Genomic DNA, 41,865 nt, shown 5'->3' with positions numbered 1-41,865 from the left:
CTCGTTTATAGCGTGACGCTGAGCAACCCATCGGCCACCCCAACCAGTTTGGCTTATAGCCTGGGTGGCGGTACTGCAGTAGCAGCGGATATAGGTACACCCACCTTCAACAATGGTGTGACCCTGGTTGGCGGTAACTTGATTGTGCCTGCGGGCGTGACCAGCTTTAGCGTCACCGTGCCAACAGTGGATGATGCCATTGTTGAGGCAACTGAAACTGTGCCTTTAACCATTGGCGGTGTGACCGGAACGGGCCGCATTTTAGATAACGACTCACCACCTAATATTGCTCCTGTCGCCGGCGATGATCCTGTATCCACGCAACTAACCGCCGGATTAAAAAGTGGCACCAACTTTACCTGGACTCAGCCATTTATCAGTTCGATTAGCGCAATTGGCGGCACATTAATTACCAATAACGCAGATGGTGTTGCAGGTGCTATGGGCGTTGCAGGAAAGGGTAGCACTACAGAGGTTGATGATGAAATCCAAAATGGCGAAGCTATTTTGGTTACCTTTAATGCTCCTGTGGTTAGTGCAAGCTTTGGTTTTGACAAGCTCGATTTTGCTGGCGTTCCCGAAACCGGCTTGTGGATTGCTTATCTCAGCGGTGTAGAAGTAGGTAGAGGGCAATTCAATCCGACAGATGCTACCCGCAGAGGAACTGTCGATGTCAAAGATGCTTCAGGTAATGCAATCGCATTTAATCAACTTAAATTTGATACAGCGACAGCTGGCTCTGACTATGTTGTTACCTGGTTAACGGTTGGCCGCAATACCGCGACAGTACAAGAGGGAACAAGTGTTGCCATCCCAGCTGCTTCGGGAGTATTGGTTAACGACTCGGATTCAGATGGCGGCACATTATCAGTAGCTGCTGTACGTACTGGGGCAGAGGCAGGTGTAGGAACCGACGGCACCTTAGGCGTTGCATTGCAAGGTGCTTATGGCAAGTTAATCCTGAATGCTAATGGTAGTTATAGTTACACCGCCGATAATCTTGCCAGTTTGCATCCTGGCCAAATTGCCAAGGATTATTTCACCTATACCTTATCGGATGGTCAAGGCGGTACTGATAAAGCAACCCTGACTATCTCGGTATTTGGGACTATGGGAAGTGATAACCAATTTTATGGTACGGCTGGAAATGACACTATTGTTGGCACTAGCGGTGCTGATTTTATTAGCGGTGGTGCAGGCAACGACACTATGACCGGCGGTTTAGGTGCGGACACCTTTAAATGGGCGCTGGCCGATAAAGGTACTGCCGGAGCACCTGCAACGGATGTCATTAATGACTTCAGTACTGGGCAAGGGGATGTGTTGCACCTCTCCGATCTATTGCAAGGTGAGAACTCTACGAACCTTACTAATTATTTGCATTTCACCTATGCGGCAGGCAATACAACCGTTCATATCAGTAGTGCTGGGGGCTATAGTGCTGGCTACGTTGCAAGTGCGACAGATCAAACCATTATTTTAAATGGCGTTAATCTCAGTGGCACCGACCAGGCTATTATCAATCAATTAAAAGCCGCAGGAAATTTAATTACTGACTGATAAATAAGTGTGAAAAAATCCCGCTTTTTTTAGCGGGATTTTTTATTGAGGGTATTTTATGTATGTAAAACGCAATCAAAGCGGTGAGATTGTTTCAATCAGCAAAGTAGCTGAGCGAGAATTTACCGAGTCGCTCGGCGATGATGCACCGGAAATACTGCAGTTTTTGCAGAGTGAAAAATCCGCTGAACAGCTCGCACTCGAACAAACTGATCAGGCAATGGCGCGGGTATTAGAAGACGTGGTGAGTTTGTTGGTGGAGCAGGGCGTGATTCGTTTTACCGACTTGCCTGCGATTGCGCAGGATAAACTATTGGCGCGCCGCGAATTGCGCGGCAAACGCCAAGGTATTCAACTGCTGGATGATGGCGATAACTTACACCTTTAATCGAGCACATTAAAAAGCGCAACCTTAACAATACACTTTTAATAATAAGTTTTTGCATCAGATAATGTGCGAGCCGGTAAATCCATCGAGCCCTATTTTACGTAGAGACTGCTGCTCTGCATCGCTGATTACACCCTCGGCAATCATCACAATACCTAATGAGTGGCCCAGGGTGCAGAGGCTTTGCACAAATGTTTGGCTGCTCGTATTACTGTCAATATCGCGCGTAATGGCGCTGTCTATTTTTAAATAGCTCAGCCCCATTGCCTGTAAATCACCAAATTGAGTGAATTCCAAACCAACATGTTCCAAGCCAATACGGCAACCTAAGCTGCGCAGCCGCGTAGAAAACGCGCGCAACTCTTCCAGATGGCGCAGCATGCAAATTTCAGGAAATTCTAGCCACAAGTTTTTCGTGTGCTCTGGCTCATTGCGCAGCAGGGCAATTAGCTGTTCGCGAAAATTGGCGCTGCATAATGACGCAGCCGAAATATTAATCGCCAGCGGTTCACTTGTATGGCCAAGTTGTAACAAGGCTAACTTTATTATGGCCAAATCCACATCCGGCATTAATCCTAAACGTACAGCCCAATGCATAAAATAACCGGCGGACTTGAAATCTCTATCTAATTTCAAGCGTGCAGCGGTTTCATGGTGAATTAAATCACCATTGGTGTTGCGCACGGGGAATTTAGCTAGCGCAATAGTTTGTGCGCTCAATGAAGCGGTAATGGCTGTACGCCATTCGCTTAAGTTGTGTTGCGCATAGTTCGTTTGATTGTTTTCCAACATCACAATTGCACGGTTACCTTTTAATTCTGCCTGTGCCAGCGCACCATCCAGTTTGTGTAGAAGCTCATTGCGTTTGTCACTGCTGGTAAAGTTGCATAAAGCTAGGGGTAAGGCGATTTTGTCAAAGCCGCTGGCAAGTAGTTGAAAGCTCAGCCTTTGTGATAAATCTGCACTGAAAATATCGATGGGCGTATCGGTTGGGGTGAGTAAAACAAAATCGCTACCGTTTAAGCGGCCTGCGTAGCTGTGGGCATAGCTACCCTGAATACCGTTTAGAGCATCGGCAAGGACACGCAATATTTGGTCGACTTGTTGGTGTCCCAATTGATTGTTGAGTTCATTCAAATTCATCACTCGCGCCATTACCAAAATGCCAGAGGACTGCGCATCTTCCCGGGTTAACAACGTATCGAGCAAGTTTAAAAAATGGGTGCGATTGGCTAGCCCGGTGATTGGGTCTTTTTGCGATTCGCGGCGCAGCACCTCAAGTTGGCGCGCCTCTTTATCTAGCATTTGTTTAACGCCCTGCGATAGCGTATTCATCGCGCGTACCAAACGCTGAAACTCTTTAGTTTTTGGTTCCTCCGAGGTGATAAAACGGCGTTCACCTATGGCTTCAGCTTGATGAACAACCAAATCCAGGGGGCGTGAAATATATTTCAAAATAAAACTGCCAATTAAACCGCTCAGCAGTGTTGCTACAATAAACCAATCCAATAAATCGCGGGTGTTGTGCCAGAGTGCTTCTATAGCGTAGCGCGAGTGACTTTTTACTATCAGGGTGCCCGCTTGTTGCCAGCCATCTTGTACCTGTGCAATGCCGGGCGCCACATTAAATTTTACGTATTTGGAAAACCATTGCGGCACAGTAGTAGCGGTAGGGGTATGTTCTTCAAAGTTGCGCGCAACAATAGGTTTTTGGTTGGCGTCTTGAAAAATAATATACTCGTAATGGCCTGCATCAAATTGCGCAGTAATGAGTAGTTCCAAGGTGATGGGATCCTTCTCGGGCATTTGCGATATGGATAGCGCCAGCGAATTGGCATTGTCGATATTTTTTAAGCGCAATTGCTCCTGTAGATAGGTTTTTGCCGTCAGTGTGCTGATAACAAAATTACCGCTCAGCACTAACAGTAAGAGCACAATAATACCAATCCACAATTGTTTAATTAATGACATGCTGGTTGCCTTTTACTATTTGTCGTTTTTGATGATATTAGGGTAGAGCACCTATTGTTCATTATTAAAAACCTTCTGCTTTGGCTCTCGCTAGCAAATCGCGCCAGCGCGATAGGCGTGCAGTTGGATCTGCTGCTGTCGATTGATTGCCCACCCAGAGCCCGTCGCTGTTAAAGCTGAATATCGGGTGCAAGTCTGGGCGTTTATTGGCGGGCTCAATAGTGTTAATCAGGCTGTCCAAAATTAATGGGATTGCATCCGGAGTAGGGTAATAGCCCAGCACCATATGCGCCTGAAATACTTTGCTCTGTGCTCCACCGATTTGGGCTTTTACATAAATCAGACGCAATTGTTGCGTTGCAATGCCTAATTGCAGCAGGCTGAAATATTTTGCGATAGTGTAATCTTCGCAATCACCTGCGCGCATCCCCATAATGTCTACCGGTGTGGCCCAGTAGTCGCTCTTCTTCCACAGAATACTGTCTTCGGTATAGCGAACATGGCGATTAAAAAATTGGTTTACCTGAAGTAGTTTTTCTTCTGCTGATGAATGGTTGGCTTTATCGAGCATGAGATTCCATGCACTCAGTAGAGCGCTGCCGTCGCTGCCGTAACGGTTTTGCATGACCTGCTGCATTTTCTGCGGGTCTAGCTGTGCAGATGCCAGAAGCGAAAAAATAAACGCCAGCAGACTCAGCATAATTTTAATGCGCAGATGAAAAGATTCAGACCGGCACATCAAAATGTTCCGTTAGGTGTAATAGTGCAGGGAAACAATAAGACATGATTGCATCGTTGTAATGATCAGCATGCCTTGGAGTATAGCCAGTGTTTGGAAAAATGCGTCTTTCGCTTCACTCAGCGGAGTAGTGCAATACAGAGTCGCTTGCAGTGGCCACTCTGTACTGCAATGGTGTAGCGGATATTACTTAAATAAAATATTCCGGATGTTCCTGTGGGATCAATTCCAAAATATTGTAAACATCTTTTAAGTGCATACTCATAGCAGCGGCTGATTTATCTGCAGCGCCAGCTTTGATTGCCTTAATAATCGCCGCATGTTGGCTAAGGACTCGTTTATATTGACCGCTCACATGCAAACTGAGATTGCGCACACGATCCATATGGGCTTTTTCTGCTTCGATAAAGGCTGCAACACGCGGATATTGTGTAAAACTTGCCAGCGCATGGTGAAAGTTGTCATCGAGTTTTTGAAAGGCGAGTGCGTCATCATCTGCTGCTGCCGTTTTTTGGTCGGCGATAATCTTTTCACAGGTGTTCACCGCCTCCAAGCGGGTTGCTGCGTCTGGATTGGTGGCAATCTGGGTGACTACTGCAACCTCCAATGCCTCGCGAATAAAACGTGCCTCTAGAATTTTTTCAATACTGAATTTAGACACATAGGTTCCGCGTTGTGGCCACACCTCAACAAAACCTATATTGGAGAGTTGGATTAATGCTTCCCGTACCGGAGTTCGGCTAACACCAAATTGCTGGGCGAGAGCAGTTTCGGAAATCATTTGGCCGGGAAGAAGTTCCATGCTGATAATTGCATCGCGGATAAAGCCAAATATTTGGCTTGCCGCCGGGCGGTCATAAGACAAACCTTTGGATTCTGGACGCATGCTAATCAAGGGCTGTTTCGCCACTCTGTATCTCCTCTGGAAAAATCAATCTGCCAACATCGAGCTGCGCTGAGTAGCAAAGATGGATTGTGCCTTGTTACGTGCCGCTATGCCATATGCGTTTGCGCATGATTTAGTGCTGCATCCAGGGAATTAAGTGCCAATTGTCTGCTTAAATTACTTATCAGTAAAAAATAATCTACTGGCGGAATTGTTTTTGGGTGGCATAAAGTCATTATGACAAAAAGCTTGACCCACTAGTATGCAAGAGGTAGGATTGCCTCAATGTTTACTGAACTATCGACAGGGCAGTGAACAGGGGTTGTGTTTGACCTTATTTCTGGCGGATTTTTTCCGCCAGTTTTTTTAAAGCTTAATGTTGTGGTTGAACTATTTATATTGAACTTTTATGTAGATTGTTCTTTGTAGTAGCTCACCTTTGTATTTTGTTTGACCTCTCCCTTATCTTGCAGCCACTGGTTTCAGTGGCTGCTTTTTTTATTGCAAGTTATTTGATTTTCAGCATATTAAGAACAATAAAAAAGCGAGCAAGGTGTTAACCGGCTCGCTTTGTGTATTGTTAATTACTGCGGTTTAGTTTTTTAAGCCTTGTGCTCTGCTGTAATTAAACCGTTTCAATAGTGATAAATAAACGGCAGTTGTCACGCCACCTAGCGCAATCCACTCCAACACCAATGGTTCAAAGCTGCTGTCGCGTTGGCCAAAAGCCTCCTGCATTTGTTTAACCTGATACGCCATACGCACTTGTTTGTCTTCTGCCGGACTTTCCAGACCTGCCAAAATTTCTGCACGAATAGTTAATGTACGTAGCAGTTCGGTATTGTTTACTTGCGTGGCACTGGTGATTGCATCTGCTTTGGCTAAGCGCTGTTGTAACAGGCTAAGCGTACCACTAGGCCAGCGCGGGGTACTGGCGATGAGTTCGTCCAATTTTTCTTTTTGTGCAGCAAGGGTTTCACTGGCGGTTTGTGCAATTACGGCAAGTTCATATTCACGCAGCGCGTCCAGTGCGTTAAACAAGTCAGTCCAACTTTGTTCTTCCGCTTGGTTGCGCGCGCTATCGCGTTTGGTAGCAATCGCGGTGATGGCGGCATTAAATTTGTTTTGCAGTGCTTTAGCCGTTTCTTTTGGTAAATCCAATGCAAAAAACTCTGTTTTAACCGCGTCTATATCTGCCTTCGCTGCATTCAGTTGTTCAAGTGTTTGGCTGCTGAATTGGTTGAGTTGTTCAATCAAACTCTCGGCTTGAGTGGTGATTGCCTGACGCTGTTCTTTGGCTGCCTCAAATGCTTGGTTGCGCTGGGCAAATACCGCATCGCAATGGCTGCGGAATTCTTGCCAGAGTTGTTGATCTTCTTTGTGCCAGCTTTTGCCGATGGTTTTCCATTGGGCTTGTAATTGTTTGACTGTTTCAGTTGCCGCGCGTATATCGGTAGCCTCTACCAATGTTTGCGCCTGTTCGATTAAACCTTGTTTGGCGTTTTTGTTACTTTCGTATTCGCTGGTGATTTTGCCAAACAATTGTTCCATCAAACTTTCAAATTCTTTTTGCAGTTCATTGCCAGCTTTGCGTGGTACCGGCCAGTAGGTTTGCCACTCAGCGCGAGCCGTTTTTAAAGTTTGTTCAACGTCTTTCCACACCGCATTGCTAAAATCGTAGCCCTGTAAATACTGCTGTAATTGACTTACTAACTCGCGGCGTTTATTTAAGTTGCTTTCGCGCTCCGCTGCCTGCGCTTCAAAAAATTCTTTGCAGGGTGCATAGGCCACGGCGGATGCCTGCTGGAATTGCTGCCAGAGTTCGTCGTCTTGTTGCTGTACACCTTTGCTGACTTCTTTCCAGTTGTCTTGCAGTTCGTGCACTTTAGTCGCGAGAGCCTCTGGGTTCATGCTGCTGTTAGCCAGTTCTTGCATCTGAGTAATCAGCGATTCTTTTTTAGGGGTGACAGCAAATTCGTGCCAATCGCCAAGTTTTGCCAGCTGTGCTTCAAAGTCATCGATTTTGGCTTGAATACCTTTAGGGATTTCTGCCAATTGCGCACGTTTCTCTTCAAGCTCCTTTTGAATCGCGCGGGCTTTGCGCACAAAACCTTGCTCCGCTGCCCATAAACCTTTGCGCGCCAGTTCACTGAAATCGCGCAGGGCATTTTTGGCCGCCTGCTCGGTTTGATGGCGCTGCGCCCAGATTGCATCCAACTTGGCTTTGGCTTCGTTTAATGTTTCCGGCAGTTCATCGCCCAACTCTTTTGCTGACTTGATTAATTGTTGCAGTTTTTGCTGTGCATTTTTGACCAGCTCGGAATCTTCCGCTTGCTCCAGTTTTTCGGTTAATTGTGTAACTGTGCCGGAGGTTTTGATTTGGTCGAGTAAATTCAAGGTTTGCTGTTTGCGCAGTTCGAACGCTTTGCTGAGTTTATCTAGCGGTAATTGGCGGTTGGCAGCCAAACGCACAGCATTGCTCAACTCCTGAATTTTTAATTCGTAGTTAGCGTTGAGCAGTTCATCGACATGGCTTGCGCGATAAATATCGCCCGCCAATTGTTTTAGGCTGTTATAAGCCTCTTCTGCCAATTGCAGGGCTTGTTGATCGAGTGATAGCTTTTCTTCTTCATCGGCGATGGCTTGCGTGCGAGCGTTAATTTTTTCTTCGCAGGCGGCAAGCGCGCTTTGGTAACGCGCTTGCGCTACAGCAGACACTTGCCCCAAGGCATCCCACTCGCTTTGCAATACTGTCAATTTTGCTTTGAACAATGAATCTGCTTCAAAATGGGAGTGGCGTTCCAGCTTTTCGCAAATGCGCGCAGCACTGGCTTCCAGTTCTGCCAGTTTTGCATCTTCCGCTTTAAATACATCCAATTTAGCTTTAACAATTTTAAATACGTTTTTGTCTTTGGTTTTCACCGCTTTGGCGAGTTGCTCCAGAATCTCACGGCTATGTATTTTTTCCGCAGCCGCTTGGCGCAATTGGCTGGTGGCGCCATCGCTGGCGAGTTTGAGCAGCTCGCTTTCATCGTTGGTTTGCTCAACCACATCCAAACTAATAACCGGTTTCGGTGCTTTGGGTTCTGCAACCGGAATAGGTGCTGGCTTAATCGGTTCGGCTTTGGCTTTGCTTCCAAACAGTTTGCGTAATAATTTCATAGTCGTGGCTCGTCAGTCAGTGAAAGTTGTTAGTAGTTAAATTTTGAAACTAAAGTTTACTTAGAAGGGTGCTGTTTCGAGTCTAAAAATATCAGCTCATCTTTTAATAGCCCATATAAATAAAAGCAAATATAAGCTTGCACTATGGTTGCTAGAGCAGTTGGTATGATGCTGTCAGCGTTAGTGAAGAGGCTGATTACAAGTGCTAATACAAAAATACCTAACACGGCTAAACACCAGAATAGTGCTTTTGCTGAACGCATAAATATTAATTTAATCGGTGGGGCAAATAGCAACCAACTGACAAGTGAACCTATTATTAATGGTGCTTGTATGGAGTCGCCTGTTATGGATTTATAAAGGCCGATAAAAAATCCGACAGAAGAGGAAAATAGAATAAACCCATAGACGATAGATATTATCCATGCACCATCTGGATGTCCGCTACTAAACGGACGCGCAGTAATTGGATCACTACCATTAAAGCTTTTATCAAATCTATTCATGTTTAGAATTCCTGTTTCTAAGTAATCAATGGAGTTGTTGCAATAAAATCTGTACTGGGTGGGGCAGTTTTACATTGTCGATGCGTTTGGTTTGGCTGCGACAGGAATAACCAGTCGCGGTTAACTTGCCGCTGTTGACTGGGTTGTTCACTACTTGCGACCAGGACAGCGCATAGATTTTTTTAGAGGTTTCGACATTGCTGCTCTCGTGACCATAGGTTCCAGCCATGCCGCAGCAGCCGGTTTCGATCACTTTTAATTGTTGGCCGAGTTGAGCGAAAACCGTTTGCCAATCTTTTACCGAACTCACTGCATTGGTTTTTTCGGTGCAGTGGGCGAGCAGCGAAAACTCGGCGGCTTTGAAATCGCGGGTTTTGCTGCTGAGTTGTTCACTCTGTTGCGCGAGCCACTCTTGAATCAGTTGCACCTTAGGCGCGTTATCGCCCAGCACTTTTTTGTATTCGGCGCGGTAGGCGAGGGTCATGGCCGGTTCTATGCCCATCAGTGGAATACCGGAAGAGGCGAGGCCGTTGAGTTGGGTTGCATTGGTATCAGCCGCTTTGGCAAAGGCTTTTAAAAAGCCATGCACTTGCAAGGGTTTACCGTTGGGCTTGAAGGGTGCCAGTAGCGGAATAAAGCCGAGTTTTTGCAATAGGGTGAGTGTGTCTATTACCAGCGGGGTTTCAAAATAACTGGTGAAGGCATCCTGCACCAGAATAACCGCTTTGGTTTTTTCGGCAGGTGTGAGCTGCGCGATGTTTTCCAGGGTGGCGTAATTAACCCCAAGTTTTTCTGCGGCTTTGTGCAGGCTGATGCCGGTGAGCAGTGGGCTATCGACCATGCCGATAAAACGCGCCATAAACGTCTGCATAAATTGCGGTTTCATCATCAGGTTGTATGCCCAAGGCATTTTGGCGAGGGTGGGAATCATAAATTCCAAACCGCCGATAAAATAATCCTTGAGTGGACGCATATAGCGGCTGTAATACAACTCTAAAAATTTTGCGCGGAATTCGGGAACATCGACTTTAATCGGGCATTGACCGACACAGGATTTACACGCAAGGCAACCCATCATGGATTCGTGTACTTCGTGAGAGAAATCGTATTCGCCTTTGCGTTTTCCAACTGTGTTGATAATGCGTGTTGGCAAATTGAATAAGAAACTTGCGCGCTTTACTTTTTTACTTTCATCGATGGCATTAACGCCGCGCTCGCTCATTTGTTTGAGCCATTCGCGCATTAACGACGCGCGCCCCTTGGGTGAGTGCTTGCGCTCGCGGGTGCCTTTCCAGCTGGGGCACATGGCATCATTCGGGTTCCAGTTGTAGCAGAGGCCATTGCCGTTGCAGTGCATGCCTTCGCTATAGCCTTCCCAAACTTGCACTGGGATTTTGCGATCCTGCTGGCCACGTGTGGTCACTTCATCAATTTTTAACAGTTTGATGTCGGCCGAAGGCGTGGCGATTTTGCCGGGGTTTAACTGGTTGCGCGGATCAAACGCCGCCTTAATGCGCTGGATTTGCGGATACAGCTCGCCAAAAAACGCCGGCGCATATTCCGAGCGAACGCCTTTGCCGTGTTCGCCCCATAAGAGGCCGTTGTATTTTTGGGTGAGTGCTACCACGCGATCGGTAATCACGCGCACCATTTTTTCTTGCGCAGGATCTTTCATGTCCAGCGCGGGGCGCACGTGTAATACGCCGGCATCCACATGGCCAAACATGCCGTAAGTTAAATTGTATTCATCGAGTACTGCGCGGAATTCGGCGATAAAATCGGCGAGATTTTCGGGCGGTACTGCGGTGTCTTCCACAAACGGTACCGGGCGAATTTCGCCTTGCACATTGCCGAGTAAACCTACCGCTTTTTTACGCATGCCCCAAATTTTATTGACCGCTTCATTGCCCCAGGCAATGGAATAGCTGATGCGGCCAGTGCTTGAATCCTGCGCAGCTTGATCGAGCATGTCAGTGAGTTTTTTAACATCCGCATTTAACTCATCTTCTGTGTTTGCGGTGTATTCAACCAGATTGATGCCCTGAATTTTTTCGCCGCTCTCTGGCGCTGGGAAAAATTCGGACACGCTGTGCCAGACTATATCGTTCATCGCCAGATTCAGGACTTTGGAGTCCACCGTTTCAATGGAAGTCGGTTCCGCTTTCATCAGCTGAGTGGCATCGCGCAGGGCGACGTTGAAATCGCGGTAGTTGACGTTAATCAATGCGCTGAATTTGGGAATGGGCAATAGGCTGATCTTGGCTTCGGTGATAAAACCGAGGGTGCCTTCGCTGCCGCACAGAATATTGTTCAGATTAAAACGACCTTGTTGGTCGCGAATATGCGCCAAGTCATAACCGGTCAGGCAGCGGTTGAGCTTGGGAAATTTTGCCTCGATCAGCGCGTGATGTTCACGTTGGATGGCGTCCACAATGCGATGCACTTCACCCACGCGATCGTCGCGTTTCCACAGGGCTTCTAATTCAGTTTCATCGATTGCCTTGGATGCCCATTCAGTGCCATCGAGCAGCACGGTTTTTAATTCGAGAACATGATCGCGGGTTTTGCCGTAGCGGCAGGAACCTTGGCCGGAGGCATCGGTATTGATCATGCCGCCGATGGTGGCGCGGTTACTGGTAGAGAGTTCCGGCGCAAAAAATAAACCGTATGGCTTGATCGCCGCGTTGAGCTGATCTTTCACCACACCGCATTGCACACGCACCCAGCGCTCTTCCGCGTTGATCTCCAGAATTTGATTCATGTATTTAGAGGTATCCACCACCAAACCATCGGTGAGCGATTGGCCGTTAGTGCCAGTGCCGCCACCCCGTGGGCTGAGCACTACGGCCTGGTATTTTGGCTGCTGGCTGAGCTTGGCGATGCGCACCAAATCGGCTGTGTCGCGGGGGTAGAGCACACCTTGTGGCAGCACTTGATAGATGGAGTTATCCGTCGCCAATACCGTGCGGTTGGCGTAGTCCGGGTTCAGATCGCCACTGAAACCATTCTCGCGCAAGGCGTTGATAAAGTTCAGGTACAGGGCTTGCACAGGGGAGGTTTGATTAATACGTGGAATCATGGGGCGGTCATCAATCGGCTGCTATTTATGGGGCGGCATTCTACTCCCTTGCTTACCTAATGTCCTGATCTGAGTGCCAAACAAAAACTGCCGCAAGTGCGGCAGTTTAGGTGAGCGTAGATCTATCTCTTTTTATACGAGCCACACGATTATTTGAATCACAGTAGGGAGACTGTATTGCTGGTGCTTTCCAGTGTATCGCTAGCCGCGCTGTTTTTTTCGCTATCATCCCGACGGGTATTGGCGGACAGGCGGTTGCCATTATTTGTAGTGGCGAGGCGGAACTCTTTTTGCTGTTGATGCCAGGCGATAATTTTGTAGTAGTTGCGCACGTTATCCACAAATCCGACCGGCTCCCAACCGCGCATATAACCGTGTTTGGCACGGCTGTAATACTGTTGTTTGGCGAGTAGCGGCATGTATTTGCGCACATCATCCCACTTAGTGGGGTCACCGCCCATGCGCTCGGTGAGTACGCGCGCATCTTCCACATGACCAAGACCCTGGTTGTACGCTGCCAACGCCATGTTTAGTCTGTCTTCACCTTTAATACGTTTGGGGAGGCGCTTCATAACAATACTGAAGTACTTGGCGCCACCTTGGATACTTTGCTGTGGATCTTCACGATCTTTGATGCCCATGGCTTTGGCGGTATTTCGGGTGAGCATCATCAAACCGCGCACGCCGGTATGAGAGCGGGCATCGGCTTTCCAGTGAGATTCCTGATAGCTGATGGCGGCGAGTAATTGCCAATCCAGATTGTATTTGGCCGCGGCCGCTTGCATATCATCAATCCATTGCGGTAAACGCTGCTCAAGGCGATAGGTGAAGGCCATTGCTTCGCCGGTTGTTACTTCTTCAATGTGGCGATCAAAGAATTCTTCGGTCACTTTGGCGAGGCTGCCATCGGCTTTGATGCTGTTTAGGTATTGCTGTGCTGCATCAAATAAGGTGGTGTCCTGTTGGGTGGGAAATGCCCACGCCAATGGCTGCGGATCACTTACATCAAACGCTAATTGCGCCTTAGGGTAGGACCAGCGATTGAGATCGTAGGCGCTAGAGTCAATCACTGCATAATCGGCTTCGCCTTTATTGATCATATCCAGTAGGTCGATCATCTCAACATTGTCCAGTGCTCGCCAATTCAGCTTGGGAAATTGGCTTTGCAGTGCCTTGAGGCGCTCAGCATGGGAGCTGTTGGCAATTACCAGTACTTCTTTACCTTGCAAGTCTTTGATGCTGGTAGGTTGGGGGCGGCGGCTGTTGTAAATCAGCTGCTGGGTAACCTGCATAAAGGGGGTAGCAAAAGTGACATGAGTATTGCCGCTTTCCAGTTCGGTCAAACTGGCTGCGGCAAAGTGAACCTTCTGCTCGCTAACGCTGTTAAGCATCTCGCTCAGGTCCGGCTCATCTTCAATCACTAATTTCAGGCCGAGCGAATCTGCAAAGCCTTTCACAAGGCTATATTCAAAACCCGTCAGGCCATCGGAGCCTTCGTAGTAGGTAGTAGGGCCATTGGTGGATACAACACGCAATTCGCCTGCTTCAAGTACTTTCTCCAACTGGGTTGGAGGGGTGCTACGTACCAGCAATACACTGCTGGCAATAAATAACGAACCTATAACAAAGCTCGTTAGGATGGACTTAATCACTAACGCTGATCGTTTGCGAATTTCCATAAGGGGGTTACTCCGGTTGCTGAAGTGCAACGCTCGAAAGGCTGTTCTCTTCGTGTGTGCGCATTCATGCCGAATCCAATCCATTAATGACCCGTGCAAATACCCCGCCATTTTATCTGTGGCTTTTGAGGCCGCCTAGCTTGTTTTTTGAGCATATATGGGCTAGGGGAATGGTGAAAATTTGACCTTTTTTGCCTTGGTCCCGCAAATTGCAAGGGTTTTGCCGATTTTCAGCCGTATGACTAAAGCCGACAAACGGTCAAAAAAATACTAAAAAATGTGACTTTTGACGCCTTTGGCGTATCAGAGAACATCAAAAAAGGATCAGAAGGAGTAAGTTTTTGTTAAAAAATTGCACAAAAAATCGCCAAAATTGAGATTTTTTAGTTATAAGCTGCAATGCGGTTTGGTTTTATCTACACCAATAAATCCAATTGCCAGTCATGCCTATTTATTAAACTTGATCGATAACCCGACTGGCGGTAGGAGGTAGGGGCGTTCATATCAGGAGGATTTATGTATTGGGCAGGCGTAGCCATAAAGATATTGAGTGATATTTTGCTCAATGTGTCCAATTAAATATAATAATGTGCAAAATATTTCTCTTTTTTCAATTGAATGTTAATATTTGAGAAATATTTTTCTCAAAAACGAAGCTATGACTCTCACTCTTCAATTATTTCACCATGATAAGTGGCAAGATGCCGCGCTGCTGGATATTGCCGATCCTGCGGCGGGGCGCTATGGGCTTGCACAGTTAAGCTACCATCCCCAGCGTTACGCACTTGAATACCTAGGACGGGATGATGGATGTGCCTGCAGCTTGAGCTTGCCTGTGGATCTCATGCAAATCTACCGCAGTAAACCCTGGTTTGCTTTTTTGGATGACATCATGCCCGCCGGAGCCAGTCGGCGTTACTGGGTCAATTATTTGGATATTGGCCATTTGTCGCCCGCGCAGCAGGATTACCAGTTGCTCGCCCGAGGCACTATAGCGCCGGTAGGCAACTTGCGTATTAAAGAAGCGCTGCCGGTTAAAGTCGACGGCAGCCAACTAACACAGATGCGCTTTCAGCTCAGAGATGTTGTTGAGCGCCACAGTGACTTTCTCGAATATGCGCAAGCGATGGGTGCAGCCAGTGGTGGTGCCACAGGTGCCGGAGGGGAGGCGCCTAAATTATTGGTGCGTTGCTCGGCGCGTGATGAAATTTGGATTGATACCTATCAAGACGATTTAGCCAACAGCGATCAGCATTATTTAGTGAAATTCCCGCGTGGCAATCGTACTCAGGATGACTGCGATATTTTGCGCGCCGAATTTCACTACTATCAAGAACTGAATGCTCTAGGCATTGAAACTATTAATACGCAGCATATGCGGCTCTTGGAGGGCGAGCGCTATCCTTCACTTTGGTTGCCGCGTTTTGATGTGGATTTTATCAGTGGCCAGCAGCAGCGCTACGGTTTGGAATCACTCTACGCTGTGCTTGGCAAAGCCCCTAGTGCTTATCTCAATCATTTCACTGCCCTGCGCGATACCTTGCGAGTTTTACGTGCGCAATATCGCGTAACAGAGTTAGGTGAACCATTTGATCAACAAGCATTTGTGGTCGAATGGGTAAAACGCGATTTTTTAAATGTCGTCTTCGGCAATTCCGATAACCATGGGCGCAATACCTCCCTGATCAAGCGCCCGCAAGGTATTACCTTGGCACCAGTTTATGATTTTGCACCCATGAAAGCAGACCCTGAAGGCATAACTCGCAGCACTACCTGGGGTTCACCCTATGAAGAGGGCGGGCGTTTTGATTGGATTAAGATTGCCCATGCATTGGCTGATGTTGCACCGCCGGAAGCTATTATTGAAGAACTGATGGCGCTGGCCAAAAAACTCAAAGGTCTGCCTGAGCGGCTTGCCGAGCGCGGTGTATCCACACGATTACTGCAACTGCCAGCGATAGGTTTTGATTTTTTGGATGAAAAATTAAAAGCCTGGGAGCTATTGAACTAACTTTTTGTAGCGGCGAGATGATGAAATTACTAACACCACAAGAGCGCGAAGCATTGCTAGTTACCAGCTTGCAGAAAATTTTGGATGGCGAGCTAAGTGAGGGCAAGGTTTTACGGCAATTACGCAAAGAGGTTTTAGGGATGAGCCAGGATCAATACGCCGCACTGGTAGGCGTTAGCAGGCGCACCCTGTCCGATATAGAAAATGATACCGGCAGCCAATCGATTGCCGTTATTAATTCGGTATTCAAACCCTTTGGGCTTCGTTTGGGGTTATTGCCCAGCAGTAAATTTCTGTTTGAAAAATTAGTGGAAGCACAAGACTCCGAAGATGTTCTGGTTTCTGGGCAAGATAGATTGTCCAGTTTTAAAAGAGATGTGCTTAGGGTTTTAGGTTGGTACGAACTCAGGAGAAATGACAAAGGGCAATTTTACTTTGTACTCAAAGTTGGCAATGGTGAGGTGATTTTGATTGGTGAATTCCACGAGTCTAGGGTGGCGGCAGAGGCGGAGATTGCTTTAGCGCAAAAAAACAGCCCAGTGGATGAGCGCTATGACCGCAAAGAAGCGATCAATGGTAAATTCTACTTCAACCTTAAAGGAGCCAGCGGCAAGATTATTGGTACCAGCCAGATGTATACCTCAAGTATTGAGAGAGACAAGGGTATTGCTGCTGTAAAAGCTAATGCAGCAACCCTCACAATTAAATGAACATCATTTATGGAAGGGCTGTATAGCCGCTTAAGCCTAAGGGTTAGTTGTTGCGGCGTGCGCGGATAAAAACCTGCCTGATCTGCTGGAAAATCCAGTACAATGGCGGCCTTTTTCATATCCCCCCGATGCTGAGGCTCTTCCCACTATGCTGATTCTGCGTGGCGCTCCCGCTCTTTCCAGTTTCCGTACGCAAAAACTTTTGGCCAACCTGCAACAGCGTGTTCCCGCTGTGACCGGTGTGAGTTCCGAGTTTGTGCATTTCGCCAATGTTGCTGCGCCCTTGAGTGCTGAACAGCAATCCGTGCTGCAACAACTGCTGACTTATGGGCCTAAGGTTGAAAGCCAAGTAAGTCATGAGGGCGAGCTCTTTTTGGTAGTGCCACGCTTGGGAACTATCTCCCCTTGGGCATCCAAAGCGACTGATATCGCCAAAAACACCGGCCTTGAGTCAGTGCGCCGGATCGAGCGCGGCATAGCCTACTATGTGACAGGTGCTGTAAGCGCAGCCGATCGCGCTGTTATCGCGGCGCTGTTGCATGATCGGATGGTGGAAACTGTATTTGATCGCCTCGAAGCCGCTGAACAATTGTTTGTATCCCAATCACCAGCGCCGCAGACCTCGGTTGATATCCTTGGCGGTGGCCGCGATGCGTTGGTTGCCGCCAACAAATCCCTCGGGTTGGCCTTGGCGGATGATGAAATCGACTACTTAGTTGATGCGTTTAAAACCCTCGGTCGCAATCCCATCGATGTTGAATTGATGATGTTTGCCCAAGCCAACTCTGAACACTGCCGCCACAAAATCTTCAATGCCTCCTGGACTATCGACGGTGTTGAGCAGGAGCGCAGCCTGTTCAAAATGATTAAAAACACCAACGAAGTCGGCGGTGAGGATGTGCTTTCGGCCTATGCCGATAACGCCGCAGTGGTGGTCGGTCACGAAGCAGGGCGCTTTTATCCCAATCCGGATACCAAAGCCTACGAATACACCCAGCAACCGATTCATTTATTAATGAAGGTTGAGACCCACAACCACCCGACCGCGATCTCCCCATTCTCCGGCGCCGGTACTGGTGCCGGTGGTGAAATTCGCGATGAAGGTGCGGTCGGCCGTGGCTCCAAACCCAAAGTGGGTTTGAATGGATTCACCGTATCCAACCTGCAAATCCCCGAATTTGTCCAGCCGTGGGAACAGAACTACGGTAAACCCGGCCGCATCGTAACGGCGCTCGACATCATGCTTGATGGTCCTATAGGTGGTGCTGCATTCAACAACGAATTCGGTCGCCCTAACATCTGCGGCTACTTCCGTACCTTTGAAGAGAACTTTGACGGCGAGCGTCGCGGCTACCACAAGCCGATTATGCTCGCCGGTGGTTACGGCAACATCAAAGCCGAACACATCGAAAAACCGCCCTTTGCGGCCGGTTCCAAATTAGTCGTGCTCGGCGGCCCAGCCATGTTGATTGGTTTGGGCGGTGGTGCAGCATCTTCTATGGCGTCTGGCTCATCGTCAGAAGATCTGGATTTCGCCTCGGTACAGCGCCAAAACCCGGAAATGGAGCGCCGTTGTCAGGAAGTGATCGACGCCTGCTGGCAGTTGGACGATAAAAACCCGATCGCCTTTATTCACGATGTGGGCGCGGGCGGTTTATCCAACGCCTTCCCTGAGTTGGTGAAAGATGGCGGCACCGGCGGCAAGTTTGAACTGCGCAATGTGCCCAACGATGAGCCGAGTATGAGCCCATTGGCGATTTGGTGTAATGAGTCGCAAGAGCGTTATGTCTTGGCGATCAAACCGGCGGATCTGCCGCGTTTTGAAGCTATCTGCCAGCGCGAGCGCGCAGCTTATGCAGTAGTGGGCGAGGCGACTGACGAGAAACATCTGCTAGTTAACGACAAACACTTCGACGCTAAACCGGTCGATCTGCCTATGTCGGTATTGTTTGGCAAAGCGCCAAAAATGCATCGCGCTGCCGACAAACACCAAGCCGTCACACAGGCGTTTGCAACGGATGGCATTGCATTAAAAGAAGCGGCGGAGCGGGTACTTAAGCATCCTGCCGTGGCGAGTAAAAACTTCCTTATCACCATTGGCGACCGCTCGGTCACCGGTATGGTGGCGCGCGATCAAATGGTCGGTCCATGGCAAGTTCCCGTTGCTGACGTTGCCGTTACCACGGTGAGTTACGACAGCATCAAAGGCGAAGCCATGAGTATCGGCGAGCGCACCCCGCTGGCGCTGCTCGATGCTCCTGCGTCTGGCCGTATGGCAATTGCTGAGGCGATTACCAATATCGCTGCAACACGCATCGAAAAGCTGTCCGATGTAAAACTCTCGGCCAACTGGATGTGCGCTGCTGGCCACAAAGGCGAAGACGAAAAACTCTATCGCACCGTGCAAGCAGTCGGTATGGAGCTTTGCCCTGAACTCGGCATTACTATTCCAGTTGGTAAAGACTCAATGTCCATGCGCACCGCATGGAAAGACGGCAATGAAGATAAAGCCGTGACCGCGCCGCTCTCGCTGATTATTTCGGCGTTTGCACCGGTAGTCGATGTTCGCCAAACCCTGACCCCACAACTGCGCACCGACAAGGGCGATACCGAATTGTTGCTGCTCGATTTGGGCAACGGCAAAAACCGTTTGGGTGGTTCGATTTTGGCGCAGGTTTACAACCAGTTGGGCGATGTTCCCGCTGATTTGGATTCCGGCGCACAACTCAAAGGTTTCTTTAATGCGATGCAAGCGAGCCTTGCCGCTAATGAATTGCTCGCCTACCACGACCGCAGCGACGGCGGTTTGTTTACCACGCTCGCTGAAATGGCCTTTGCCGGTCACACCGGTGTCAGCGTTGATTTGGACGGTTTGGGTGCAGATGCGCTGGCTGTGCTGTTCAACGAAGAAGCCGGTGCAGTAGTGCAAGTCACCCGCGCCAATTCTGCAGCAGTGCAAGCACGTTTTGCGGCGGCAGGTGTGAGCGTGAAAGCGATTGGCAGCTTGAATACAAACGATACCTTGGTGATTAAACAAGGTGCAAATGAGCTGTTCAACCAAGCCCGTGCGCAATTGCAATCACTCTGGGCAGAAACCAGCTATCGCATGCAAGCCTTGCGCGATAACCCGGCCTGCGCCAAATCTGAATTCGATGGCATCGTAAAAAATGATCCGGGTTTGAGTGTCAAACTTAGTTACGACATCAACGAAAACGTTGCTGCGCCCTTCATCAATACTGGTGTGCGTCCATCCATCGCCGTATTGCGTGAGCAGGGTGTTAACGGCCACATCGAAATGGCCGCCGCATTTGATCGCGCCGGTTTCAACGCAGTTGATGTACACATGAGCGATTTGCTCTCTGGCCGTGTATCGCTGGAAACTTTCAAAGGCTTGGTGGCTTGCGGTGGTTTCTCTTACGGCGATGTGCTCGGCGCAGGTGAAGGCTGGTCAAAAACCATTTTGTTCAATAACAAAGTGCGCGATGAGTTCGAGCGTTTCTTCCACCGCGATGACACTTTCAGTTTGGGCGTGTGTAACGGTTGCCAGATGATGGCGAACCTGAAAAATATCATTCCCGGTGCAGATCATTGGCCGCGTTTTGTGCGCAACTTGTCGGAGCAATTTGAAGCGCGTTTCAGCTTGGTTCAAGTGCAGGAATCTTCATCGGTATTGTTCAAAGGCATGGCTGGTTCACATATGCCGGTGGCCGTCGCCCACGGTGAAGGTTACGCCGAATTTGCCAATGCCGATGCATTAAAAACCTGTAACGAAAGCGGTACAGTGGCGCTGCGTTTTATCGACAACACTATCAACGCAACTGAAACCTATCCTGCCAACCCCAATGGTTCACCCTTGGGTATCACCAGTGTTAGCAGTAAAGATGGCCGTGTCACCATCATGATGCCGCACCCTGAGCGGGTATTCCGCTCGGTGAGCAATTCATGGAAACCGGATGACTGGAAAGATGATGGCGCCTGGTTGCGTTTGTTCCGCAATGCACGGGTGTTTGTGGGTTAATTAATTCTCGCGATATTTAGATGCAGTAAAACAACAAAGGAGGCTTCGGTCTCCTTTGTGCTTTTTAGGATTTGTTTTTTTATGCGGATTTTTGTCAGCTGTCTACTTAACGAAGTAGGGCTACAAAATATTACAAACTCCCTTACAAGCATTACATCTCAGGATTTATATCTATGCTTCAATAGCTTACGACTCTGGTGCCGTTTTGTTGTAATCTGTCAGGCGCCATGTTGGATGAGCATCCACTGAACCCTGATTTACGAATAACGTCTTATAAGTACACTGCAGCACCGGCTGCCAAACGCTCTCACAGAGATACAGGTAGGTAACTTATGAAAACCATGAAAAATCTTGCACTAGTTGTGTTGGCCGCCAGTATCGTGGCGGGTTGTTCATTCACTAAACCGCACGAAAAAGAAGCGCAGTTAAAAGCGGACAAGGCCGGTTTAACGGTGGTGGAAAAAACCCGTTTTGACGGTACTTTTATCGCTAAAGGCGCAGAGTTTGCGCAGTACAAAAAACTGTTGGTTGAACAGTTGGATTTGAGCGATGTGAAAATCCGTAAGCCTTCATCCACTAACTTGATCGACGATACGCCCTGGGAGTTGAACGATAGCGATCGTCGCTATTATCAAGAGCGTTACACCGAAGCCTTGATGAATAATTTAATTGCCGATGGCACCTATTCAACGGCGATGAAAGCGGGAGCCGATGTGATGACCGTGTCGGCCAAAGTATTGGAAATAGCACCGCTTGCCAGTAAAGATGATATGAAAGGGCGCCCAACTCATGTGAAAGTGTATAGCGAAGGTATGGGCACTATGACGCTGGAAATTTCGCTCTACGATTCTGTATCCGGTAAGCCCTTGGCCATTATTACCGACCAGCGCGATTTGGGGCGCATATGGGAAGAGAATAATCGTGTCACCAATAACATTCAGGTACGCCTTGCATTTAACCAATGGTTGCGTCATTTGCGTACAGAATTGGATAAACTCTCCGCCAGGCCTTAACCCGCTAGAAAACAAAAACGCCTGACCAATGTTGGTCAGGCGTTTTTATTTTGGCGCTTATCAAACATTAGAACTTTACGGTGACCCCAGCAAAGATGCGTGGACCGTAATCATTCACTTCACCTAAATTATCTTCCGCGTAAAAGTATTGCTCTTTAGGTGCGCTAAACAGGTTAATTGCTTCCAGTTTGACTTTGACGTTATCGGTAATGTTGTACGACGCTCGCGCCTCCCAAGTCCCTACATCACCGACATAGCGCAGGCGAGTGCCGTTACTGGTGTAAGGTTGGAAGTAGCCGCTGCGATATTTGTAGATGATCGCGGCGTCAAATTCACCGATTTGATAGTAGACCTGACCGTTGAATACATGCTCGGAAAAACCGGGAACCGATGCGGGTGGAACTATTCCGGCGGTAAGCTGGGTTGTAGTGCCGTCCAAACCTGTTACATAAGTATCGCCATAGTTACTGTCTTCAAACTCAAAGTCAGTATCGGCCCAGTTGTAGCCAAGTTTTACCCCTATACCGGAATCAAAGCGGTAAGCCACAGATGCCTCAAGGCCATAGAGATTGCTGGATTTGTCCGTGGTCACTGCATTGGTGATCGGCAAGCTAACGTTTTGGCCATCAATGACGAAATTTTCCATAACGGTGCGCTGTTCAAAACCACCTTGGAATTTCTTGTAATAAAGACCCGCCGCAAAAATGGCGTCATCATTGGGGTACCATTCCCACGACACATCAGCGTTCCACGACATGAGTGGCTGCGCATCAGGATTGCCTGAACCATTGGCACCAACGAGCAGATCGTCCAGCGTAGTGGGATCGGCGTCATCATCAGTGGTAAAGGTGCGCGAGTAACCCATGTCAGATGGATTTATGCGCGACATGCCACGGTAAATGCCACCGCGAATGATTTTGTCGTCGTCGTAATCCCACACGACATTAATGCTGGGCAATAACTCGGTATAACTGCCACCACCTTTTACCGATTCAATATCGCCATCAATGGTGTCGATACTGACAACACCGGTGACCGGGTCGGTCGCTACTTGATAGCGATCGCGATAGCCAATGGAGCTGACATCGGTATCTACCACACGCACACCAAAGTTACCGCGCAAGCCCCGCTGCATAAATTGGGTTTCATAGTCGGCCATCAGGTAGGCGGCGTAAGTGGTTTCAGTGACGTTGGTTGAACCAGGGTTGACCAGCTCCACGTCTGGATAGGCGAAAGCATCACCATTTGCCTCAACCAAAGCGCTGGAAAAACATTGGTTTCTGAAGGCGGTAAATGAGTTGCCAGTCCCCTCTGCAATGACATTGCCGTCACTGTCCAGATTGGTGATCAAGTTGCCATCACGCACGGAAGACAAGAAGCCGCTTTCGGGGAAAGCAATGGCACAATTGTCGATGATTGCATCTACTACTGCGCTGTTGCTCGAGGTGTATTCGGTGCGAGAGCCATTACCTTGGCTGCCGCCGAATTGTACAAAGCTCAATTCTGAACCGCGCAAACCGCCTTTAACACCGGTAATAAACCCGCCATCGGTTTCATAATCAAAGTCTACACGCAGGCCTTTGATTTCGTTTTCGCGCACGTTTTCGCGGTCAATTCGGGTGCGGTAACCGCCGTCAAACCAGCTGTGATCGGTGAGGTCCTGATTTTCCACTGTGATAGTGGGAATGGTGCTTCCCATAGTCCAAGTAAGTGGAATGCGATCGCCCTGAGCGCGGTTAGTGATTTGCAATTCTTCGCGCAAAGTCTGCGAATAAGAGGCATCCACATCTATTTTCAACTGGTCATTGACCTGATGAGCAACACTCAAGCCATAGGCTTTGTAGTTTTCTTCGCGTGAAAATTTCTCACCGTCAGCTTCGATACGGGGTACACCCTCCCAGTGCAGAATGCCGCCATTGCCATTGGTTACCAGAGTTTCGCCAGTTACGCCCGGGGTGACACGCTTTTGCTCGAAGATAAGATCATGGCGATCTTCAGCCTGAGTGCGATCAGAAATCTGTGTATCTAGGTTGATGTCCCAATCCTCAGACGGCTGATATTGCAAGGCGAAAAAGATTGAGTCGCGCTCATCCGAGGTTTCATTTTGGCGGAAGCTGCGTGAACTACCGGTCCAGGCATAGGGAGTTCCATCGCTAATCGCTTTGCCGGTAGTTGGGTCAATTTCAGTATCGTAGCCCTGATTGCTGCCGCCTGAGCGTCTGTCTTCACAATCGCCAGACGAACCGCGGAAAAAGCCTTCATTGGTGTTAGTGGGGTCATTTAAACAGGCCCAAAGGGAAGAGCCAGTAGGGCTTGAGCTGCGATATTCTGCTTCTGGCTGCGATATGTTTTGGCGCTGCATGCCGAGTGATATACCCAATGCTTGGCCATTGCCCAGTTCAAATTGATCCACATAACTGAATGTGCCGCGATACCCCAAATCACTTTGTAAACTGTTATCGACGTTTTGCTGATCCGGGTTGTAGTTGGCTTTTGCATCTATTTGGATACGCTGTTTGCCATAGGTCAGCGGCTTCAGTGTTTCCAGCATAATGACACCGGCCACGCCACCTTCAATCATTGACGCGTCCTGAGTTTTAGCGATCGCCACTTTACTCATCAGCTCGGACGGGAATTGTGAAAAGTTAACTGAGCGGTCGCCGCTGCCGTTGGTCGCTTCGCGGCCATTAAAGTGAGTTGCGCTCAGGAATGGGCCCAAGCCGCGAATAGTGATCTCGGTAGCGCCGCCATTTTCACGGTGCGATGCGGCGCCAGTAATGGCTTCCAGTGCTTCACCAATGGAGAGTGCAGGCATCTCGCCAATATCAGATGCAGACAAGCCATCCACAATCGTAGTAGCGTCACGTTTGATCGCAATTTGGTCCTGAACCAATTTGCGGGTGCCGGTCACTATGACTTCCTCGACCGCACCTGCTGCCGGTTTTTGTTGTTGAGCAAGTGCTGCTCCGCTCATCAGAGGGCTGGTAATACCAGCGACTGATAGCACTGCAATCCAGCGGGTCAAAGGTCGCTGTGTGAATGATAATTGCTGCGCTATCGTTGATGATTTGCGCTGCTTCGTTTGCTCTATCGACATGATGTTGCCTCCGCTTTATGGTTATCATCGTTTTTTAGTATAGGTATCATGGCTTATGAGGTCAACCAATTGGTATTACCAATTTGTGGTTGTTTTGTACTTGCGTGGGCGGTGTTAGGGCGAAAATCGACCATATTGGCGACTAATTAGGGGTGTTGAGTCAAATGGGGGCTGAAAAATGGCCGATAACTTGGATTATTTATAACTAATAAGTCTAAAAATAGATGGTCTATTCTTGTTTTTTGCCTTACCTATCTGAAGGATGAGCAAGCAGTTAAAGGATAAATATGTTTAATTTATGATAACTTTGTAATACCAATATTTATAAGTGGCAATAAAAAAGGGAAGGCTAAAGAGCCTTCCCTTTGGTGTTTTGGTGCCAACAAGGCTGGATTTTAGATGTCATCCAAATACTTTTCGGCATCCAGTGCTGCCATACAGCCAGAACCAGAAGAGGTGATCGCCTGACGATAGATGTGGTCCGCTACATCGCCTGCAGCAAACACGCCCTCAATACTGGTTTGGGTGGCATTGCCTTCCAAGCCGCTTTTTACTTTGATATAGCCATCTTTCATGGTCAGTTGGCCTTCAAAGATATCGGTGTTGGGTTTGTGACCAATCGCGATAAACACACCGGCAACATCAATTTCCTGGGTGGCGCCATCTTGGGTGCTTTTTAAGCGCAAGCCGGTTACACCTGAGTCATTGCCCAGTACTTCATCCAGCTGGTGGTTCCAAATTACTTTGATATTGCCGTTGGCGACTTTGGCCATCAGCTTATCTTGCAGAATTTTCTCTGACTTAAGTTTGTCGCGACGGTGGATCAATGTAACTTCGCTGGCGATGTTGGACAAATACAGTGCTTCTTCGACGGCAGTATTGCCGCCGCCGACTACCGCGACTTTTTGATCGCGATAAAAGAAACCGTCACAGGTAGCACAGGCGCTCACGCCTTTGCCCATAAAGGCTTCTTCTGACGGCAGCCCCAAATACTGAGCTGAGGCACCGGTAGAGATAATCAGCGCATCACAGGTATAAGTATTGGAGCCGATCAGCTTAAACGGGCGCTCGGTCAACACGGTTTCATGAATGTGGTCAAAAATAATTTGAGTGTCAAAGCGTTCGGCGTGCTCTTGCATTTGCACCATCAAATCTGGACCTTGCAAGTCGTGCACACCGCCGGGCCAGTTTTCTACTTCAGTGGTAGTGGTCAATTGACCACCTTGTTGCATACCGGTAATCACAACGGGTTTGAGGTTAGCGCGCGCGGCATAAATCGCTGCGGTATAACCTGCAGGGCCTGAACCGAGAATAATCAGGCGATGATGTTGTACGTCACTCATAGGAAGTCCTTGATCTTGCTAAAAGATGGGGGTGTTACGCAATGTGGGGGCATGATAGGTCAATCACAATAGCCGTGCAAAATTGTCTGACTCAATGCGCCATATTGGCATTGGCTATCTGGGTGTTTCTTGATCGCTGATACTGCGAGGCGTACCTAAATAGAACGCTTAACCTGTCATAACTCCCCGTGTGGATAAATGGTTGCTCCACTCCTGCGCGTTGTGGGTGCGTAGAAGTTGTTCAAAGGCCGATGGTGAGATCGGTTTGGAGAAAAGATAGCCTTGCAATAAGTCGGCTCCGTAATCGCGGCAGATGCGCGCCTGTTCGCGAGTCTCTACACCTTCAACTACGACAATTAAATCCAGGCTTTTGGCAAACACAATCATTGCACGCAGAATGCGGCAGTCGGCAGCGTTGTCAGGCACGCCCATAACAAATTTGCGATCAATTTTCAGGGTACGTGCGGGTAGTTCTTTTAGGTAGGACATGGATGAATAACCGGTACCAAAATCATCCACAGCAATATCGACACCGTAATCACGGATTTTTTTTAAGCTGTGCGCTGTATTTTGCAGGTTTTCAATCAGTATCGATTCGGTGATTTCCAAGCTGACACAGCGACCGGGCAGACCGGTGCGCTCCAGATCATCAATAATGCCTTGATATAAATCATCATCGGTAAGTAGTTGTGCACAGACGTTGAACTTCATATTGAAGTCGTCATTCACTAAATTTTGTGCGCGCCAGTCCGCTAATTGTTGGCAGGCATTAAAACGGCTGCGCGAATCAATCTCACTGATTAAGCCAATTTCTTCGGCTAGGCCGATAAATTCGCTCGGTGGCAAAATGCCGCGCTCAGGGTGATCCCAGCGTATTAAGCCTTCTGCACCGCAAATTTCAAATGTTTGCGCATCCACAATCGGTTGATAAAACAAAATAAAATGATCGGTGGGAATAATTGCGCGCAATTCTTTTTCCAAACGTAAGCGCTCTTGCATTTGCGCTTGCATAATCGATGAAAAAAATTGGAAATTATCACGTCCATCTTGTTTGGCGCGATACATCGCCATATCGGCGGCTTTAAGCAAATCGCTCGCGTTATCGCCCGCCTCGGGAAAAGTGGCGATGCCAATGCTGCTGGAAATACAGTTCTCGTAGGTGCCGATCATAATAGGGCGGCGCAGGTCAGCAAGAATACGTTGGGCTAATTGGCTTATGGCTTCTTCGGAATCAAAGTTGTGCGCGAGTATTGCAAATTCATCGCCACCTAAACGGCAGACAATATCGCCTGCTCGCACGACTTGTAATAAACGATTGGCGACCTCTTTTAGTACCAAGTCTCCTGTGTCATGACCTAGTCCGTCATTGATAAATTTGAAGTTGTCCAGATCCAGAAACAAGAGCGCAAGTTGTTCGTTGTGGCGTTTGGCCCGCTGTATAGAGGAGCGCAAGCTTTCATCAAAATAATAGCGATTTGCCAAGCCGGTCAGCGAATCGTTTTCGGCCAGTGCTCGCAGACGTTGATGGCTTTCTTGTAGTTGACGCTCTAACAAGTGGCGCGCCTGTGCGTGAGTAATGGCGCGAGTTAAATGTTTGTGGGCGACTTCTGATTTGAATAGAACATCTTGCGCGCCCGCGGCGATAAACTCGCGCTCAAGATTATCGTCGGCATTGGCGCCAGTGAGTATGATAATGGCGGCGTGATGGCGGGGGTGTTTATTGAGTAGCTGCAAGACCTCCATACCATCAATATCGGGCAGGCGATAGTCGAGCAGAACTGCATCAAAGTCGTCGCTATCAAACTGCGCCAGTCCGTCATACGCCGAGCTGGCTTGGGCAATGGTAATGTCCCATTCTGTTTTCTTAAAGGTGCGAATAATCGCTTGTCGATCAAGCTCATTATCGTCAATGAGTAACAGCTTCATGCAAGGTGCCTCTTTGCAGTGATCTAGGTCATACAGATTTAAAATTAAGGCTGATTGGTTGGTAATTCAATAACTCGCCAGTAGTGATCAAGCAGACTGACGACTTGGATAAAATCGCTGTCCATACGTTGTTTTAGTAAATAGCCGGCCACATGCTCCCGGTAGGCCGCCATAATGTCTTCATCGGATTTGGATGTAGTCAATACAAAAACTACCGCATGAGTCAGCTCCGGGTCAGCGCGTAAGGCTTCTAAAAACTCCAAGCCATTCATGCGCGGCATGTTGATGTCTAACAAAATAATATAGGGGCTGGGTATTTCGCCATTACGCAATATTTCAAGAGCCTCCAATCCATCTTTGGCGCGATAGAGTGGGTTGAGTAATTTCAGTTTATGCAGGGCTCGCTTTAGTGCAGTTGCGTCTATGTCGTCGTCGTCAACAATCAACAGGTTGACCGTTTTAAATTCCTGATTGCCAATAGGGTACATTTTATCAATCATGATGTAGTGTCCTGCTGATATGGATTGGCCAGGTAAAAGTAAAACAGCAGCCGCGGCCTTCCGAAAATACACTGATGTTGCCGCCGTAGGTCTCCACAATTTTTTTAATTAGCGCCAGTCCCATACCGCTGCCTTCCAACTCGTCGCGCGATTTTAGTGTTTGAAACATGCCAAAGACCCGTTCCTGAAATTTGAGTGGAATGCCAGGTCCGTCATCGCTAACACTAAACTCATAAAAGTCCTGATTGATAATGCGCGCATTTACGCGAATTACACCTTCATCTTTATCGTGATGTTTAATAGCGTTGGAGAAAAGGTTGCGTAGGGTTTGCTCAAATGGCGTCTTTAGTGTCTCAATACTGGGGAGGTTCTCTCCCAAAATGAGCTGCAAACCGGGTTTGGTATTTTGTATATCAAATAATTCTCTGGCCATATGGGCGACATCAATACGGCTGATTGCTCCATCGGTTTTGCCTGCACGGTAAAAAACCAGCATGTCATCCAGTAATCTTTCCATTCGCAAAATGCGGTTGCGCAACATGCTGGTGTGTTTGTTAACTTCGCTAAACTCTTTGGACTCCAGATCTTCTTCAATCCAAGTGGAGAGTTGGGCAATGCCGCGTAAGGGCGATTTCAAATCGTGTGAGGCGACGTAAGCGAAGGCTTCCAGTTCTTTATTGGTTAGCGCTAGTTGTTGATTGGTTTGCTCCAGTTCTCGTTGGTGTTTGATCAACAGTTCAGCATCTTTTTTACGCTCACAGACATTATGGGCAAATACCTCTAGTGTTCTTGCCATGTCACCTATTTCATGCGGGTAATCAAGAAACGGAATATGAGCCTCGCTATTGCCTTGTGCAATATCGAGCATAGTGCTGCGCACTTTGGACAATTGTTGATTCAGGGTGCGGGTGAGTAGTGCAGACACAAAAAATCCCACAATTAAAAAGCCGAAGATAACAATAAACATTAAGTTTTCAGCGTGATGTTTTGTCTGAATAGCTTCGTTGTTTAATTGCTCCATTTCTTTTTGCGCACCATTGATGATTGCGTCACAAATGGTTTCCAAAATGACGATGTTGCGTTGATTTTCATTCAGTGCGTTCTGTTGGTAGCCTGTAATGTCGCCCCGTTCAAGTTGTTGAAAGAGGTTGTCTATTATTGTTGTCCAGTGTGTAAATTGATTGCGCAAGGCATGTAGATTTGGCTCGTGTTCTTGAGTGTGAGTAAATTGCTCAATTTCTTGTTCGGTATTGTCGATTGTCTGTTCAAGTATGAGGCGGTATTGGTTGGATTTTGCCAGCGCTGGGTTCACTGCAATATCTTTGATGGTGCGGTTGAGTAAACCTATATGATTTTTGATCCGAAGCGCTGCGTTATTGGTTTGAAATGGTTCTTGATAGAGTTTTTGTGAAATGTCTGCAACGCTTTGAATTTGTAAAATGCCAATTGAGCCTATACCAATAAAGAGGATGCTCATAAACATAAAGCCAATCGTAAGACGATTGAAAAACTTTAAACGTGTAAAAGCAGTCAGTATATGAGGGTATAAGCTGGCAATAATTGCTGCAGCATAGGCAAAAAAACAGAGGGCGGTATGTGGCGACATTTTGCGCCCCGCCCAGACGGAGCTGGGAAATAAATGCAGGCTGTGTCCGATCATGATTGCACTGGCAATGGTTGCAATCAGCAGTGCGATGAATGCGGTAACTAAGATTTTTGTTGGTGTAAGCAGCTGGCTGAACAGTAACAGCAGGCTAACGGCGGTAAATACAAAAGTGATTGAGGTAATTGACGAGGTGGGAATGGCCACTGTAATGGGGCTGGGCAATAGTGTTTTATACCAATAATCTGCATCAATCGGCAGATCAAGTAGCATTTCGGAGATGCGAATACCACTGAGTATTAGTAGTCCAAGCGACAGTACCACACCGGTCCGGCGTAATTGATTCAACAGGGCGATTAACGCCATGCCGCACAATAAAAAACTAGCGGCGGTGTTATATGCCATTAGCGTTGCATAGGGGTAAAGCGATGGGAAACTCAGCGGATTGTGCCATATGGTAATGACCCCGCTGCTAATTAGCAGTAATAGCACAGCACCTATTGCTATGGGCACAGGCGCGATAGTGTTACTCAGTGTTATTCTGTGCATGTCTCGTTTAATCCATCTCCATTGAGAAACTTTTTTCCTCGTTCTCGCAGAAGAAAAAGCACTAATCTGTGTGAGTGTAGATGAGCTATTGATAAATACTCTTAAAAACAGTCGTAGCGATGAAAATAATTAGTATTTGTCGCTATTTATAATGATGTGTCATAACCATGGCGCATTGATGTTGGGGGGATCGATTTATGGCGACAGTGGAATCGCCCTGTATTCGCAATTGCTGTCTGGATGACAACGACATTTGTGTTGGCTGCTATCGCAGTTTGACGGAGATTACTTGCTGGAGTCAGGTTGATGATGAAGCAAAGTTGTCAATTTTGGCTGCAGTTAAGGCGCGCCTTAGAGACAAGCCGAACGTCATTATCCGCAGTGAAAGATAATCGGCTGGCACAATATTCATCGTTGGTTTATTCTTTGCAGGGACACAATAATCATAAAAGTAGTTATACAAATTGCCTTTATTAGACTAGACTTTTTGAATAACACATCACCGTAGAACGCCTATGCAGTCTTTTACCGCTTCGCTCAAGCTCTGGCTGAGTATGCAATGCCAAATGCTGGGTACCGTCAGCGCGGCAATGTTAGTACAAACCCCCTTTGGTGTTCCGCCAAAAATTCTTGCCAAGTGGCCTAATGCGGCAGCGAATAATGCAGCCTTGCGCGAGGCGCTTACACAGGTGGAGGACAAAAAACGACTGCACCTGGCGCCCGATGGGGCGGGGCACTTTATTGTTGGTCAGCCGCTAGTGATTGATGGTGAGAGCTGGGGGGTGCTGTTATTGCGCTTGCAGCTTCAGGATAAAAAAGAATTACCTGCCGTATTAAAGAACCTCAAGTTGGGTCAGTACTGGCTGCAGTTTATCTTGCAGCAGTCCGCCGAGGCTGAGCCAGTGGTTGCTGCCCCTGTTATTGATAAAAATTCCGCTAGCCCAGCACTATTGCAGCTCAGTGCCAGTTTATTAAAAGAAAATTCACTGCAAGAAAGTGCAATCAGCTTGGTGAATATGCTGGCCGGTTTTCTGCAATCTACCCGGGTAAGCCTTGGTTTGTGTCAGGCCAACCATATTGAACTGGAAGCCATATCTTTTTCGGCTAATTTTGATAAGCGCACTCAGGCGATGCAGGCAATTAGCGAAGCTATGGCCGAGGCGATAGAGCAGGGCGCAGCCATTCATTGCTCGCCAGTTATTGATCAGGCTGTTGATGCGGCTCCAGCGCCCAATTTAATTAAACGCTCCCATCAGCAATTGCTGCAGCAACAACAGTTGCAGTCGGTGCACAGTTTATTGGTGCGCAATGGCGATGTGATTATTGGGGCGCTAACCATCGAGCTGGATAAACAAGCCGACTTATCCGACGATCAGCGCAGTTTTGTGCAACAGGCATTGCATTTTGCCGGAGCGATTCTCGCATTGCGGCAGCAGGCGAATGCCAATGTGTGGCAGGGTTTAAAAAGGCGTATCGCACAGCGCTTGGAGCGTTGGTTTGGGGAGGATTCCTGGCGCGGCAAAATTATTACGTCATGCCTATTAGTATTTTTGGTCGCTTTATTTGTCCCAATCGATTACCGCATTACTGCCGATGCCGCGCTGCAAACAACAGACAAATATTTAGTGGTATCACCGCACGATGGCTATTTAGGCAAAATCAGTGTGCGCCCCGGCGATAGTGTAAAAAAAGGCGCACCCTTGGCGCAGTTGAATGATGAAGATTTGCGTTTGGAGCGGCGCAAGTTGGCGAGCCAGGTGCAGCAATATCGTCAGGCTTACGATACCGCATTGGCCAATTCCAATCGTGTTGAAGCGGCGATTGCCAGTGCGCAAATGGATCAAGCCAGTATCCAGTTGAGGCTGATCGACCAACAATTGGCGCGCACTCAATTAGTCGCCCCGATGGATGGCATTATTGTTTCAGACGATATTTCACAAAGCCAGGGCGCGCCGGTCAAACAGGGCGATGTGTTATTTGAAATTGCGGCAGCACAAGGTTTTTTAGTGCAGTTGTTTGTCGATGAACGCGATATTGCCGCCGTGCAACCCGGCCAGCAAGGCCAGGTAAAATTTTCCAGTTTGCCCAGCGATGTGTTTGCCGTGCGCATCAAACGTGTCACGCCGATCAGTGAAGTGCGCGAAGGGCGCAATTATTTTCGGGTGGATGCGGAATTAACCCGCGAGCTGGATGTATTGCGCCCCGGTATGACCGGTTCCGGTAAATTGATGGTAGGGCAGCGAGCCTTGGGCTGGATTTGGTTTCACGATTTGTGGCATTGGCTGCGCTTGAAGTTGTGGTGATGCAGTTATGAGTGAACCCCAACCTCTTAACAACAATCCTATTTGGCAGCGGCTTGAATCACTGCGCCCCGCGTTGCCGCGCCATATTCATATCCAGCGGCGCGACTACAACAATGAGCGCTGGTACATACTGCAGGATAAAAGCAATGGTCGTTTTCATCGCTTGACGCCCTCTGCTTGGCGTTTGATCAGTGCGATGAACGGTCGTAATTCGTTAGCACAAGTGTTGGCTTCGGCGGCCCAAGCTGAGTTTTATCATTCCGCCGATGAGATTCCCACGCGCGATGATTTAATTCATCTCCTGCAATATTTACATGTCGCCGATTTATTGGTGTGCGATCTTCCGCCCAATACGCAGGAATTATTTGCACGGCGCGAGCAAAAGAAACAACAGCGCTGGCTGCGTTTGTTGATGAATCCGCTCACGTGGAATATCCCGCTTGGCAATCCCGATCGTCTGCTCGACAAATTAATGCCGCTAGCGCGTTTACTGGCATCGCGCACTATGGGAATCGTTTGGTTGCTAGTGGTTGGCTATGCGCTCTTGCAAGTGGGCGTGCATTGGACGCAGCTGACACAGGGGCATCTGGATCGGATGTTATCGCCCGCCAATTTATTTCTGCTTTGGCTAACTTACCCCTGTTTTAAAGTGTTACATGAGCTAGGCCATGGTTTATTTACCAAAGTCTGGGGCGGGCAGGTGAACGATTGCGGTGTGGTCTTTGTAGTGGGCACACCCTTGCCCTATGTCGATGCCAGTGCCGCGACCGGGTTTCAATCCAAGCGCCAGCGGCTAATGGTTGGGGCGGCGGGCATGGCGGTAGAATTATTTTTAGCAGCGCTTGCACTCTTGTTGTGGTTGCAATTGCCGAGTGGTTTTCTGCGCGATTTTTTATACAACATCATTATTATCGGCGGTGTATCCACCCTGTTTTTTAATGGCAACCCATTGATGCGTTTTGATGGTTATCACCTGCTGACTGATGCGTGTGATTTACCTAACCTTGCTACTCGTGCGAATCAACAATTTAGTTATTTATTGCGCCGCTATGCCTATGGTGTGAGCGGTATTTTTTCGCCTGCAGTGAACATCCGCGAAGCTGTGTTGTTAACAAGTTACAGTGTCGCAGCGTTTGCTTATCGCGTGTTTATGTTGTTTTTTATCATTTTGTTAGTGGCCAATTATTTTCCGACACTGGGGTTGGTGATTGGCTGTTGGTTATTGTTCTTTCAGTTGTTCTGGCCAGCACTAAAAGCGCTCAATTATGTGGCGCGTGACAAACAACTGGCTAGTACGCGCGCGCGCGCGCTGGGGGTGACTGCGGCTGGTGTGGTGCTGGTGACTCTTTTGCTCGTGGCGGTACCCATGCCTATGTCAACCACTGCCGAGGCTGTGCTTTGGCTGCCGGATGAAGCGCGAGTGAAAGTGGAATCAAGCGGTGAAGTGGTGCAAGTCCTGGTTGCCGATGGTGAACGAGTAGGGCAGGGGCAAGAGTTGGTGCGGCTAGATAACCCTTTGCTAATCGCGAATCTTGCAACGGAACAGGCGCATTTGCGCGAGTACGAAGCGCGCTATCAGCAAGCTTGGGTCAGTGATCGCGCGCAGGCGCAATTGTTTGAGCAGGACATCAATGCCATCAAGGCGGAAATTGAGCTCTTACAATCCCGAGTGGTGAACCTGGTGGTGCGCAGCCCTGCTGAAGGGGTTTTCCGGATTAATCGCCAGCATCATTTACCGGGTAGTTTTTTACGGCAGGGCGATGAATTTGCGCTGATTGAAAAACCAGATCGGGTGCGGGTGCGTGCAGCTCTATTACAAGACGAGGTGGGCTTGGTTCGGCAGGCGACCCAAGGGGTCCGGGTCAAATTTGCCAGCGATCCCTTGCGCAATATTGAGGCAGACTTGATGCAAGAGGTTCCAATCGCAACCCAGGAGTTGCCCAGTCAGATTTTGGGGGCACTGGGTGGTGGGCGTTTGGCGGTAGATGCGACTAATCCGTCCGGTACAAGAGTAAAGGAAAAAGTGTTTTTGCTCGATTTAACCCTGCACGATTTTGTGCAATCTGGCCATTATGGTGAACGCGCTTATGTGCGTTTTCAGCACCCAGCTGAGCCTATGGCAGTGCAGTGGTATCGCAGGTTGCAGCAACTTTTTATCCGTCATTTTTCGTAACGCGTTTTTTTTACACTATAGTAATAAGCGAATTGTATTTTATAGCGCCACTAAATTTTAGGGCGCCTTATGTTTTTATAGCGGATTCAACATGCATAAATTGTCTGGTTTTTCACTGTTAGTTGCCTTGTGTGGCAGTGAAGCGTTGGCGCAAACACAGGAGCCAGCGCAACTCAATTGCCGGATTGAACCCTCCGTTGTGGTGGAGATGAGTAGCGCAGTTGAAGGTGTTATCAGTGAGGTTTTGGTTGATAAAAATGACAAGGTCAAAAAGGGCGATGTAGTAGCCCGCTTGGACGCTGGGCTGGAGGCGGCAACGGCCGAGTTGCGCCGTGTCCAAGCTGAGTTGACCAGCGATGTGCAAGCACAGCAGTTGGCGCTGGAGTTTAGTACTCGCTCGCTGGCGCGGGTAAAAGATCTCTATGAGAAAAAAGCGGCCTCTTTTTCCGAGCTGGATAAACTTAAAACCGAGCACGCCATAGCACAGCAGCAGTTGCAGCAGGCGCTGGATCGCAAACGTCAAGCCGAACTGGAGCACAAGCGCGCGCTGGCCGATTTGCAGCGGAGAACATTGGTTAGTCCCATCGATGGTGTGGTTGTGGAGCGCCTCAAAGAACCGGGCGAACACATTGATTTTGAACCGGTGCTCAAGTTGGCGCAGCTAAACCCGCTGCGAGTAGAGGTTTTTGCGCCTGCCAGTCTTTACGGAAAGGTAAAAGCTGGCATGACAGCCAAAGTGCAGCCGGAATTGGGTGCTGTCGATCACAGTTATACAGCAGAGGTGACACTGGTCGATCAGGTTATTGACGGGCCGAGTAATACCTTTGGTATTCGATTGGAATTTGCCAACCCCGGCAATCGCTTACCCAGCGGCCTGAAATGCCGGGTGAGCTTTGATGGCGTTACTTTGAATTTGCTCGATACGCGCAATTTGCCTTGATGTGCTTACTACTTTCTGTAGCACTGCAGCGAGAGGCTAGATTATTTTGTATGAGGCAGTGTTAAAGTTGAAAAATGTGCCAAAATAATAAGTCAGTATGTTTTTTAAGCTTATTGCAGGTTAAGCCTGCAGAGTAATTAGGCTGGAGCGCATAATTCTAAAGGATGCCACGGTTTCCCCCAGCCTTAAACCTTGTCTGTATTGCCCTGGGCGGGGATACAGATTTTGAGACGTTTTTGCCCATGTCCAAAGCTACGCGTCACCGTCGTCCTTTAATTGAAGCCTTAGAGCCGAGATTATTGTTTTCTGCCACTGCAGACATTGCCGTTTTTGACGACGGTCATGCTGATGGGCAGTCTTTGACCCAGGCTGCAGAACAGCTCGATCTGGTCAGTATCTATATGCCAGATACCCCATCGATGATGGAGAGCCAAGGGCTCGAGCCCGATTTTGATATTGATTCCCAAGCGGATATCGCCCCCAGCGTGCAATCTACTGTTACCACACTAGTCTTTGTGGATACCGGAGTTGCTAACTACCAGACTTTGGTTGACGATATTCGCAGCCACACCGATGCCAATTCCACCGCCATTATCTATATCGATGCAACTAAAGATGGCATTGCCCAGATCAGTGATTATCTTGCTGGCGCCAGCGGCATTTCTGCCATACATGTAATTTCCCATGGCGTGGCTGGCAATCTCCAGCTCGGCAACCAAGTGGTTAACGAAAATAATATCAGCCAATACGCGCAACAATTGGCCGCATGGAAAACAGCGCTGGGTGAAGACGCCGATATTCTGCTGTACGGTTGTGATTTGGCGGCTAATCAAAGTGGTATTAACTTGTTGCGCCAGCTGAGCGATTTGACTGGTGCTGATATAGCGGCGAGTAGTGATCTAAGCGGTAATGGGCGCGCCGGTGCCGACTGGGATCTGGAGGAAAAAGTCGGTGTCATTGAGGCCAAAACCCTGTTTGACGGCAATCAGAGCATGCAATGGCAGGGCGTCTTGGCGGATGTCACACATCTCTATTCGGGCGTAGCTACCAACGAGCAGATCATTTCTGCTGGCGGCACAGTTATGCAGGGGGTGCAATTAACCTCAACGCAAACGGTCGATCGCATCCAAGTCATGCTGGCTAACCACGGCACCAGCTCCACCAGCGTGCAGATGATTGTCCATGAGGCCACCTATAATGGCCCCGCAATTGCCACTGCATCCGTTACTACAGCTAGCCTTGGCGGCTCGCTTGGCTGGGTCAATTTTGACTTTACGCACACGACTTTTAATGCCTATACGGTGTATTGGGTAGAGTTTAAAACCAATGATGGTGCCGATAATCTTGTCGGTATTGGCTATATCAATAGCAATGTGATTGCGAGCGAATTTGTTGTTAATAATTCGGGTGATTCCACCAAGGATATGGCGATCGCGCTGATAGATGTTGGCAATACACCTCCGCAAGGGTTCAATTGGGCGATAGATACTCAAGAAGACACGCCGCTTGCATTAACCGCAGCCAACTTCGGTTTTAGCGATGTTGATGGACATAGTTTTACTGGGGTTGTGATTAGTAGCTTGCCGGCTGCTGGCAGCTTAAGTCTTACTGGAAGTGGCTCTGTTACCCAAAATCAATTCATTTCAATAGCGGATATAAACGCCGGAAAATTAGTTTTCACACCTGCGCCCAATGAAAACGCCACCAACTATGCTCAGATAGGCTTTCAGGTGCGCGATAGCGGTGGCGGTGATAATACAGACCCTACCCCGAACACACTGACGATTGATGTAAGTTATGTAAATGATGCTCCGGTCAATACGGTTCCTGCAGGCCCAGTAGTGACGCCAGAGGATACAGCGGTTGCTATTACTGGGGTCAGTATCAGTGATATTGATGACTATGACCTATGGGATATAGAAGTTGTATTAACGGTCAATCATGGTGTGCTAAACGTTAGTGGTGGTTCGGCGGTTATCGTGGGTAGCGGCACAGGTAGTGTGACCTTAACGGGGACTTTATCGCAGGTTAATGCAACGCTTGCTGCAACGGTGAATTACACTCCTGGCGCTAATTACGTGGGAGCAGATACATTCACTATAACCACCAATGACAAGGGGGCAGGCAGAACTGGCGATAACGATGCTACAGACACAGATACTGTCGCAATCAATGTTACAGCGATTAATGATGCCCCTACGGTTGCCAACCCTATACCCAATCAGTCAACCAATGAAGAAGCCTTGTATAGCTACACCTTTCCCATCAACACATTTAATGATGTTGATGGAGATACACTGAGTTACACAGCGACTCTTGCTAACGGCAATCCATTACCGGCGTGGTTATTTTTTAACGCCGGTACGAGAACCTTCAGCGGTGTGCCGGATGATGGCGATATAGGCACCATAAGTATCAAAGTCACTGCAAATGATGGCCAAGGCGGAACAGCGGAAGATACCTTTGATTTGACGATCAACAACGTCAACGATTTGCCTTTTGTGAATATTCCCATTCCCAACCAAAACGCGACGGAAGACAGCGCCTTTAGCTACAGTTTTCCCGCCAATACGTTTGGCGATGGCGATGTTGGCAATAGCTTTACCTACACTGCCGAGCTTGCCGGTGGCGGCGCACTGCCAGGTTGGTTGAACTTTGATTCAGCAACGCGCACTTTTTCGGGCACCCCGGCCAATGCGGATGTAGGCACGCTTTCAATCAAGGTGATTGCGACTGACAGCGCGGGAGCGACGGTATCGGATAACTTTGATATTGCGATTGCCAACACCAACGATGCACCTACGGTAGCCAATCAAATCCCCAATCAAACAGCTACCGAAAACCAGTTTTATAACTACACCTTCCCGATCAATACTTTTAACGATCAGGATGTAGGCGATACCCTGACTTACACGGCGCAAATTCCCGGTGGTGCGCCGCTGCCCGGTTGGTTAACCTTTGATGGCAATACTCGCACCTTTAGTGGAACTCCCTCTAATGGCGATGTGGGCAATATCACCATCGAAGTTATCGCTAACGATGGTACTACCACCGTCTCTGATTTTTTTGATCTGCAAGTAAACAACGTTGGCTCTTCTAACCAAGTTTATGAAACCTCTGGCCCATCGACCGATACCCAGATCATTACAGCCGGTGTTCCTTTCTTTCAAAGCTTCTTCCACGACAGTGTAGGGGCGACGTACACCGTAGATTCAATTGTGTTGCAACTGGTGAAAGACCCCAGTGCTGCCGCGCAAACCATCACGGTGACTTTGTTGTCGGGCGCCTATAACGGTACGGTAGTAGGTTCTGCCACTGTTTCATCGGCCGACATAGGCACCACGCTGGCGTGGAAGGCGCTGAACTTTACCGGTACGGTACTCACCGACAATCAGCTCTACTTTATTCGTATTGAATCCAGCAGCAATGACGGGCAGGTGAAGGCGGCGATTCACAATGCCGATGTTTACGCCAACGGCTCCTTTCACAGCAGTACCGGTGTAGCGGATACAGGGCGGGATGTGGCTTTTCAGGTGTCCAGTGGCGCCAACAATAATCCAACACTGGCTAACCCCATCCCCAATCAAACTGCCACAGAAGACGCCGCCTTTAATTTTCAATTCGCGTCCAACACCTTTAACGATATAGACGTGGGCGATACGCTCACCTACACCGCCACCATGGCCGATGGCAGCGCGTTACCGGGATGGCTAAATTTTAATGCGGCCACACGCACCTTCTCGGGCACGCCAATCAATGCCGATGTAGGCACTATATCTATCAAGGTAACGGCGGATGATGGCCAAGGCGGTACGCCAGCAACGGATACTTTTGATCTGGTCATCGCCAATACTAACGATGCGCCCACAGTAGCCAACCCCATTCCCAATCAAACTGCCACTGAAGACTCTGCGTTTAACTTTACCTTTGCCAATAATGTGTTTAATGATGTGGATGTAGGCAATACCTTGACCTACACCGCACAGTTGGCCGGTGGCGGCGCCTTGCCTGCATGGTTAAGTTTTGATGCGGCGACGCGAACCTTTTCAGGTACACCACTCAATGCCCATGTGGGAACTGTGTCGATTGATGTGATCGCCAACGACGGCAATGGCGGTACGGTCACGGATACCTTTGATATCACGGTCATCAATACCAATGATGCGCCCACAGTAGCCAACCCCATTCCCGATCAAAACGCGAATGAAGACGCTGCTTTTAACTTTCAGTTTGCTGCCAATACCTTTGCCGATCAGGATGTGGGCGATACTCTGAGCTATTCGGTTCAGCTCACGGGAGGAGGGGCGCTGCCTTCTTGGTTGAGTTTTAACGCAGGCACACGCACTTTTTCAGGCACTCCACTTAATGCTCATGTGGGCACTATCTCGATTGATGTGATTGCCAGTGACGGCAATGGCGGAACAGTGACAGATACCTTTAATCTGACGGTTATCAATACCAATGACGCGCCCACAGTCACGGTGACGCCAACGGATTACTACGTTAACGAACAGACATGGATGAACCTGCACGGCACAGGTATTACGGTAGCGGACGATGATGGTGACAGTTTGACCGTGACCTTGGCTGCGCAATGGAGTAACAGTAATTTGGCAGCCACTGTAGGTACTACGGGGGTTGTGATTGTTTCGGGGGTTAATACCAAAACCTTGGTGCTCAGCGGTACAGCGGCACAGCTCAATGATTTATTTGCGGGCAATAACGGCGGAACGTTAACTTATCGCTTGTCGGGCAATACCCCGGTTGCGACAGATGTGGTCACCATGACCGCCAGCGATGGCAGCTTGTCTGGTAACGATAGTTTTACCGTCAATATCACTGCTGTGAATGATGCGCCGGTCAACACAGTACCGGGTGCGCAAGTCACTAGCGAAGATACTGATTTGATTTTTAGTGCAGGTAACGGCAATCAAATTCAAATTACCGATGTCGATGCAGGTGGAAGTAGTGTTCAGGTCAGTATCTCGGTTGCCCATGGCATATTGTCCCTGTCGAGCGTTGCGGGTTTAACCTTCTCTACTGGAATTGGTTTAGCAGACAGAAGTATGGTGTTTACCGGCACAGTTGCGAATATCAATAATGCCTTGTCCACGCTTTATTACACGCCTGACAATGGTTATTCGGGTGCAGAAACACTGAGTATCACCACCAATGATTTGGGCAATACCGGCACTGGCGGCGCCTTGAGTGATACAGATACTGTCAATATTACCGTTAACCCTATTAACGATGCCCCCACGGTTGCCAATGCAATTCCCAATCAAAACGCCACCGAAGATGCCGCGTTTAGTTTTCAATTTGCCGCTAATACATTTGCCGATTCTGACGTTGGCGATACGCTCACTTACAGTGCGCAACTCGCCGGTGGCGGGGCATTACCCGCGTGGTTAAGTTTTGATGCAGCGACACGCACGTTTAGCGGCACACCAACTAATGCCTTTGTTGGCACTGTATCAATCGATGTAATCGCCAATGATGGCAATGGCGGCACAGTAACTGACACCTTCGATATTGTCGTCGCCAACACTAACGATGCGCCCACGGTCGCCAATGCAATTCCCAATCAAAACGCTACTGAAGATGCCGCGTTTAGTTTTCAATTTGCCGCTAATACATTTGCCGATCCGGATGTTGGCGATACGCTCACCTACAGCGCACAACTTGCTGGTGGCGGTGCCTTGCCAGCGT

Annotated in this window: 23 protein-coding genes and 1 pseudogene; 12 read left to right on the top strand and 12 right to left on the bottom strand. The window is 48.5% G+C overall.

Features of this window, described 5'->3' with window-relative positions; all coding sequences use genetic code 11:
• Positions 1 to 1,560, top strand: a 1,560-nt coding sequence (locus AWU77_RS04525) for a type I secretion C-terminal target domain-containing protein (RefSeq protein WP_152625265.1), incomplete at its 5' end; no start/stop codon positions are given.
• Between the two features lie 58 nt (positions 1,561 to 1,618).
• Positions 1,619 to 1,948, top strand: coding sequence for a hypothetical protein (locus tag AWU77_RS04520; RefSeq protein WP_062059745.1), 330 nt, complete (start codon positions 1,619 to 1,621; stop codon positions 1,946 to 1,948).
• 57 nt (positions 1,949 to 2,005) lie between these two features.
• Here the strand turns inward: AWU77_RS04520 and AWU77_RS04515 are convergent, their stop codons facing one another.
• From AWU77_RS04515 to mltF, 7 genes are all read right to left on the bottom strand, one after another.
• The gene (locus tag AWU77_RS04515) at positions 2,006 to 3,919 is read right to left on the bottom strand and encodes an EAL domain-containing protein (protein ID WP_062059743.1); all 1,914 of its coding nucleotides are present in this window, start codon (positions 3,917 to 3,919) and stop codon (positions 2,006 to 2,008) included.
• A gap of 64 nt (positions 3,920 to 3,983) precedes the next feature.
• A complete protein-coding gene (locus tag AWU77_RS04510) occupies positions 3,984 to 4,658 on the bottom strand; it encodes a transglutaminase-like cysteine peptidase (protein ID WP_084618054.1) in 675 nt (224 codons plus the stop codon).
• Positions 4,659 to 4,848: 190 nt separating this feature from the next.
• Positions 4,849 to 5,568 carry a GntR family transcriptional regulator gene (locus AWU77_RS04505; protein ID WP_238582302.1) on the bottom strand — a complete coding sequence of 240 codons (720 nt, stop codon included), beginning with the start codon at positions 5,566 to 5,568 and terminating at the stop codon, positions 4,849 to 4,851.
• A 570-nt stretch (positions 5,569 to 6,138) separates the two neighbouring features.
• A complete protein-coding gene (locus tag AWU77_RS04500) occupies positions 6,139 to 8,706 on the bottom strand; it encodes a DUF349 domain-containing protein (protein ID WP_062059741.1) in 2,568 nt (855 codons plus the stop codon).
• A gap of 56 nt (positions 8,707 to 8,762) precedes the next feature.
• Entirely contained in the window at positions 8,763 to 9,212 is a 450-nt protein-coding gene (locus tag AWU77_RS04495) for a hypothetical protein (protein ID WP_062059738.1), read from the bottom strand.
• Positions 9,213 to 9,237: 25 nt separating this feature from the next.
• Positions 9,238 to 12,291, bottom strand: coding sequence for an FAD-binding and (Fe-S)-binding domain-containing protein (locus AWU77_RS04490; protein WP_062059735.1), 3,054 nt, complete (start codon positions 12,289 to 12,291; stop codon positions 9,238 to 9,240).
• A 158-nt stretch (positions 12,292 to 12,449) separates the two neighbouring features.
• Positions 12,450 to 13,970: a membrane-bound lytic murein transglycosylase MltF gene (gene mltF / locus AWU77_RS04485; RefSeq protein ID WP_062059733.1), complete on the bottom strand. Its 1,521-nt coding sequence runs from the start codon at positions 13,968 to 13,970 to the stop codon at positions 12,450 to 12,452.
• A gap of 658 nt (positions 13,971 to 14,628) precedes the next feature.
• Here mltF and AWU77_RS04480 point away from each other — a divergent pair.
• The 5 genes and pseudogenes from AWU77_RS04480 to AWU77_RS04465 all read left to right on the top strand — a co-directional run bounded on the left by AWU77_RS04480 (position 14,629) and on the right by AWU77_RS04465 (position 21,722).
• Complete coding sequence (locus AWU77_RS04480) at positions 14,629 to 15,981, top strand: type II toxin-antitoxin system HipA family toxin (protein WP_062059731.1); 1,353 nt, start codon at positions 14,629 to 14,631, stop codon at positions 15,979 to 15,981.
• Positions 15,982 to 15,998: 17 nt separating this feature from the next.
• Positions 15,999 to 16,238, top strand: a pseudogene (locus AWU77_RS20930) (helix-turn-helix transcriptional regulator); the annotation flags it as partial.
• Between the two features lie 120 nt (positions 16,239 to 16,358).
• Positions 16,359 to 16,691, top strand: coding sequence for a YegP family protein (locus tag AWU77_RS20925; protein ID WP_062059752.1), 333 nt, complete (start codon positions 16,359 to 16,361; stop codon positions 16,689 to 16,691).
• Between the two features lie 148 nt (positions 16,692 to 16,839).
• The gene (purL, locus tag AWU77_RS04470) at positions 16,840 to 20,709 is read left to right on the top strand and encodes a phosphoribosylformylglycinamidine synthase (protein WP_062059729.1); all 3,870 of its coding nucleotides are present in this window, start codon (positions 16,840 to 16,842) and stop codon (positions 20,707 to 20,709) included.
• Between the two features lie 332 nt (positions 20,710 to 21,041).
• Positions 21,042 to 21,722, top strand: coding sequence for a DUF3313 family protein (locus tag AWU77_RS04465; RefSeq protein WP_062059727.1), 681 nt, complete (start codon positions 21,042 to 21,044; stop codon positions 21,720 to 21,722).
• A gap of 67 nt (positions 21,723 to 21,789) precedes the next feature.
• Here AWU77_RS04465 and AWU77_RS04460 read toward each other — a convergent pair whose 3' ends face one another.
• The 5 genes from AWU77_RS04460 to AWU77_RS04440 all read right to left on the bottom strand — a co-directional run bounded on the left by AWU77_RS04460 (position 21,790) and on the right by AWU77_RS04440 (position 30,740).
• On the bottom strand, positions 21,790 to 24,819 hold the full coding sequence (locus tag AWU77_RS04460; protein WP_062059725.1) for a TonB-dependent receptor: 3,030 nt from the start codon (positions 24,817 to 24,819) through the stop codon (positions 21,790 to 21,792).
• A gap of 395 nt (positions 24,820 to 25,214) precedes the next feature.
• A complete protein-coding gene (gene trxB / locus AWU77_RS04455; RefSeq protein ID WP_062059723.1) occupies positions 25,215 to 26,162 on the bottom strand; it encodes a thioredoxin-disulfide reductase in 948 nt (315 codons plus the stop codon).
• Between the two features lie 168 nt (positions 26,163 to 26,330).
• Positions 26,331 to 28,088, bottom strand: coding sequence for a bifunctional diguanylate cyclase/phosphodiesterase (locus tag AWU77_RS20875; RefSeq protein ID WP_062059722.1), 1,758 nt, complete (start codon positions 28,086 to 28,088; stop codon positions 26,331 to 26,333).
• A gap of 44 nt (positions 28,089 to 28,132) precedes the next feature.
• The gene (locus AWU77_RS04445; protein ID WP_152625264.1) at positions 28,133 to 28,588 is read right to left on the bottom strand and encodes a response regulator; all 456 of its coding nucleotides are present in this window, start codon (positions 28,586 to 28,588) and stop codon (positions 28,133 to 28,135) included.
• Entirely contained in the window at positions 28,581 to 30,740 is a 2,160-nt protein-coding gene (locus tag AWU77_RS04440) for an ATP-binding protein (RefSeq protein ID WP_062059720.1), read from the bottom strand. The genes AWU77_RS04445 and AWU77_RS04440 overlap by 8 nt, the downstream gene beginning before the upstream one ends.
• Positions 30,741 to 30,937: 197 nt before the next feature.
• Between AWU77_RS04440 and AWU77_RS20060 the strand changes: the two genes are divergently transcribed.
• The 5 genes from AWU77_RS20060 to AWU77_RS04420 all read left to right on the top strand — a co-directional run.
• Positions 30,938 to 31,132, top strand: a complete 195-nt coding sequence (locus AWU77_RS20060; RefSeq protein WP_084618052.1) for a DUF1289 domain-containing protein — start codon at positions 30,938 to 30,940, stop codon at positions 31,130 to 31,132.
• Positions 31,133 to 31,255: 123 nt separating this feature from the next.
• On the top strand, positions 31,256 to 33,043 hold the full coding sequence (locus AWU77_RS04435) for an efflux RND transporter periplasmic adaptor subunit (protein WP_062059718.1): 1,788 nt from the start codon (positions 31,256 to 31,258) through the stop codon (positions 33,041 to 33,043).
• Positions 33,044 to 33,050: 7 nt separating this feature from the next.
• On the top strand, positions 33,051 to 35,216 hold the full coding sequence (locus AWU77_RS04430; protein WP_062059715.1) for an efflux RND transporter periplasmic adaptor subunit: 2,166 nt from the start codon (positions 33,051 to 33,053) through the stop codon (positions 35,214 to 35,216).
• 91 nt (positions 35,217 to 35,307) lie between these two features.
• A complete protein-coding gene (locus AWU77_RS04425) occupies positions 35,308 to 36,156 on the top strand; it encodes an efflux RND transporter periplasmic adaptor subunit (protein ID WP_062059712.1) in 849 nt (282 codons plus the stop codon).
• A gap of 242 nt (positions 36,157 to 36,398) precedes the next feature.
• Positions 36,399 to 41,865 (top strand): putative Ig domain-containing protein (locus AWU77_RS04420; protein WP_193747495.1); only part of this gene is annotated, 5,467 nt, incomplete at its 3' end.

Source organism: Cellvibrio sp. OA-2007 (assembly GCF_000953825.1).
Classification (GTDB): Bacteria; Pseudomonadota; Gammaproteobacteria; order Pseudomonadales; family Cellvibrionaceae; genus Cellvibrio.
Note: the sequence above shows the minus strand (reverse complement) of the source record. Positions and strands in the feature narration are given on the sequence as shown.

What these genes read in the sequence shown, in the direction of transcription:
- AWU77_RS04495 (WP_062059738.1), bottom strand. Translation starts at nt 9,212, where the DNA reads ATGAATAGATTTGATAAAAGCTTTAATGGTAGTGATCCAATTACTGCG.
- AWU77_RS04440 (WP_062059720.1), bottom strand. Translation starts at nt 30,740, where the DNA reads ATGCACAGAATAACACTGAGTAACACTATCGCGCCTGTGCCCATAGCA.
- mltF (WP_062059733.1), bottom strand. Translation starts at nt 13,970, where the DNA reads ATGGAAATTCGCAAACGATCAGCGTTAGTGATTAAGTCCATCCTAACG.
- AWU77_RS04460 (WP_062059725.1), bottom strand. Translation starts at nt 24,819, where the DNA reads ATGTCGATAGAGCAAACGAAGCAGCGCAAATCATCAACGATAGCGCAG.
- AWU77_RS04465 (WP_062059727.1), top strand. Translation starts at nt 21,042, where the DNA reads ATGAAAACCATGAAAAATCTTGCACTAGTTGTGTTGGCCGCCAGTATC.
- trxB (WP_062059723.1), bottom strand. Translation starts at nt 26,162, where the DNA reads ATGAGTGACGTACAACATCATCGCCTGATTATTCTCGGTTCAGGCCCT.
- AWU77_RS04490 (WP_062059735.1), bottom strand. Translation starts at nt 12,291, where the DNA reads ATGATTCCACGTATTAATCAAACCTCCCCTGTGCAAGCCCTGTACCTG.
- AWU77_RS04510 (WP_084618054.1), bottom strand. Translation starts at nt 4,658, where the DNA reads ATGTGCCGGTCTGAATCTTTTCATCTGCGCATTAAAATTATGCTGAGT.
- AWU77_RS04430 (WP_062059715.1), top strand. Translation starts at nt 33,051, where the DNA reads ATGAGTGAACCCCAACCTCTTAACAACAATCCTATTTGGCAGCGGCTT.
- AWU77_RS04445 (WP_152625264.1), bottom strand. Translation starts at nt 28,588, where the DNA reads ATGATTGATAAAATGTACCCTATTGGCAATCAGGAATTTAAAACGGTC.
- AWU77_RS04425 (WP_062059712.1), top strand. Translation starts at nt 35,308, where the DNA reads ATGCATAAATTGTCTGGTTTTTCACTGTTAGTTGCCTTGTGTGGCAGT.
- AWU77_RS04480 (WP_062059731.1), top strand. Translation starts at nt 14,629, where the DNA reads ATGACTCTCACTCTTCAATTATTTCACCATGATAAGTGGCAAGATGCC.
- purL (WP_062059729.1), top strand. Translation starts at nt 16,840, where the DNA reads ATGCTGATTCTGCGTGGCGCTCCCGCTCTTTCCAGTTTCCGTACGCAA.
- AWU77_RS04435 (WP_062059718.1), top strand. Translation starts at nt 31,256, where the DNA reads ATGCAGTCTTTTACCGCTTCGCTCAAGCTCTGGCTGAGTATGCAATGC.
- AWU77_RS04500 (WP_062059741.1), bottom strand. Translation starts at nt 8,706, where the DNA reads ATGAAATTATTACGCAAACTGTTTGGAAGCAAAGCCAAAGCCGAACCG.
- AWU77_RS20060 (WP_084618052.1), top strand. Translation starts at nt 30,938, where the DNA reads ATGGCGACAGTGGAATCGCCCTGTATTCGCAATTGCTGTCTGGATGAC.
- AWU77_RS04520 (WP_062059745.1), top strand. Translation starts at nt 1,619, where the DNA reads ATGTATGTAAAACGCAATCAAAGCGGTGAGATTGTTTCAATCAGCAAA.
- AWU77_RS04515 (WP_062059743.1), bottom strand. Translation starts at nt 3,919, where the DNA reads ATGTCATTAATTAAACAATTGTGGATTGGTATTATTGTGCTCTTACTG.
- AWU77_RS20875 (WP_062059722.1), bottom strand. Translation starts at nt 28,088, where the DNA reads ATGAAGCTGTTACTCATTGACGATAATGAGCTTGATCGACAAGCGATT.